Genomic DNA, 56360 nt, shown 5'->3' on the forward strand with positions numbered 1-56360 from the left:
CGTTGTCGGGGCGCCCGAGTACGTCCCGTACACGGGCGCCCCTCCGCCTTGCGATGCACCGCACCGGACGACCCGGGCTCACCCGACAAGATCCGAAAGAGACGACCTAGACTCGGGCCCATGCTGCGCGTACTGGCCGTCGACGACGAGAAGCCGCTCCTGGAGGAACTCCTCTACCTGCTGCGCTCGGACCCCCGGGTGCGCAGCGCGGAGGGAGCCTCGGACGCCACGGAGGCCCTGCGCCGGATCACCCGGGCGCTGGAGTCGGGCCCGGACGGCTCCGACGGCATCGACGTGGTCTTCCTCGACATCCACATGGCCGGGCTGACCGGGCTGGACATCGCCCGGCTGCTGGCCGGGTTCGCGCGGCCGCCGCTGATCGTGTTCGTGACCGCCCACGAGGGTTTCGCCGTACAGGCCTTCGACCTGAAGGCCGTGGACTACGTGCTCAAGCCCGTGCGTCCGGAGCGGCTGGCCGAGGCGGTCCGGCGGGCCTGCGCGCAGCTGGAGCGGGCCGAGGAGCCACCGGCCACGGCGGCGGCGGGCCCGCTCGCCGCGACGGCGCCGCGGCGCCCGGCCGGCGCCGTCGCCGACCGGGTCCCGGACCAGATCGCCGTCGAACTGGGCGGGGTGACCCGCTTCGTGGCGATCGCCGACATCGCCTACGTCGAGGCGCAGGGCGACTACGCCCGCCTGCACACCGACGAAGGCAGCCATCTGGTCCGCATCCCCGTGTCCACGCTGGAGGAACGCTGGGCCGCGCGCGGGTTCGTGCGGATCCACCGCCGGCACCTGGTGGCGCTGGCCCGGATCGACGAGCTGCGGATGGACGCCGGTACCACCACGGTCCGGGTGGGGGCGGCAGAGCTCCAGGTCAGCCGCCGGCACGCGCGGGAGTTGCGGGACCTGCTGATGCGTCAGGCCACCGGCTGAGACCGGCACCCGTCGGGTCGTCAGGTCCGTCAGGTCGGGCCCGTCGGACCAGCTCCGTCAGGTCCGACCGTCCGGCGTGCGCGGGCGCCGTTCGTCGAGCCGCGCGGGGCGTACGGCGATCCGCCGGAGCCGTCGGCCGCACCGGGGGCGTGCACGGCGGCCCGCGCCCCCGCCGCCACCTATCGTGGATCTTCCGGCGCGGGAGGAGCGCGATGTCCGAGATCCAGACGCTGGTCGACGCCCTGAGCGGCCTGCCGCGTGCCGCGCCCGCCGGCCCCGCCGAGGCCGAGGCGCTGCTGGCCCGGCTGCGCAGCGCGGCCGCCCGCTGGGCGGACGTCCTGTACGAGGCCCGCGAGGGCGTCCGCGAGCAGCTGCCGCCGCGGGCGGAGGCGGCCCTGACGCTGGCCTTCCGGCGCGCGGAGGAGTCGTACGTGGAGCTGGAGATCGCCCTGCGCGACTGCGTGGAGCGCCGCGACCCGGTGACCTGACCCACCCGGACCCCCAGGGTCCGAATCGAGCCTGTTGCCCGGTCGGCGCTCATGCATAGACTCCGGTCGCCCCTGCCCTCCTCCGAAGGACCGACCGGTGAACCAGACGTACGCGCTGACCGCGGTCGCCGTCGTCGTCCTGGTCACGATGCTGGTCGGAGCGCTGGGGCTGCGGATATCCCGGACCACCTCCGACTTCTACGTGGCCTCGCGCACGGTGGGGCCCCGCCTGAACGCGGCGGCCATCAGCGGGGAGTACCTCTCCGCTGCGTCCTTCCTCGGAGTGGCCGGGCTGGTCCTGCTCCAGGGACCCGAGATGCTCTGGTACCCGGTGGGCTACACCGCCGGATACGTGGTGCTGCTCGTGCTGGTGGCGGCCCCGCTGCGCCGCTCCGGCGCGTACACCCTGCCCGACTTCGCCGAGGCCCGGCTGGAGTCCCAGGCGGTGCGCCGGATCGCCGTCCTGTTCGTGATCGGGGTCGGCTGGCTGTACCTGCTGCCGCAGTTGCAGGGCGCAGGGCTCACGCTGGAGATCCTCACCGGCGCCCCGCACTGGGCCGGCGGCCTGGTCGTGGCCCTGGTGGTGAGCGCGGCCGTGGCCGCGGGCGGGATGCGCAGCATCACCTTCGTGCAGGCCTTCCAGTACTGGCTCAAGCTCACCGCGCTGCTGGTCCCGGCCTTCTTCCTGCTCGCTGCCTGGGTGGGGGACGGCGCGCCGCGGGCCGGCTTCGACGCCCCGGCCGTCTTCCGGGAGCACACCTCGGTGACGCTGGCGCAGGACGTGCGGCTCCAGGTGGAGGAGCCGCTCACGGTGACGGTGACCGGGCAGGTGGACGGGCGCGGCTACGCGTCGGTCCCGGTGACCCTGGCCGCCGGACAGCATGCCGTACGGGCCCACGCGCGGCTGGAGTTCGCCCCCGGCACCCCCGTCCCGGAGCCCCGGCGGGAGGCGGGGCTCGGCGTGTCCAGCTGGTCTGAGCCGTTGTCCGGGGACCGCCCGGAGTACCGCCTGTACGCGACGTACGGGCTGATCCTCGCCACCTTCCTCGGCACGATGGGCCTGCCGCACGTCGCCGTGCGCTTCTACACCAGCCCCAACGGGCGGGCCGCGCGGCGCACCACGCTGGTCGTGCTCGCCCTGGTCGGCGTCTTCTACCTGTTGCCGCCCGTGTACGGGGCCCTGGGGCGGATCTACACGCCCGAGCTCGCCCTCACCGGCGACGCGGACGCCGCGGTGCTGGTGCTGCCCGAGCGGCTGCTCGGCGGGCTGCTCGGTGAACTGCTGGGGGCGCTGCTGGCGGCGGGCGCCTTCGCGGCGTTCCTGTCGACGGCTTCGGGGCTGACGATGGCGGTGGCCGGGGTGCTGCACCAGGACGTGCTGCGGGCGCGCGGGGTGCGCAGCTTCCGCACGGCGGCGCTGGTGGCGATCCTGGTGCCGCTGGGCGGCAGCGTGGCGGTCACGGCCGTGCCGGTGGCCGACGCGGTGGGTCTGGCCTTCGCGGTGTCGGCCTCGTCGTTCTGCCCGCTGCTGGTCCTGGGCATCTGGTGGCGCGGGCTGACCCCGCCGGGGGCGGTGGCCGGGCTGGTCACGGGCGGCGGGGCGGCGCTGAGCGCGGTGCTGGCGACCCGGGCCGGGCTCCCCCCGGCGGGCTGGACGCACACCTTGCTGGCGTGGCCGGCGGTGTGGTCGGTGCCGCTCGGGTTCCTGACGATGGTGGCGGTGTCCGTGGCCACCCGGTCGCGGGTCCCCGCCGGGACGGCGGCCACGCTGGCCCGGCTGCACCTGCCGGAGAACGTGGCCGGGGACCGGGTGGGAGGCCTCCGGTGAGCGCGGCGGGACCGGCCGTGCTGGCGGTACTGGCGGTGGCGTGCCCGCTCCTGCTGGGCGCGGGCTGGGCGGCGGGCCTGTGGCACGCCCGGCGCGGCGAACGGGCGGCCGGGCTGGACCTGGGGACCCCGGTGGAGCGGGCCACCTTCCACACCCTGCACACGGCTTCGCTGGCCGCGCCTCCGCTGCGTGCCGGGCTGACCGAGGACGCCGCCCGCAAGGCCGCCCGGCGGCTGCGGTCGCTGCTGGGCACGGAGGCGCTGTGCCTGACCGACCGCCGGTCGGTGCTGGCGTGGGACGGCCCGGGCGCCGACCACCACCAGCGGGGGGCGATGGCCCGGGTGGCGATGATGCTGGCGTCGGGGCGCAGTCAGAGCGTGCGGACCGAGTGCCAGCGGCCCGACTGTCCGCTGAAGTGGGCGGTGGTGGCGCCGCTGACCGGTGAGGACGGGATGCTGGGCGCGCTGGTCGCGTTCGGTTCGCGGGAGTCGGCGGTGCTGGTGCGGGCCGCGACGGAGGTGGCCCGGTGGGTGTCCGTACAGCTGGAGCTCTCCGAGCTGGACCGCTCGCGGACCCGGCTGATGGAGGCGGAGATCAGGGCCCTGCGGGCGCAGATATCCCCGCACTTCATCTTCAACTCCCTGGCCGCGATCGCCTCGTTCGTGCGGACCGATCCGGAGCGGGCCCGGGAGCTGCTGCTGGAGTTCGCGGACTTCACCCGGTACTCCTTCCGGCGGCACGGGGACTTCACCACGCTCGCCGACGAGCTGCGCTCGATCCAGCAGTACCTGGCGCTGGCCGGGGCCCGTTTCGGGGACCGGCTGAAGGTGACCTTGCAGGTGGCTCCGGAGGTGCTGCCGGTGGCGCTGCCGTTCCTGTGCCTGCAGCCCCTGGTGGAGAACGCCGTCAAGCACGGCTTGGAGGACTCCACCGAGGAGTGCCGGATCACCATCACGGCGCGGGACGCGGGCTCGGAGGCGGTGATCACCGTGGAGGACAACGGGGTCGGGATGGATCCGGCCCTGCTGCGCCGGATCCTGGCCGGTGAGCGCGCGGGCTCCTCCTCCGGCATCGGGCTGCCCAATGTCGACGAGCGGATCCGGCAGGTGTACGGGGACGAGTACGGGCCGGTGATGGAGACGGGCATCGGCGCCGGCATGAAGGTGACCCTGCGGATCCCCAAGTATCGTGCGGGCGTGCACAGTTCACCCTCCGGGCACCTTCCTCCCGGCCCCTGAGCACCGGGGCGCCGCGGGCCTGTGGAGGCGGGGACGGAGAGGTACGGCGGGGACGGAGGGGACGGCGGCGCATGCGAAAACGCCGGCGGGGCCGGAACATCCGACCTCGCCGGCGTTCGAGACGCAGCGGCCCGGGGGCAGGGCCCCGGCCCAGGCCTGGGCCTAGCTCCAGCTGGCGTGCAGCGGCTTGCCCTCGGCGTAACCGGCCGCGGACTGGATGCCGACGACGGCCTTCTCCTCGAACTCCGCCAGGGAGCCGGCACCCGCGTAGGTGCAGGAGGAGCGGACGCCCGCGATGATCGAGTCGATCAGGTCCTCGACGCCCGGGCGGGACGGGTCGAGGAACATCCGCGAGGTGGAGATGCCCTCCTCGAACAGACCCTTGCGGGCACGGTCATAGGCCGACTCCTCGCTCGTGCGGTTCTGCACCGCGCGGGCGGAGGCCATACCGAAGGACTCCTTGTAGAGGCGGCCCTCGGCGGACTGCTGGAGGTCGCCCGGGGACTCGTACGTACCGGCGAACCAGGAGCCGATCATGACGTTGGAGGCGCCGGCGGCCAGCGCCATCGCCACGTCGCGCGGGTGACGGACGCCGCCGTCGGCCCACACGTGCTTCCCGTACTTCTTCGCCTCGGCCGCGCACTCCAGCACCGCGGAGAACTGCGGGCGGCCCACGCCGGTCATCATGCGGGTGGTGCACATGGCGCCGGGGCCCACACCGACCTTGATGATGTCGGCGCCGGCGTCGATGAGGTCCTTGACGCCCTCGGCGGCGACGATGTTGCCGGCCACGATCGGGACCTGCGGGTCCAGCGCGCGGACGGCCTTGATCGCGTTGATCATCGATTCCTGGTGGCCGTGCGCCGTGTCGATGACGAGCGTGTCCACGCCCGCGTCGAGCAGCTGCTTGGCCTTCTGCACGAAGTCGCCGTTGATGCCGACGGCCGCCGCGATGCGCAGCTTGCCGTTGGCGTCGGTGGCGGGGGTGTAGAGGGTCGCGCGCAGGGCGGCCTTACGGGTGAGGATGCCGACGAGCTTGCCGTCCTGGTCGACGGCCGGAGCCAGCTTGCGGTGGCCGGCGTCGAGCCGGTTGAAGGCCTCGCGGGGGTCGATGTCGGCGTCGATGAGCAGCAGCTCCTTCGACATGACCTCGGAGAGCTGGGTGAAGCGGTCGACACCGGTCAGGTCGTGCTCGGTGACGACGCCGACCGGGCGGCCCGCGTCGTCGACGACGACGCCCGCGCCGTGCGCCCGCTTGGGCAGCAGGGACAGCGCGTCGGCGACCGTCTGGGTGGGCGCCAGCGTGATCGGCGTGTCGAGCACGAGGTGGCGGGTCTTCACCCAGGAGATGACGTCGGTGACGACCTCGATCGGGATGTCCTGCGGGATGACGACGAGGCCGCCGCGGCGGGCGACGGTCTCGGCCATCCGGCGGCCCGCGATCGCGGTCATGTTCGCCACGACCAGAGGAATGGTGGTGCCGGTGCCGTCGGGCGAGGCGAGGTCGACGGCCTGGCGGGAACCGACCGCGGAGCGGCTCGGCACCATGAACACATCGTCGTACGTCAGGTCGTACGGCGGCTTCAGGTCATTGAGGAAACGCACGTGCTGAACATCCCAGTCGATCGAAGGATCCGTCTATGGCCTCGACCGGATCAGCCGAGGAAACGCACGTACTTCATTCTCCCACGACCTGGGGTTTACACAGCCCGGGCCGATCGTCCAGGACAGACCGGGCCGCCTGGTTCTTTCCTACGGGACCTTGGCCCCCAGACCTTGTGATCAAGGGGGCGCTGGATGCAACGTTGATTACATGATTACAGCCGAGCAACGCGAACAGCTCCGCGCGTGGTTCGCCGAGCGGCTGCCGGAGGACGTCTACGAGTCCCTGCTGTCGGTCACGGCCGACCGCGAGGAGATCACCGTGGTCGGCACCATCCCGGCGACCGAGTCCGTCAAGGACTTCCGCGAACGCACCCGCGAACAGCGCATCGAGGTGGCCCGCGAGGCCGAGGCCCTCTACCGCCGCAAGGTCGCCTGGGGCGTGCGGGAGGGTGAGGAGACGACGCTCTTCACCCACCTCGCCGTCCCGGTGATGACCCGCCTGCGCCAGTCCGAGCGCCAGGTCCTCGACACCCTCGTCGCCGGCGGCGTCGCCCGCAGCCGGGCCGACGCCCTGGCCTGGTGCGTCCGCCTCGTGGGACAGCACACCGACACCTGGCTGACCGACCTGCGCGACTCCCTGGACCAGGTCCACCGGATCCGCGCGCAGGGCCCGGACGTCCAGGGCGCCACCGACTCCGGGACGCCGGCATCCGAGTGACGCGCAACCGCCCGTGACCGCGCACTGGACCTCAGGGAGGACACGCACGATGACCCCGACGACGACCGTGGAGTACATCCGCTACCGGACCGCGTTAGACGACCAGGAGGCCTTCGAGGCCGCGTACGCCCGGGCTGCCGAATCCCTGGCCGCCTCACCCGAGTGCATCGACTACGAACTGTCCCACTGCGAGGAGGAGGGGGAGCGCTACGTCCTGCGCATCCGCTGGACCTCCGTCGACGCCCACCTGGGCCGTCTCTTCCGGATCTTGCCGGGCCCGCAGCGTCTGGCACCGCACCTGGCCGCGTTGTCGGGACGTCCGGGTACGTCCAGTACGCGGCACGCCCCTCCGCCTTGCCATGCACGCCACCAGACGCCGCGGGCTCGGCCGACAAGATCCGAAAGAGACGGCCAAGGCGGCTTCCGCAAGGGCGAGCACTTCCCGGCCTTCGTCAGCGCGATCCGGCCGTACGTGGCGGCGATCGAGGAAATGCAGCACTACACGGTGACCGGCGTCTCGGGTACCGGAAAGGGCGCCGGGGAGCGATGAGCACGACACCCACGATCTACGAGTGGATGGGCGGCGCGGAGGCGATGAAGCGCCTCACCGACGCCTTCTACGCCCATGTCATGCGGGACGAGATCCTGGCCCCGGTCTTCGCCGGCATGGACGCGGAGCACCCGCAGCACGTCGCGGTCTGGCTGTCGGAGGTCTTCGGCGGCCCCGCGGACTACACCGCCCACCACGGCGGCCACCCGCACATGGCCTCCAGGCACCTGGGCCGCGCGATCACCGAACAGCAGCGCCGCCGCTGGGTGGACCTGCTCATGGACACGGCCGACGAGGTCGGCCTCCCGACGGACCCCGAGTTCCGCGGCGTGTTCGCCTACTACATCGAGTGGGGAACCCGCATGGCCCTGATCTACTCGGGCCCCACCCCACCCCCGCTCGACGCGGCCCCGATCCCCCTCTGGTCCTGGGGCCAGACCCCACCCTGGACCTGATCTTCAGCCCCGCCGGCGTCCGAGGCGCGGCGCCCGGGGGCGGAGCCCCGCTCTTTCAGCCCCGCCGGCGTCCGAGGCGCGGCGCCCGGGGGCGGAGCCCCGCTCTTTCAGCCCCGCCGGCGTCCGAGGCGCGGGGCCCGGGGGCGGAGCCCCGCTCTTTCAGCCCCGCCGGCGTTTGAGGCGCGGGGTCCGGGGCGGAGCCCCGGCAGCCGGCCCGGGCCCGGGCTCCGACTCGGCCTCGCCCTCGCCCTCGGCCAGCAGCACGGCCAGCCCCGGCGCGCCGTCCTCCCGCTCCCGCTCCCGCCAGAAAGAAACGGCCTCCTCCAGGATCTCCACCAGGATCTCCCAGTCCTCCGGCCGCGCCTCGGCGAACCGACGCCACGAGGTCACCACCACCAGCCGCCCCGCAGCATCCGCACCCTGCGGCACCGGCAACCACGACAGATCCCGCACCGCATCCGCCAGCGCGTCCCAGTTCCCCCCGAACCAGTCCGGCAGCCGCAAGGCATCCCCGCAGCGCCGCATCAGCTCGGCCTTGCCGCGTACGCCGTCCAGGTCCAGCCGTACGGTCGTCCAGCCGGCGGCCTCCGCCGCGGCGAGCGCCGGCGCGAGCGGCTGCGGGTCCAAGGTCATCGGAGAACCGCCTTGAAGGTCTCGTAGTGGTCGTCCGTGTAGAAGGACTCCCCACCCTCACCCGTCACGATCCGCCGGGCCCCGCGGTCCCGCTCCCCAGGCGTCCGCACCGTGAACTCGTGGTAGTAGCCGCGCTTCTGCCGCGGCAGGACCTTCTCGAAGTTCCCGAAGACGGTGCCGTCCTGCCGGTAGGGGTACGGCCCGCCCTTGTCGATCAGCGCGAGCACGTCCCGGGCCTGCTGCGGCAGCGCGTCGGCGCGTACGGTCGCCAGCCCCTTCGCCCACCCCGGGGCGGCACTGGAGGCAGCACTAGCTGGAGCACTGGGCTCAGCCCTAACACGCCCACTGGCACTGGCACCGGCACTGGCGGCGGCAGGCGCGGGATCCTTCCCGCCACAACCCGCCGCGCCGACCAGCGCGACGCAGAGGAACACGGGCCCCAGAAAACGCAGCAACGATCGGGGCACGTTCCGAAAGATCATGCACCGATCGTGCCAAATATCCGATTCGCTCGCGAATCGCCCACTGGCCTCAGAGCGCGGCCATCTTGGTGTAGGGACTCAGGATGCGCTTCTGGACCGAACCGAAGTCGACGAGAACAGCGATCCCCTCCTCGATTCCGACGACACGGCCGAGGCCGTGCTCATCGTGAGTAACCCGGTCACCCACGGAGAACTGCCGGATGGGCTGTTCCACGGGGGCCTTGAACGGGCTGGACGGCAAATGGCGGCGAGGTACTGCGGACTTTGTCATTGGAACCAGTATGCGCCCAGTGGGCCGCCTCGCGGTCCGCCGTTCGGATCTCAATTCCGGCACCATCCGCACCGGGGCCGGCGGACGAGCGCGCCCGAACCCCGCACACCCGGCCAGAACGGCGGGTACGGACCGGGCCGGGCGGCCTGACACCCCTAGTCGTCCGGGTCGGCCCGGTCCAGCGCGGGCCGCAGCCCCGGCGCCGATTCGGTCAGCAGGTAGTCGGCGACGGCCGTGTCCGTGACCAGGCTGGTCACCAGCCCCGACCGGAGCACCGCACCGATCGCGGAGGCCTTGCGCAGCCCGCCCGCGATCGCCACAACCTCGGGGATCCGCCGCAGCCGGTCGGCCTCGACGGTGATGCACCGCTCGCCGAGGTCCCGGCCGACCCGCCGGCCCTCGGAGTCGAAGAGGTGGGCGGACATCTCGGCCGCCACGCCCAGCGAGGCGTAGTGGGCCCGCTCCTCGTCGGTCAGCATGTCGTGGACGGTCGAGATGCCCGGCTCCCACGACCCGATGGAGACGGCCGCGACCGTCACCTTGTCGAAGTACTCGAAGGCGCGCGCGATCCCGGTCTGGCTCCGCAGCGCGGCGGCGGTCGCCGGATCGGGCAGGAGCATCGGCGCGTAGATGGGGTGCGCGTCGCCGCCCGAGACCTGGGCGGCCCTGCGTACGGCCTCGACCGAGCCGCGCTCGGCGGTCCCCGCGTCGTACACGCCGGTCAGCTGCACCACGGTGCAGGGCGGCAGCCTGTGCAGGGAGGCGGCCATGTGAATGGTCGACCGCCCCCACGCCAGGCCCAGGACGTCGCCCTCGTTGACGAGTTCGCCCAGCAGGTCCGCGGCGACCGCACCGAGGTTCTCGGGGTCGGGCGCGTCCTCGGTGGCGTCGGCGGGCGACTCCACCACGACTGCGTGCCGCAGCCCGTACCGGGCGCGCAGCGCGTCCGAGCGCTCCGCGTCCAGTTCTGCCGGGACCCGGATCTCGATGCGTACGAGGTCACGTTCGAGCGCGGTCTCCAGGACCCGGGCCACCTTGAAGCGGCTCACGCCGAACTCCTCGGCGATCTGGATCTTGGACTTCCCCTCCAGGTAGAAGCGGCGCGCCATGGCCGCCGCCTGCACCAGCTCCGCGGGTCCCATCCGCAGGGCTGACCGTCCCGCCGACATTGCAGACACCGCGTTCTCCTCACTGCTGTTCACACTGTCGTGTTCACACTCTCGACTCGCCGTTCATCCTGTCAGATCCGACGGCCGTTGATCAGCCTGGACGGCTACCGTTCACCGAGCCGTTCATCAGCGCTCGATTCAGTGGTCACAAGCCCACGGCGCGGCGGCGATGGCCGCGCCCGCCTGCTCACGGAGCGTGCGTACGGCGGCGGCCGGATCGACCGCCCCGTAGACCGCGCTGCCCGCCACGAACACGTCGGCGCCGGCCTCGGCGCAGCGTTCGATGGTCGAGGCCGAGACGCCGCCGTCGACCTGGAGCCAGATCTCCAGACCGTGCTTGGAGATCAGTTCCCGGGTCCGGCGGATCTTGGGCAGCATGATGTCGAGGAAGGCCTGACCGCCGAAGCCGGGCTCGACCGTCATGATCAGCAGCATGTCGAGCTCGGGGAGGATGTCCTCGTACTGCTCGATCGGCGTCGCGGGCTTCAGCGCCATGGACGCGCGCGCACCCTTGGCCCGGATCTCCCGCGCGAGACGCACGGGTGCGGCGGCGGCCTCGGCGTGGAAGGTGACCGAACCCGCGCCGGCCTCCACGTACTGCGGGGCCCACCGGTCGGGGTTCTCGATCATCAGGTGGAGGTCCAGCGGGATGTCCGTGGCCCTGCTGAGGGATTCCACGATCGGCATGCCGAGGGTGAGGTTCGGGACGAAGTGGTTGTCCATGACGTCGACATGCAGCCAGTCGGCCCCCTCGACGGCCTTGGCCTCCTCGGCCAGGCGGGCGAAGTCGGCGGACAGGATGCTGGGATAAATCTGCGCGGCCATGCCCCAAGCCTGCCATGCCCCCGGCCGGTTCCGGCCACGACCCCGCAAGTCGGGACGGGCGCGGCAGCGCGCGACCGGCCGCGGGGGAACGTCACCCGTCCTCGGCAGTCCCCGTGACCGGAAACCCGGCCCCGCGAGCCGTCACGCGTAGCGGACGCCGGCCCGGTGGCGGGCGACGTCACCGACTCCTCGAGGTGGCCGACGACGAGGCCCGGGAGGCCTTCCCCTCGTCCGGCGGGAGGAAGCAGGGAGACGTCACTTTGAGGGTGGCGAGGCCCTCGCCCTTGGCGCGGTCCAGGACCCCGGTGATGCCTTCCATCCAGAAGTCGTCCGGTTCCGTACGCATACTCACCCAGGGGAAGGGGCCCGACATGTCCTCCTCGTCCGAGGAGTTGTACATGTAGCCCTGCTTCAGCCAGGCGTCCCGCGCCTGCAGCACCAGGTTCTTCGCCTCGGACCCCGGCACACCGGTGAGCTTGTAGAAGAGGGTGACCTGGAGCCGGTCGTCGCTGCGGCTGTCGGCCCTGGCGATGCAAGGGCCGACGGTCGCGGGGCCGAAACGCTCCAGGGTCGGCTGGGGCGACATGGCGTCCACCGCCTGGTGGATGATCGCTTCCGCCCTGTCGACGGCCTGCTGCTCGCCCCTCGTGACCTCCTGCCCGGCCCCTCTGTCGCCTGTCCCGCCCCCGCAGGCGGTCACCGTGACCGTCAGGGCGAGCAGTGCAGCGGCTGAGAAGACCTTGCGTGTTGTCACGGCTGTCCTCCGCTGACGATCCTTGCCCTGTTTCCGAGAAGCCCCTCGTCCGTGAGCGGGCACGCCCACCCCTCGGCGCAGGGAACCGGCTGTCATGCGCCGTCGGATGCCGGACCGGCGGGTGTCGTCGCCGCGACGCGCACCGCACCTGTGGCCGAGGCCGCGACCTGGGCGACCGTGTGCTCCTCGGGGTGCCCGGCGACGAGGGCCGGGGTGCCCTCGACCGTCGGTACACGGCGCACGCTCCATCCCGCGCTCTGGAAGAACGTCTGCGCGCGCGCCACCGCAGCAGCCCTTTCGTCCTCCGGCAGCGGGACGGTGGACCAGGCGTGATGGACCGAGGCGCCCGACTCGTCCTGGAGCGTGCTGAGGCCTTCCCCGGGCTGCGTGGGCGCCGATCCGGCCTGCAGTGCGTCGCAGATCCGGCTGGAGTGGGCGAGGGCCCGGCGCGCGGCGGGATCGTCGGCCGACGGGGCCTCGAACGCAGCGGGACTGGCGGGGGTCGCCCCGGAGGCCTTGCTCTTGTCCGACGGAAGGAAGCACGGCGATGTCACTTTGAGGGAGGCGAGCCCCTCGCCCTTGGCGCGGTCCAGGACCCCGGTCACGGCGTCCATCCAGAAGTCGTCGGGACCCGTACGCATGTAGACCGTCGGAAAGGGAGTGGACCAGTCGACCTCGCCCGAGGTGTTGTGCTTGTAGCCCTGCTTCAGCCAGGCGTCACGTGCCTGCCGCACGAGGTTCTGTGCCTCCACCCCCGGCACACCCGTCAGCTTGTAGATGACCGTGACCTGCACTCGGTCGTCACTGCGGCTGTCGTTCCTGGCGATGCAGGCGCCGACGGGCGCGTGGCCCATGCGCTCCAGTGTCGGCTTGGGGGACATGCCGTCCACCGCCTGGTGGATGATTTCCTCTGCCCGGTCGATCGCCTGCTGCTCGTTCATCGTGACCTTCGGTGCTTTTCCGCCGGTTTCCTGTCCGTCCCCCTTCGCCCCACACGCGGTCACAAGGATCGTCATGGCTAGCAGCGCGGCAGCCGGGATCGTTTTGCGTAGATTCGCGACCGTCCTCCGGTGACGATCTTGTTCCCATTCGTCCCACGCCATGCGCGCAGCCCCCGATTTGTTGCTGTTGATCACACCAGCCGGGAACGCTACCGCGCACGGGAGTACAGCTCATGAGTACCTGTACCTATGCTCCGCGTCCCTCTTTCAACGCGACAGGGACGACGCGGGAAATGGAGCACGGAACTGGGGACCGGCGACCGCGACCGGCGACCGGCGCTACGCCGTGCGCCTGAGCAGCGCCAGGTACATCGCGTCCGTCCCGTGCAGGTGCGGCCACAGCTGGACGTCCGGGCCGTCGCCCAGGCCGGGTACGCCCGGCATGTACGGGCGGGCGTCGATCAGTTCGGCGGACACCGGCGAGGCGCCCGCGCCGCGGCCCTTCAGGACGTCGTCCACGACGACCCGGGTCTCCGCCAGGTGCGGCGAGCACGTCGCGTAGCCGACGATGCCACCCACCCGCACCGCCGACAGCGCCTCCCGCAGCAGCCCGCGCTGGAGCGGCGCGAAGCCCTCCAGGTCCTCCGGCCGGCGGCGCCAGCGGGCCTCGGGGCGGCGGCGCAGCGCGCCCAGGCCCGTGCACGGCACGTCCATCAGTACGCGGTCGAAGGAGCCCGGGAGCCACGGCGCCCGGGTGCCGTCGGCCGCGATGACCTGGTAGGGGCCCGGGTTGCCCGCGAGCGCGCGTTCCACGAGCCGCGCCCGGTGCGGCTGCTTCTCCGAGGCCAGCAGGAACGCCCCGCGCTGCGCCGCGAGCGCCGCGAGCAGCGCCGCCTTGCCGCCGGGACCCGCGCAGCCGTCGAGCCAGCGCTCGTCGCGGCCCTCGACCGGCGCCGCCGCGAGGGCCATCGCGACCAGCTGGCTGCCTTCGTCCTGGACTCCCGCGCGGCCCTCCCGTACGGCCTCCAGCGCGCCCGGTTCGCCGCCCTCGGCCATCCGGACGGCGTACGGGGACCAGCGGCCCGGGAGCGCCGAGTCCTCGCCGACCGCCTCCAGCAGTTCCTCCGGCGTGGAGCGCCCGGGGCGCGCGACGAGCGTCACCTCGGGCCGTTCGTTGTCGGCCTCCAGCAGGTCCTCGATCCCGGCGCGTCCGCCGCCCAGCGCGTCCCACAGGGCGCTGACGACCCACCTGGGGTGCGAGTGGTAGACCGCGAGGTGTTCCTCGGCGTCGTCCTCGTACGGGGGTGCGACCCGCTCCAGCCAGCCGTCGAGGTCGTGCGCGGCGATCTTGCGCAGGACGGCGTTGACGAACTTGGCGCGCCCGTCCCCGAGCACCACCCGGGCCAGCTCCACGCTCGCCGACACCGCCGCGTGCGTCGGGATCCGGGTCCCCAGCAGCTGGTGGGCCCCGAGCGAGAGCACGTCCAGCACCGGCGGGTCCACCTCCCGCAGCGGCCGGTCGATGCACGCCTTGATCACGGCGTCGTACGTGCCCTGCCTGCGCAGCGTCCCGTAGACCAGCTCCGTGGCCAGGGCCGCGTCGCGCGCCTGGAAGCTCTCGTCCTGCCGGGCCTTCTTCAGGAGCGGCGGCAGCACGAGGTTGGCGTACGCGTCGCGCTCGCCCACCGCCCGCAGCACCTCGAAGGCCAGCATCCGCACCGGGTCCTTCTGCGGCCGGCGGTAGGGCTTGGCCTGCCGGTTGCCTGCGGGGTTGCGACGGGGACGGGGCTGTTCGCTCACGTGAAAGGTGCTCCGGGTTTACGAGGTACTGGTGGTGATGACGTGGAGGAGGGGGCGCCGGGCGCCCCGGGCGGGGGCGGCGTCACGGTGCTGCGCCCGCGCCGCAGCGCGCGCGGCTGGATTCAGCCTACGTCGGCGCCGCCGAGCCGCTCGCCGGGAGCGATCCGCACCCCGCGGGCCCAGTCGGCGCCCCGCATCGGCTTCTTGCCCTGCGGCTGCACCCACAGCAGCTCCACGGCGTGCGAGCCGGTGCCGACGTAGACGTTGTTCTTGGCCGGAGCCAGCACGCCGGGCGCCAGGTCGGTGCGGTCGGGCACCAGGCCCACCGAGATCAGCTTGAGCCGCTCGCCGCGGAAGACGGTCCACGCGCCCGGCGCCGGCGTGCAGCCGCGCACCACGCGGTCGGCGCGCATCGCCGGGGCCGTCCAGTCGATCCGCGCGTCCTCGACGGTGATCTTGGGCGCGAGGGAGATCCCGTCGTGGGGCTGCTCGACGGCGCGCAGCGTGCCGTCCTCGATGCCGTCCATGGTGGCGGCCAGTAGCCCGGAGCCGGCGAAGGCGAGCCGGGTGAGCAGGTCGCCGCTGGTGTCGGTGGGACGGATCTCCTCGGTGAGGATCCCGTAGACCGGGCCGGAGTCCAGGCCCTCCTCGATCAGGAAGGTGGAGGCGCCGGTGACCTGGTCCCCCGCCATGATCGAGTGCTGCACGGGCGCGGCTCCGCGCCAGGCCGGCAGCAGCGAGAAGTGCAGGTTGACCCAGCCGTGCTTGGGGATCTCCAGGGCGCTCTTGGGCAACAGCGCGCCGTACGCGACGACCGGGCAGCAGTCCGGGGCGATCTCGCGCAGGCGTGCCTGGAAGTCGGGGTCCCGCGGCCGGACGGGCTTGAGGACCTCGATGCCGGCCTCCTCGGCGCGTTCGGCGACCGGGCTGGCGACGAGCCTGCGGCCCCGGCCGGCCGGGGCGTCGGGCCGGGTGACGACGGCGGCGACCTCGTGCCGCCCGGAGGCGATAAGGGCGTCCAGGGCGGGCACGGCGACCTCGGGGGTGCCTGCGAAGACGAGCTTCACTGGGTCCTACCTCGCTTTTTCGGCTGACAGCAGCGCACCAGTCTAGGGGGGCGTGCGCCCGGCGGCCCACCTGTGGTGGGGAGGGGGCGTACACAGACGCGCGCGCCTCTCGCATATGCCGACACGCCCCCACAGCGTGACCTGGGCGACGGGTGGCGCGTTGGTCAAGAGAGATTGACCAAAACGGGCCGCGCGTGCACGGTTTCTGCGGCCCGATCCGCCCTTCAGCACCGGTTCGAGAGGCTTCTTCATGGCCGACCACGCCACCCACGACGCCCAAGCCCGGGCGAGCCTGCACCTCCTGGTGCGGGACATCGAGCGGGTTCGCCGCCAGGTGGATGCTCTACGTACGCTCACCGCCCAGCTCGGCAATGTGTACCGCCCGCGCCGCTCGGGTCCCTCCACGGGCTTCGTCGTCTACGGCCGGGCCCCCGCGCCCACCGTCCGGCTCGCGCAGGAGCTGCGCGACAGCGTGGAGACCCTGGTCACCGCAGCGGTGGACTTCGACCGCTCGCTCGGCTTCTCGTGGGACGCGGTCGGCTCGGCCCTCGGCGTCACCAAGCAGGCCGTGCACCGCCGTTACGGTGCCCGGCGCGCGCAGTCCGCCGAGTCCGCGGAGCCGCTGGCCGAGGGCGCGACCACCCGCACCCTGGGTCCGCTCCCCACCATCCCCGCCGCCCGCTCGGTCCCGCCGCAGCCCCTGCGCGAGGAGTCCCAGCCCGCCACGGCGGGCGCGTCCCGCTCCACGGCGTTCCCGAGCCCCCGCAACGGCTGACCGGCCGCACGCCCCTCGCCGCCGGGACGCCGACCCCCGACGGCCACAGGCGGCCACAGGCGGCCACAGGCGGCCGCAGCCGGCCACAGGCCGTGTGGCCCGCAACCGGGCTCCGCCCCCCACCTCGCGCCTCGGACGCCGACGAGGCTGAATCCCAGCCCGCCCCGGCGTTCGAGGGCCGGGTCGGGGCGCCGCAGGCCTCAGCCGATGTCCGGCGGATCGATCCGGATCCGGACCGCGTCAGCCGCCGGTACCCCCTTCACCAGCCGGGCCGCCTGCGCCGACTTCAGGGCCGCCGCCAGCGCGGCACCGCTGCCCGGCGGCACGCGGACCAGCGCCCGCTCCCCGGGCGAGCGCTCCCCCCGCCGCCCCGGTATCGGCACCGGCCCGAGGATCTCCGCGTCCGGCGGGAGCCCGGCTCCCGCCAGGAAGGCTTCCACCGCCTCGCCCCGCCCGGCCACCGCCGCCATCCGGGACACCGGCGGGAAGCCCAGCTGGGCCCGCTCCGCCAGTTCCCGTACGGCATGGCCCACGGGGTCCCAGCGCACGAGCGCCTGTACCGGCCGCAGCGTCGGCTCGGCGACCACCACGACCTGCCCGGTCCCCCGGACCAGCGACGCGGCGGCGATCCACCGCCGCAGCGCCTCCTCCCCGGCCCGCAGATCGGGCCGGCTCAGCATCGCCCAGCCGTCGAGCAGCAGCGCGGCGGCGTACCCGTCGCCGGCCGCCACCGGCTCGGCCCCCGGCGTGCACACCACCAGCGCCGGCCGGTCCGGCACCTCGTCCAGGACGTGATCGCGCCCCGAGGTCCGCACGGGCACGGCCGGGAAGGCCCGCCCCAGCTCCTCGGCGGTGCGCCGGGCTCCCACGACCTGGGCCCGCAGCCGGAACGACCCGCACTCCTCGCAGTGCCACGACGGCTCGCCGCGCCCGCACCAGCCGCAGTGCAGCTCCCGTTCGTCGGGGGCCTCCAGCGGCCCGGCGCAGACCGTGCAGCGGGCCGGGGTCCGGCACCGCTCGCACGCCAGCCGGGGCACGTAGCCCCGCCGGGGCACCTGGACGAGTACGGGCCCGGTCTTCAGCCCTTCCCGTACGGTCTCCCACGCCAGGCTCGGCAGTCGCGCGGCCCGGGCCGCCTCGTCGCGCGCCAGCAGCTCATCGCCCACGGTCCGGATCCGGGGGGCGCACGCCCGTACGGTCTCGCGGCTCGCGACCAGCGGCCGGGCCCAGCCGGACTCGACGAGCTGGGCGGCCTCCACGGTGCAGCTGGTGGAGCCGGCCAGGAAGCCGCAGCCGTCACTGACCGCGCGCAGCTCCAGCACCTCCCGGACGTGCGGGAAGGGGGCGTGGTCGTCGCTGTGGCTGGAGTCGCCGTCGTCCCAGATGGCGACCAGTCCGAGGTCGCGCACGGGGGCGAACATCGCGGCGCGGGTGCCGACGACGGCCCGCACCGAGCCGCGGCTGACGGCGAGCCACTGGCGGTAGCGCTTCTCGGGGCCGGACTCGGCGGTCAGCAGGGCGTGCCGGCCCTCGCCGAGCAGGGCCGTGAGGGCCGCGTCCACGCGGGCGGCGCTGCGTCCGTCGGGGACGACGGCGAGGGCCCCGCGGCCGGAGGCCAGGGTGGCGGCCATGGCCCGGGCGAGTTCGTCGGCCCAGCCGGGTCCGGGCAGGGCGGTCCACACGGCGCGCGGGGTCCCGCCGGTGGCCAGCGCCCGCAGGAACGCCGGTCCGGCCCCGTACCGCTCCCAGCCGCCGGGCTCCGGCGCGGGCGGCGCGGGCAGCGGTGGTGGCGAGGGCTTGGCCTCGGCGCGGGCGCTGCGCGCGGGCAGGGCGAGCTGGAGCACGTCGGCCAGGCTGCCGGCGTACCGGTCGGCTACGGCCCGGGCGAGGGCGAGCATGCCGGGGCCGAGCACCACCTCGGGCGAGACCACGTGGGCGAGGGCGGCGAGGGCCCCGTCGTAGTCGGACTCGGCGCGGCGCTCCACGATGAAGCCGTCGATGAGGCCGCCGCCCTCGCGGCGGCCGCCGTGCACCTGGTGGGAGCCGGCCCCGAAGCGGACCCGGACGCGGACGCCCGGCTGCGCGGCCTCGGAGAGCTCCTCGGGGACGGCGTAGTCCCAGAGCTGGTCGAGGTGGAGCACGCCCTTGTTGACGAGGACGCGGGCGACCGGCAGCTCCGCGGCCAGGGCGGCCCCCCGCCAGGTACGCGGCTTCGCCTTGGGCGCCTTGGCCTTCGCCTCGGCGACCATCTCCCGGATCAGTGCGAGCTGCTCCGGCGGGGAATCATTCGCGCTGCTCACATCAGCATTCTTACCAAACCCCGCTGACAGCCAGGGCATGCGAACGGCCCCGGACCAGGAGGTCCGGGGCCGTTCGGCGGCTGTCCCTAGAGACCGGCGGCCGCGCGCAGCGCGTCCACGCGGTCGGTGCGCTCCCAGGTGAAGTCCGGCAGCTCGCGGCCGAAGTGGCCGTAGGCGGCGGTCTGGGCGTAGATCGGGCGCAGCAGGTCCAGGTCGCGGATGATCGCGGCCGGGCGCAGGTCGAAGACCTCGCCGATCGCGTCCTCGATCTTCTGGACCTCGACCTTGGCGGTGCCGAAGGTCTCGACGAAGAGGCCGACGGGCTCGGCCTTGCCGATCGCGTACGCGACCTGGACCTCGCAGCGCGAGGCCAGACCGGCGGCGACGACGTTCTTGGCGACCCAGCGCATCGCGTACGCCGCGGAACGGTCGACCTTCGACGGGTCCTTGCCGGAGAAGGCGCCGCCACCGTGGCGGGCCATGCCGCCGTAGGTGTCGATGATGATCTTGCGGCCGGTCAGGCCGGCGTCGCCCATGGGGCCGCCGATCTCGAAACGGCCGGTCGGGTTCACCAGGAGGCGGTAGCCCTCGGTGTCGAGCTTGATGCCGTCCTCGACGAGCTGGGCGAGCACGTGCTCGACGACGAACTCGCGGATGTCGGGAGCGAGCAGCGAGTCCAGGTCGATGTCCGAGGCGTGCTGCGAGGAGACCACGACGGTGTCCAGGCGCACGGCCTTGTCACCGTCGTACTCGATGGTGACCTGGGTCTTGCCGTCGGGACGCAGGTACGGGATGGTCCCGTTCTTGCGCACCTCGGAGAGCCGGCGCGAGAGCCGGTGCGCGATGTGGATCGGGAGCGGCATGAGCTCGGGGGTCTCGTCGCAGGCGTAGCCGAACATCAGGCCCTGGTCGCCGGCACCCTGCTTGTCGAGCTCGTCCTCGTCGCCCTCGACGCGCTTCTCGTAGGCGGTGTCGACGCCCTGCGCGATGTCCGGGGACTGGGCGCCGATGGACACCGACACGCCGCAGGAGGCGCCGTCGAAGCCCTTCTTCGAGGAGTCGTAGCCGATTTCGAGGATCTTCTCGCGCACGAGCTGCGCGATCGGCGCGTAGGCCTTCGTCGTCACCTCGCCCGCGATGTGCACGAGGCCCGTGGTGATGAGGGTCTCCACGGCCACGCGCGAGGTCGGGTCCTCGGAAAGGAGTGCGTCGAGGATCGTGTCGCTGATCTGGTCAGCGATCTTGTCGGGGTGGCCCTCGGTCACGGACTCCGAGGTAAACAGACGACGGGACACAACGCTCCCTGGGGGTTGCAGCGGCTGCTGGCTGATCATTTGGCGGAACCACACCGGGGGCTGCGCCCGATCACGTTCCGAATGCAGTTTATCGGTCGCCACCGTTTGCCGGACCACCCGTCTCGCCTTATGGGAGCCGTGTGACCTGCGGCACCGACATTCTTACCCACGGACCTGACCAGGAGAAGGGGAATCGGCTCAGGCGCGTCGCGGCGGCAGCAGGGCCGCCACCTGGTCCCAGATCTCCTCTGCCAGGGCTTCCTTCGGTCCGTAGGGGACGTGGTGGTCCGATCCGTTGGAGGAAAGGATCACCGCTTCGTTCTCCTCGGAACCAAAGGTCTTGGCCTCGCCGACCTCGTTCACGACGAGAAGATCACATCCCTTGCGCCGGAGCTTGGCCCGCCCGTTGGCGAGGACGTCGTCGGTCTCGGCGGCGAATCCCACCACGACCTGCCCCTCCCGCGCCCGGTCGGCGGAGATCTCCGCGAGGACGTCCGGATTGCGCACCAGCGCGACCGGCGCCGGGTCCTGCCCGTCCTTCTTCTTGATCTTTCCGCCCGCGTACTGGGCGGGCCGGAAGTCGGCCACGGCCGCGGCCATCACCACCGCATCGGCGTCGGCCGCCGCCTTGATCACGGCCTCCCGCAACTGCACGGCCGTCCCCACGCGGACGAGGTCCACCCCGGCCGGGTCGGCCAGCGCCGTGTTGGCCGCGACCAGGGTGACCCGGGCCCCGCGGGCGACGGCGGTGCGGGCCAGCGCGTAGCCCTGCTTGCCGGAGGAGCGGTTGCCGAGGAAGCGGACCGGGTCCAGCGGTTCGCGCGTGCCGCCCGCGCTGATCACCACGTGCCGGCCGGTGAGGTCGGGCTCGGCCACCCCGCGCGCCAGGACCCTCTTGCACACCTCGAAGATCTCGTCCGGGTCGGGCAGCCGCCCCTTGCCGGTGTCCTTGCCGGTGAGCCGGCCGACGGCGGGCTCGATGACGAGGGCGCCGCGCCGGCGCAGCGTGGCCACGTTCTCCTGTGTGGCGGGGTGCTCCCACATCTCCGTATGCATGGCGGGGGCGAAGACCACCGGACAGCGGGCCGTGAGCAGGGTGTTCGTGAGCAGGTCGTCGGCGAGCCCGTGGGCGGCCTTGGCCAGCATGTCGGCGGTGGCCGGGACGACGACCACGAGGTCGGTGGACTGCCCGATGCGCACGTGGGGCACCTCGTGGACGGTCTCCCACACCTCGGTGGAGGCCGGGTTCCCGGAGAGGGCGGCCCAGGTGGCCTCTCCGACGAAGTTCAGGGACGCGGCCGTGGGCACCACCCGCACGTCGTGGCCGGACTCGGTCAGCCGACGGAGCAGCTCGCACGCCTTGTAGGCGGCGATCCCGCCACTGACCCCCAGTACGACCTTCGGCTTACCCACCGCGCACTCCCCTTCGAGCTCCGTCGACGTCTGTCGTCCCTACCCATGACACACCACAGGCCCGGCAGATGTTCTGCCGGGCCTGTGGTGAAAGGATTCTCGTGCCTTACTGAGCCGGGGCCTCGATGGCCTCGGAGGTCAGCAGACCCGCGTTGATCTCGCGCAGCGCGATCGAAAGCGGCTTCTCGTGGACGTGGGTGTCCACCAGCGGGCCGACGTACTCCAGCAGGCCCTCACCGAGCTGCGAGTAGTACGCGTTGATCTGACGCGCGCGCTTGGCCGCGTAGATCACGAGGCTGTACTTCGAGTCCGTGGCCTCGAGCAGCTCGTCGATCGGCGGGTTGATGATGCCCTCGGGCGTGGTGATGGAAGAGGACACGCTCTACCTTCCGAAGAATGTGGGGAAAGATCGGATCGATCAAGCCCTGTCGATCATGGAAAATCGACCAACGATCAGACAACTTCCATCAAGGCTAGCAGCTCGCGCGCTACGTCCTCGACGGAGGTGTTCACCAGGGTCGTATCGAATTCGGACTCGGCAGCGAGTTCGATCTTGGCGGTGGCCAGTCGGCGCTCGATGACCTCGGGCGATTCGGTCCCCCGCCCGGTGAGGCGGCGGACCAGCTCGTCCCAGCTCGGCGGGGCCAGGAAGACCAGCTGAGCCTCGGGCATGGACTCGCGGACGAGCCGTGCGCCCTGGAGGTCGATCTCCAGCAGTACCGGCTCGCCGTTGTCCAGGCGTTCCAGCACCGCGCCGCGCGGTGTGCCGTAGCGGTTGCCCGCGAACTCGGCCCACTCCAGCAGCTCGCCGTTGGCGATCAGCTTGTCGAACTCGTCGTCATTGACGAAGAAGTAGTGGACTCCGTGTCGCTCACCGGGCCGCGGCTTGCGGGTGGTGGCCGACACCGAGAGCCATACCTCGGGGTGAACCTTGCGCATATGCGCGACGACCGTGCTCTTGCCGACCCCTGAAGGGCCGGAGAGCACGGTCAGCCGCGGACGAACCTCTGCTGCCATAGAGCGATTATCCAGGTTCCCAGGACTGCCTGGGAACGCCGGGAGAACTTCAGGCGACGCCTTAGGCGCCGGTGCTGCCGAACTCGCGCTCCAGAGAGGCGATCTGGTTGGAACCGAGACCTCGGACACGTCGGGACTCGGAGATGCCGAGACGCTCCATGATCTGCTTGGCGCGCACCTTGCCCACGCCAGGCAGAGACTCCAGCAGGGCGGAGACCTTCATCTTGCCGATGACGTCGTTCTCCTGGCCCGTCTTGATGACCTCTTGGAGCGAGGCGCCGGAGTGCTTGAGTCGATTCTTCACCTCGGCCCGCTCCCGGCGAGCCGCGGCGGCCTTTTCGAGCGCGGCTGCGCGCTGTTCAGGGGTAAGGGGCGGAAGAGCCACGCCTACGTCACCTCGGATGTCGAACTGTCGGATACGGACCGGTGGGCAACCCAAAGGCAACACACCAGGCGAGCTCCCGAACAGCAGTGGATCTCGTTCGCTGCTCGTTCACTCTGCTCGGAGACTAGCGGCCATCACCGCTCCAGTCAGCGAGAACGGACGAAAAGTCCTGGTCAGCCTCCACTGAACCGTACATCACGGACAAACTACCCCTGTTTTGTCCGATGAAGGACGTTCGATTTTCGTCAAGAGGTGCGAGACGGCACGCCGCGCGGGCCGCAGCGGGGCCTGCGGGCGGCCCCGCTAGGCGGAAACGGCCTCGCTGACCTCGTCGGCGAACCGCCGCGCCGCGTCGCGCAGGGCCCGGGCGTCCGGACCGTGCTTCAGGACGCCGCGCGACACGTTCGGGACGACGTTGCGCACGGCCTTGCCGAACACGGCCGGCAGGTCGGCCGCCGTCGCGCCCTGCGCTCCGATGCCGGGAGCCAGCAGCGGCCCGTTGATGTCCAGGTCGAAGGAGGACAGGTCGCCCAGGGTGGCGCCGACCACCGCGCCGAAGGACCCCATGGGGGCGGCGTCCGCGTTCTCGGCCGCCAGGTGCGCCAGCATGGTCGCGCCGACGGTCCGGCCGTCCTCACGGACCGCCCGCTGGACCTCCGCGCCCTCCGGGTTCGAGGTCAGGGCGAGGACGAAGAGTCCCGCGCCCGACTCCCGGGCCAGGTCCACCGCCGGCTTCAGCGAGCCGTAGCCCAGGTACGGGGACACCGTCAGGGCGTCCGAGAACAGCGGCGAGGCCGGGTCCAGGAAGGCCGAGGCGTACGCGGCCATCGTCGAGCCGATGTCCCCCCGCTTGGCGTCCATGACGACCAGGGTCCCGGCGGCCCGGGCGTCCGCCACGGTCCGCTCCAGGACGGCCACGCCCCGGGAGCCGAACCGCTCGAAGAAGGCGGCCTGCGGCTTGAAGACCGCGACCGACTCGGCGAGCGCCTCCACGACGGTACGGGAGAAGCGCTCCAGGCCCGCGATGTCGTCCTGCAGGCCCCACTGGGCCAGCAGGGCGGCGTGCGGGTCGATGCCCACGCACAGCGGGCCGCGGGAGTCCATCGCCTCGCGGAGGCGGGTGCCGAACGGGGTCAGCTTCACTGTGCGGCCTTTCGGGTGTCGGCGCCCACCGCATCGGCGAGCGTCGCGTACGGGCTGGCGGCCAGGCGCGCGGCCAGGCCCTTGTGGATGGCGCGGGCGTAGCAGGGGCCCTCGTAGATGAAGGCGCTGTAGCCCTGGATCAGCGTGGCGCCGGCCAGGATCCGCTGCCAGGCGTCCTCGGCGTTCTCGATGCCGCCGACCCCGACCAGGACGAGCCGGTCGCCCACGCGGGCGTACAGGCGGCGCAGCACGGCCAGCGAGCGCTCCTTGACGGGGGCGCCGGACAGGCCGCCGGTCTCCTTGACCAGCTCGGGAGGGGACGTCAGGCCCAGGCCCTCGCGGGCGATCGTGGTGTTCGTCGCGATGATGCCGTCGAGGCCCAGTTCCAGGGCCAGGTCGGCGACGGCGTCGACGTCCTCGTCGGCCAGGTCGGGGGCGATCTTGACCAGCAGGGGTACCCGGCGGTCGGTGACCACGCGGTCCGCGGCCTCCCGTACGGCCGACAGCAGGGGGCGCAGGGACTCGGTCGCCTGGAGGTTGCGCAGGCCCGGGGTGTTCGGCGAGGAGACGTTGACCACGAGGTAGTCGGCGTGGCGGGCGAGGCGCTCGGTGGAGGCGACGTAGTCCGCCACGGCCTCCTCCTCGGGCACGACCTTCGTCTTGCCGATGTTGACGCCGACGACGGTCTTGAAGACGGGCCTGCGGTGCGCCAGGCGCTCGGCGACGGCCGCGGAGCCCTCGTTGTTGAAGCCCATGCGGTTGATCAGCGCGCGGTCCGGCACGAGCCGGAAGAGGCGCTTCTTGGGGTTGCCGGGCTGCGGCTCGGCCGTGACCGTGCCGATCTCGATGTGGTCGAAGCCGAGCATCGACATGCCGTCGATGGCGACGGCGTTCTTGTCGAAGCCCGCCGCGAGGCCGAAGGGGCCGTGCATGCGCAGGCCGAGGGCCTCGGTGCGCAGCTCCTCGTAGCGGGGGGCGAGGTAGGCCGCGACGAAGGTGCGCAGCACGGGGGTGCGGGCCGCGAGGCGGATCCAGCGGAAGGCCGTGTAGTGGGCCTTCTCCGGGTCCATCCGCTTGAAGACCAGGTTGAAGAAGAGTTCGTACATCGTCGAGAAGGATCCCTCTGCGCTCATGGAAAGGGGGACACCCGTCGTGAAACCGGTGTCCCCCTCCCCGTGTCCGGGCTGTTCGGGCTGGCAGGTCCTGTCCGGCCGGACAGGACCTACTCGCGGGCCGCGGTCAGGTGCTCCGCGTGCTCCTGGAGGGAGCGGACGCCCACGTCGCCGTGGTTGAGCGCGTCGATGCCCTGGACGGCCGCGGCGAGTGCCTGGACCGTGGTCAGGCACGGGACGCCGCGCGCCACGGCCGCCGTACGGATCTCGTAGCCGTCGAGACGGCCGCCGGTGCCGTACGGGGTGTTGACGATCAGGTCGACCTGGCCGTCGTGGATCAGCTGGACGATGGTCTTCTCGCCGTTGGGGCCCTCGCCCTCGCTGAGCTTGCGCACGACGGTGGCGTTGATGCCGTTGCGGCGCAGCACCTCGGCGGTGCCGGAGGTGGCCATGAGCTCGAAGCCGTGGGCGACGAGTTCGCGCGCCGGGAAGATCATCGTGCGCTTGTCGCGGTTGGCGACCGAGATGAAGGCGCGGCCCTTGGTGGGCAGCGGGCCGTAGGCGCCGGCCTGCGACTTGGCGTACGCCGTGCCGAAGACCGAGTCGATGCCCATGACCTCGCCGGTGGAGCGCATCTCCGGGCCGAGGACGGTGTCGACGCCGCGGCCGTGGATGTCGCGGAAGCGCGACCACGGCATGACGGCCTCCTTGACGGAGATCGGCGCGTCGATCGGCAGGGTGCCGCCGTCGCCGTTCTTGGGCAGCAGGCCCTCGGCGCGCAGCTCGGCGATGGTGGTGCCGAGCGAGATGCGGGCGGCGGCCTTCGCGAGCGGGACGGCGGTGGCCTTCGAGGTGAAGGGCACGGTGCGGGAGGCGCGCGGGTTGGCCTCCAGGACGTAGAGGATGTCACCCGCCATCGCGAACTGGATGTTGATCAGGCCGCGGACGCCGACGCCCTTGGCGATGGCCTCGGTGGAGGCCCGCAGGCGCTTGATGTCGTGGCCGCCGAGGGTGATCGGGGGCAGGGCGCAGGCCGAGTCGCCGGAGTGGATGCCGGCCTCCTCGATGTGCTCCATGACGCCGCCGAGGTAGAGCTCGGTGCCGTCGTAGAGGGCGTCGACGTCGATCTCGATCGCGTCGTCGAGGAAGCGGTCGACCAGCACGGGGCGGGTCGGGGAGATCTCGGTGGACTCGGCGATGTACGACTCCAGCCGGGCCTCGTCGTAGACGATCTCCATGCCGCGGCCGCCGAGCACGTAGGACGGGCGGACCAGGACCGGGTAGCCGATCTCGTCGGCGATGGCCTTCGCACCCGTGAAGGTGGTGGCGGTGCCGTGCTTGGGGGCCGGCAGGCCGGCGTCGGCGAGGACCTGGCCGAAGGCGCCGCGGTCCTCTGCGGCGTGGATGGCCTCGGGCGAGGTGCCGACGACGGGGACGCCGTTGTCCTTGAGCGCCTGGGCGAGACCGAGGGGGGTCTGGCCGCCGAGCTGGACGATGACGCCCGCGATGGGGCCGGCCAGCGTCTCGGCGTGGACGATCTCCAGCACGTCTTCGAGCGTCAGCGGCTCGAAGTACAGGCGGTCGGAGGTGTCGTAGTCGGTGGAGACGGTCTCCGGGTTGCAGTTGACCATCACGGTCTCGTAGCCGGCGTCGCTGAGCGCGAAGGAGGCGTGGACGCAGGAGTAGTCGAACTCGATGCCCTGGCCGATGCGGTTGGGGCCGGAGCCCAGGATGATGACCGCGGGCTTCTCGCGCGGGGCGACCTCGGTCTCCTCGTCGTACGAGGAGTAGAAGTACGGGGTCTTCGCGGCGAACTCGGCGGCGCAGGTGTCGACCGTCTTGTAGACCGGGCGCACGCCCAGCGCGTGGCGGACCTCGCGCACGACGTCCTCGCGCAGGCCGCGGATCTCGGCGATCTGGGCGTCGGAGAAGCCGTGGCGCTTGGCCTCGGCGAGCAGCTCGGGGTGGAGCTTCTCGGCGGCGGCGAGGTCGTCCGCGATCTCCTTGATGAGGAAGAGCTGGTCGACGAACCAGGGGTCGATCTTCGTGGACTCGAAGACCTCCTCCTGGGTGGCGCCGGCGCGGATGGCCTGCATGACGGTGTTGATGCGGCCGTCGGTCGGGCGGACCGCGGTGGCCAGCAGCTCGTCCTTGTCGCCGGGCTCGCCGACGAAGGTGAACTGCGAGCCCTTCTTCTCCAGGGAGCGCAGGGCCTTCTGGAGCGCCTCGGTGAAGTTGCGGCCGATGGCCATGGCCTCGCCCACCGACTTCATGGTGGTGGTGAGGGTGGCGTCGGCGAGCGGGAACTTCTCGAAGGCGAAGCGCGGGGCCTTGACGACGACGTAGTCGAGGGTCGGCTCGAAGGAGGCCGGGGTCTTCTCGGTGATGTCGTTGGGGACCTCGTCGAGCGTGTAGCCGATGGCCAGCTTGGCGGCGATCTTGGCGATCGGGAAGCCGGTGGCCTTCGACGCGAGCGCCGAGGAGCGCGAGACGCGCGGGTTCATCTCGATGACGATGACGCGGCCGTCGACCGGGTCGATCGCGAACTGGATGTTGCAGCCGCCGGTGTCGACGCCGACCTCGCGGATGATCGCGATGCCGATGTCGCGCAGCCGCTGGTACTCGCGGTCGGTGAGCGTCATCGCCGGGGCGACGGTGATCGAGTCACCGGTGTGCACGCCCATCGGGTCGAAGTTCTCGATGGAGCAGACGACGACCACGTTGTCCTTGGTGTCGCGCATCAGCTCCAGCTCGTACTCCTTCCAGCCGAGGATGGACTCCTCCAGGAGCACCTCGGTGGTCGGGGAGAGCGTCAGGCCCTGGCCGGCGATGCGGCGCAGCTCCTCCTCGTCGTGGGCGAAGCCGGAGCCGGCGCCGCCCATGGTGAAGGAGGGGCGGACGACGACGGGGTAGCCGCCGAGGGTCTCGACGCCCGCGATGACGTCGTCCATCGAGTGGCAGATGACCGAGCGGGCGGACTCGCCGTAGCCGATCTTCTGCTTGACGGCTTCGACGACGCCCTTGAAGAGGTCGCGGTCCTCGCCCTTGTTGATGGCCTCGACGTTGGCGCCGATGAGCTCGACGCCGTACTTCTCCAGTACGCCCTGCTCGTGCATGGAGATCGCGGTGTTGAGCGCGGTCTGGCCGCCGAGGGTCGGGAGCAGCGCGTCGGGGCGCTCCTTCGCGATGATCTTCTCGACGAACTCGGGGGTGATCGGCTCGACGTACGTGGCGTCGGCGATCTCCGGGTCGGTCATGATCGTCGCGGGGTTGGAGTTGACCAGGATGACCCGCAGGCCCTCGGCCTTGAGGATGCGGCAGGCCTGGGTCCCGGAGTAGTCGAACTCGGCGGCCTGGCCGATGACGATCGGGCCGGAGCCGATGACCAGGACGGACTGGATATCGGAGCGCTTAGGCACGATCGGCCTCCATCTGGGCGGTGCTCATCAAAGACGTGAAGCGGTCGAAGAGGTACGCGGCGTCGTGCGGGCCGGCAGCCGCCTCGGGGTGGTACTGGACGCTGAAGGCCGGCTGGTCGAGCAGCTGGAGGCCTTCGACGACCTGGTCGTTCAGGCAGACGTGCGAGACCTCGGCGCGGCCGTAGGGGGTCTCGGAGACCTTGTCGAGGGGCGCGTCGACGGCGAAGCCGTGGTTGTGCGCGGTGACCTCGACCTTGCCGGTGGTGCGGTCCTGCACCGGCTGGTTGATGCCGCGGTGGCCGTACTTCAGCTTGTAGGTGCCGAAGCCGAGCGCGCGGCCCAGGATCTGGTTGCCGAAGCAGATGCCGAACAGCGGGGTCTTGCGCTCCAGCACGCCGCGCATCACGGCGACGGGGCCGTCGGCGGTGGCCGGGTCGCCCGGGCCGTTGGAGAAGAACACGCCGTCGGGGTTGACCGCGTACACGTCCTCGACGGTGGCGGTGGCGGGCAGCACGTGGACCTCGATGCCGCGCTCGGCCATCCGGTGCGGGGTCATGCCCTTGATGCCGAGGTCGACGGCGGCGACGGTGAAGCGCTTCTCGCCGATCGCGGGGACGACGTACGCCTCCTTGGTGGCGACCTCGGCGGCGAGGTCGGCGCCCTTCATCTGCGGCTGGGCCTGGACCTTGGCGAGCAGGGCCGCGTCGTCGGCGATGGCCGCGCCCGAGAAGATGCCGACGCGCATGGCGCCGCGCTCGCGCAGGTGGCGGGTCAGGGCGCGGGTGTCGATGCCGCAGATCCCCACGACGCCCTGCCGGACGAGCTCCTCGTCCAGCGTGCGCCGGGAGCGCCAGTTGGAGGGGATGCGGGCGGGGTCGCGCACCACGTACCCGGCCACCCAGATGCGGGAGGACTCGGGGTCCTCGTCGTTGACGCCGGTGTTGCCCACGTGCGGGGCGGTCATCACGACGACCTGCCGGTGGTACGACGGGTCGGTGAGGGTCTCCTGGTAGCCGGTCATGCCGGTGGAGAACACGGCCTCGCCGAAGGTCTCCCCCACAGCGCCGTAGGCACGGCCGCGGAAGATCCGACCGTCCTCCAGTACGAGTACGGCGGGAGCTTTGGCTGCTCCCCTGGTGGAGGTCGTCATCGTTCGGCGCCTTCCGTCGTGATGGATGAGTGAATGTGGTTGACGGCTTCGACCCAGGCGGCGTGTTCGGCCGCGCGGTCGGAGCGGAATCCGGAGTCGATCAGCTTGTCGCCGTGCGCCCAGGTGACGACGAGCAGACCGCCCTCGGTGAGTACCTTGCCCGCGATTCCCTTGTCGAGGCGGGCGCCGCGCAGCTGCGCGGCCGGTACGAAGAAGTCGGTGGCCCCCGGACGGACCACGTCGAGGCCCGCGTCGGTGAGCGTGAGCTCGACCCGGCTGCGGACGCCCAGACCGTGGGCGACGATCCGGTCGAGCCACTGTCCGGCGGTGGTGGACCCGTGGTACCGGCCGGTCAGGGCGAGGCGGTGTGCCGGCAGACCGTCCGGGGCGGCGGGGAGCTCCGGCAGATCGTTCTGCAGGGCGCCGCGCCATTTCCAGCCCTGCCGCATCAGCCAGTACACGAACGCGATGAAGACGACCAGGCCGATCACCCACGCCATGCGGGCGCCGAAGCTGGTCACCTCCGCCGACTGTCGTTCGGCGGCCTCGGCGGCCAGTTGGATCACTGCAGGTGTCACGCCAGTTTCCCGTCCACGACCGTTGCCCGGCCCCGCAGGAAAGTGTGAGTGACGCGCCCCGGCAGCTCACGGCCCTCGTAAGGCGTGTTGCGGCTGCGGGAGGCGAAGTGTGCGGGGTCCACGACACCACGGTACGAGGTGTCGACCAAGGTCAGGTTCGCGGGTTCACCTGCCGAGACGGCGCGGCCGTGGTTCTCCAGGCCGCCGATGCGCGCCGGGGCGAAGGACATCCGCTCGGCGACGCCCGCCCAGTCGAGCAGTCCGGTCTCCACCATCGTCTGCTGGACGACGGACAGCGCGGTCTCCAGGCCGACCATGCCCATGGCGGCGGCGGCCCACTCGCAGTCCTTGTCCTCGTGCGGGTGCGGGGCGTGGTCGGTGGCCACGATGTCGATCGTGCCGTCGGCGAGCGCCTCGCGCAGGGCCGTCACGTCGCGCTCGGTGCGCAGCGGCGGGTTGACCTTGTAGACCGCGTTGTAGGAGCGGACGAGCTCGTCGGTGAGGAGCAGGTGGTGCGGGGTGACCTCGGCGGTGACGTCGATGCCGCGGGACTTGGCCCAGCGGACGATCTCGACGGAGCCGGCGGTGGAGAGGTGGCAGATGTGGACGCGGGAGCCGACGTGCTCGGCGAGCAGGACGTCGCGGGCGATGATCGACTCCTCGGCGACGGCCGGCCAGCCGCCCAGGCCCAGCTCGGCGGAGACGACGCCCTCGTTCATCTGGGCGCCCTCGGTGAGGCGGGGCTCCTGGGCGTGCTGGGCGACGACGCCGCCGAAGGCCTTCACGTACTCCAGGGCGCGGCGCATGATCACGGCGTCGTCGACGCACTTGCCGTCGTCGGAGAAGACGGTGACGCGGGCGGCGGAGTCGTGCATGGCGCCCAGCTCCGCGAGCTGCTTGCCCTCCAGGCCGACGGTGACGGCGCCGATGGGCTGCACGTCGCAGTAGCCGGACTCCTTGCCCAGGCGCCAGACCTGCTCGACGACACCGGCGGTGTCGGCGACGGGGAAGGTGTTCGCCATGGCGAAGACGGCGGTGTAGCCGCCGGAGGCGGCGGCGCGGGTGCCGGTGAGGACGGTCTCGCTGTCCTCACGGCCGGGCTCGCGCAGGTGGGTGTGCAGGTCGACGAGGCCGGGGAGGAGGACCTGGCCCTCGGCCTCGATGACCTGGCAGTCCTCGGCGGACAGGTTCAGCCCGCTCCAGTCGATTTCGCCCTGCCGGGCGGTGGCGGCGATGGTCTCGCCGTCGATCAGGACGTCCTGCGCCTCGCCGCCGAGTACCTTCGCGCCACGGATAAGGATCTTGCTCATGGTTACTTGTTCTCCTCGGTGCGCGTGGCGGCGGGGGTGGTGGTGACGGCGGGCTCGGAGCCTCCGAGCAGCAGGTACAGGACGGCCATCCGGGTGGAGACGCCGTTGGCGACCTGCTCGACGGCCGTGCAGCGGTCGGAGTCGGCGACCGCGGCGGTGATCTCCATGCCGCGGTTCATCGGGCCGGGGTGCATCACGATGGCGTGCTCGGGCATCTTCGCCATGCGGTCGCCGTCGAGGCCGTACCGGCGGGAGTACTCGCGCTCGGTCGGGAAGAAGGCGGCGTTCATGCGTTCGCGCTGCACACGCAGCATCATCACCGCATCGGATTTCGGCAGCACGTCGTCCAGGCTGTACGAGACCTCGCACGGCCAGGTCTCGACACCGATCGGGACCAGTGTGGGCGGGGCCACCAGGGTGACCTCGGCGCCGAGGGTGTGCAGCAGGTGGACGTTGGAGCGGGCCACGCGGCTGTGCAGGACGTCGCCGACGATGGTGATCCGGCGGCCGGCGAGGTCCTTGCCGAGGCCGGCGTCGCGGCCGACCAGGCGGCGGCGCATGGTGAAGGCGTCCAGCAGGGCCTGGGTGGGGTGCTCGTGGGTGCCGTCGCCGGCGTTGACCACGGCGGAGTCGATCCAGCCGGAGGTCGCGAGCCGGTAGGGGGCGCCGGAGGCGTGGTGGCGGATGACGACCGCGTCGGCGCCCATGGCCTCCAGGGTCAGCGCGGTGTCCTTCAGGGATTCGCCTTTGGAAACCGAGGAACCCTTGGCGGAGAAGTTGATGACGTCGGCGGAGAGCCGCTTGGCGGCCGCCTCGAAGGAGATCCGGGTGCGGGTCGAGTCCTCGAAGAAGAGGTTGACGACGGTGAGGCCGCGCAGCGTGGGCAGCTTCTTGATCGGCCGGTCCGCGACGCGGGCCATCTCCTCGGCGGTGTCGAGGATCAGGACGGCGTCGTCGCGCGTGAGATCGGCGGCCGAGATGAGGTGGCGCTTCATCTGGATGGCTCCGTGGTTCGGGAGGGCAGGCGGGCGGACTGACGGGCAGGGGTGCGGTCGGCGGGCAGGGCAGGGCGGAGCCCGGCGCGGACCCGGGAGGCGGGTCCGCACGCGGAGGGGCTACTGCCCTGCTGCCGGGGCGGTCCGCTGGCCGAGCAGTACGGCGTCACGGCCGTCCTCCTCCTGGAGCTGGACCTTGACGGTCTCCCGAAGCGACGTGGGGAGGTTCTTGCCGACGTAGTCCGCGCGGATCGGCAGTTCGCGGTGGCCGCGGTCGACGAGGACCGCGAGCTGCACGGCGCGGGGGCGGCCGAGGTCGCCGAGGGCGTCGAGGGCGGCGCGGATCGTGCGGCCGGAGAAGAGCACGTCGTCGACGAGGACGACGAGGCGTCCGTCGATGTCGTCGCCGGGGATCTCGGTGCGGCCGATCGCGCGGGCGGGCTTCATCCGCAGGTCGTCGCGGTACATGGTGATGTCGAGGGAGCCGACCGGGATCTTCGTACCGGTGATCTCTTCGAGCTTGGCGGCCAGCCGGCGGGCGAGGTACACACCGCGGGTGGGAATGCCGAGGAGCACCACGTCGTCGGCGCCCTTGGCGCGTTCGACGATCTCGTGGGCGATGCGGGTCAGGACCCGCGCGATGTCCTGCGCTTCGAGCACGGGGCGCATGGCATCGGTGTGCTGCTGGGTGTCCATGAAAAGGACCTCCTTCTCCGCCTCACGGGACGGACCTTAAAGGACGTCTGATGTACGCCTCACACCGTACCAGGAGGCGGACGGTGGCCGGGCACCGGCCCGGTGCGCGGGGGCCCTCACGGGGCTGCTGGGACTCCCTCCGAAGGGGCGGGAGAGGTCATTCGGCTTGACGCATCCAAGTAACGCTGCGTAACCTCACAGTGAGTTACCAGCCGCGCGGCAGAGCCGCACGTGGTCATGTCGTCACAGCGTCCGGGAGCGTTATGTCCAGCGAATACGCCAAACAGCTCGGGGCCAAGCTCCGCGCCATCCGCACCCAGCAGGGCCTCTCCCTCCACGGTGTCGAGGAGAAGTCCCAGGGCCGGTGGAAGGCCGTGGTGGTCGGTTCCTACGAGCGCGGGGACCGCGCCGTGACCGTCCAGCGCCTTGCCGAACTGGCGGACTTCTACGGGGTGCCGGTGCAGGAACTGCTGCCGGGCACGACTCCCGGCGGGGCGGCCGAGCCGCCGCCGAAGCTGCGCCTGGACCTGGAGCGCCTGGCGGGCGTCCCCGCCGAGAAGGCGGGCCCGCTGCAGCGTTACGCGGCGACCATCCAGAGCCAGCGGGGCGACTACAACGGCAAGGTGCTGTCGATCCGCCAGGACGACCTGCGCACCCTGGCCGTCATCTACGACCAGTCCCCCTCGGTCCTGACCGAACAGCTGATCAGCTGGGGCGTGCTGGACGCGGACGCCCGTCGTGCGGTGGCTCACGAGGACGTCTAGTCCCGTAGTCCCCGGCCGTCACAGCAGAAACGTTTACCGGCGGGTGCCGGACCTTCCCAGGGTCCGGCAGCCGCCGGTTTTCGCATGTCCGCGCAGCATGCCGCGCCGCACGCCCGCGCCCTCACCGCCCCATACGGAAGGGCCCGCAACGCGCACGCTGCGGGCCCTTCCGTATGGCGGTGCCGGTCCGTGCCGTGGCGCCGTGCGGTCAGCTCTCGCTGCGGCGCAGGCTCGGCTTCAGGTCCTTGAAACGGGCGAGCAGCCCGTTCACGAACGAGGGGGACTCGTCCGTGGAGAACTCCTTGGCCAGCTGGACGGCCTCGTCGATGGCCACGGCGTCCGGGGTGTCGTCCACCCAGATCAGCTCGTAGGCACCGAGCCGCAGGATGTTGCGGTCCACGACCGGCATGCGGTCGAGTTCCCAGTCCACGGCGTAGGTGACGATCAGGTCGTCGATGCGGTTCACCTTGTCGGCGTAACCCTCGACGAGATCCATCGTGAAGGCGCTGACCGGCGGCTGCCGGTCGTCCGACCGCGCGTGGCGGATCCAGTCCGCGAGGACCTCGCGTACGGACACCCCCCGCTGGTCCGCCTCGAAGAGGATCTGGAAGGCGCGCTTGCGCGCATTGCTCCGAGCAGCCACGGGTTAGTTGCTCTTCCGGCCGAGGTAGTCGCTGGTGCGGGTGTCGACCTTGACCGTCTCGCCGGTGGTGACGAAGAGCGGGACCTGGATCTCGTAGCCGGTCTCCAGGGTGGCGGGCTTGGTGCCACCGGTGGAGCGGTCGCCCTGGACGCCCGGGTCGGTGTGCTCGATCTTGAGCTCGACCGCGGCCGGGAGCTCGACGTAGAGCACCTCGCCCTCGTGCTGGGCGACGGAGGCGGTGAAGCCCTCGATCAGGAAGTTGGCGGCGTCGCCGACAGCCTTCTTGTCGACCATCAGCTGGTCGAAGGTGGTCATGTCCATGAAGACGAAGTACTCGCCGTCCATGTAAGAGAACTGCATGTCACGGCGGTCGATGGTGGCCGTCTCGACCTTCGTGCCGGCGTTGAACGTCTTGTCGACGACCTTGCCGGAGAGCACGTGCTTGAGCTTGGTGCGCACGAAGGCCGGGCCCTTGCCGGGCTTGACGTGCTGGAACTCGACGACGGACCAGAGCTGGTCACCGTCGAGCTTGAGCACCATGCCGTTCTTGAGGTCGTTCGTGGAAGCCACGGTTGCGGAATCTCCTGCACTGGAAGACCACGGATGCGCGCACGGCCCGCCGCGGCGGGCTAGAGCGCGAGCAGCTCCTTGGTCGTAATGGTGAGTAGCTCGGGACCGCCGTCCGCCTCGGGGCGCACGACGAGCGTGTCATCGATCCGGACACCTCCCCGGCCCGGGAGGTGAACCCCCGGTTCGACGGTGACCGGCACGCAAGCGTCCAGTTTACCCATGGCCGTAGGTGCAAGCTGCGGGTCCTCGTCGATTTCGAGGCCGACCCCGTGTCCGGTGGACGCGGCGACGGCCTCCCCGTGGCCCGCGGAGTCCAGTACGGAGCGTGCCGCGTGGTCCACGTCGCGGTACGCGGCCCCGGGCAGCAGCGCCTCGCGCCCGGCCCGCTGGGCGGTGAAGACGAGGTCGTACAGCTGGATCTGCCAGTCCGCCGGGGTGGTGCCGATCACGAAGGTCCGGCCGATCTCGCACCGGTAGCCGCGGTAGTTGGCGCCGAGGCACACGGAGAGGAAGTCGCCCTCCTCCACCCTGCGGTCGGAGGGCCGGTGCCGGGAGCGGCCGGAGTGCGGGCCGGTGCCGACGGAGGTCGGGAAGGCGGGCCCGTCCGCCCCGTGGTCGACGAGCCGCCGCTCCAGCTCCAGCGCGAGGTGGCGTTCGGTGCGTCCCACGAGGATGGACTCCAGCAGCTCGCCGAGGGCCTGGTCGGCGATCTCCGCGGCGATCCGCAGGCAGGCGATCTCCTCCTCGTCCTTGACGAGGCGCTGCTGCTCCACGGCGTTGGCGAGGTCGGCGAGCCGCAGCTTGGGCGCCACGGAGCGCAGGGCGCGGTGCCGGGCGACGGTGAGGTGGTGCTCCTCCACCGCGAGCGAGTCCGCGCGTACGGCGGCGGCCATATCGGCGGCCGCGACGGCCGGGTCCCCGCCGGGGCCCGACAGTACGGACACTCTGAGCCGGTCGTCGAGGCGGCCCTCGTCGGCCTCTCCGGTGGGCGGGCCCGCACAGAACATCACGTCCTCGGTGGGTCCGACGAGCAGGACGGCGCCTTGCGGGGAAGCCCCGGAGAGGTAGCGGACGTTGGCCGGACGCGTGATCAGTGCGGCGGCGTTCCCCGCAGCGGCGCAGCGGTCGCGAAGCAGGCCCCGGCGGGCGGCGTACACGTCTGACATGTCTTCGAGCGTACGAGCGCTCGCGCCTCCCGGCCTGGTGAGCGCGTCCGTATGCGCGCCTCGCGCGCCGCGGCCGCGCCCCGGCGCCCGGCGACGGGCGGTCCGGCCCCGCTCGGCGGGAAGCCCCCTCAGGCCAGCGCGCGCGCCAGGGCTTCGTCGAGGGCGCGGGCCGTGCCCTCGACGTCGAGCTGGGAGTTGTCGATGATCGGCAGGCCCGAGCCGTACCAGCCGGCCATCCGGCCGTGGATCCGCGCGACCTCCTCGTCGGAGAGCCGGCGGTTGCCGGAGCGGGCCGCGTTCCGCTCCAGGACGATCTCCAGGCCGGGCAGCAGCACCACCGGCAGCAGCGCGGGGCCGACGTGCCGCCTCCAGCCGCCGAGGCCCACCACGGGCCGGTCGGGGAAGACGGCGTCGTCGAGGATGCAGGAGATCCCGTTCGCCAGGTAGTTGCGGGCGGCGAAGCCGCAGGTGCGGCGGGCGAGGCGGTACTGGGCCTCGGAGTGCTCGTTCCAGCCCGCCTGCGGGTCCGCGAAGCCGGCGCAGACCCACTCCCGTACGTCGTCCAGGCTGATGTGGGCGGTCGCCACCGGCCGGGTGCTGGCCCAGTGCCGGGCGACGGTGGTCTTGCCGGCGCCGGCCGGGCCGATCAGCAGCACGGCCAGCACGGCCCCGCCGGTTCCCGCCACCGCGGGCGGCAGCGGGATGTGCCCGGTGGCCTCCGGCACCGCGGGCACGGGGGGCACCGGGTGCGCGGGATACGCGGGCGGACCCTGCGGGTGCTGGGGCTGGGGCTGGGGCTGGGGCAGCTGCTGCGCGCCCGGCCAGCCCTGCGCCGGGGGTATCGGCGGCTGCGGGGGCGCCGCCGGGTGCTGTCCCGCCGGACCCCAGCCCCCCACTCCGTGCTGCATCCGCGCCACTCCGTCTCGTTCCGGCGACTGATGCGAGAACGTTATATGACCGCGGAGGTCAGAGCGTTCACCGGCACCGACACGCAGGGTGTCAGGCGGCGATCTCGTCCGCCAGTGCCCGCAGCGCCAGCCTGTACGAACCGATGCCGAAACCCGCCACCGTCCCGGTCGCCACGGCCGCGATGACCGAGGTGTGCCGGAACTCCTCGCGGGCGTACGGGTTCGAGATGTGCACCTCGATCAGCGGCGCGGTGCGCTGCGCCGCCGCGTCCCGCATGGCGTACGAGTAGTGGGTGAAGGCCCCGGGGTTGATGACCACGGGGATCTTCCCGTCGGCCGCCTCGTGCAGCCAGCGCACCAGCTCGCCCTCGTCGTTGGTCTCGCGGACCTCGACGTCGAAGCCGAGCTCCCCGCCCAGCGAGCGGCAGCTCTCCACCAGTCCCGCGTACGAGGTGGCCCCGTACACGTCGGGCTCGCGCGAGCCGAGCCGTCCCAGATTGGGGCCGTTCAGTACGAGGACGCGCCGGCTCACGCCGACACCTCGCCGTACGCGGCCACCAGGTGCGCCGGGTCGGGCCCCTCCAGGACCGTCGGCTTGGCCAGCCCGTCGAGGACGATGAAGCGCAGCAGGTTGCCGCGGGACTTCTTGTCGACCTGCATGGTCTGGAGCAGCTTGGGCCACTGGTCGCCGCGGTAGGTCAGGGGCAGCCCCACCGAGGCGAGCACCGCCTTGTGCCGGTCGGCCGTCGCGTCGTCCAGGCGGCCCGCGAGGCGGCCGAGCTCGGCCGCGAAGACCATGCCGACCGACACGGCGGCGCCGTGACGCCACTTGTAGCGCTCGTTCTTCTCGATGGCGTGCGCGAGGGTGTGCCCGTAGTTGAGGATCTCGCGCAGTCCCGACTCCTTGAGGTCGCTGGAGACCACGTCGGCCTTGACCTGGATGGAGCGCACGATGAGCTCGGCGGTGTGCGGGCCGGCGGGCGTACGGGCCGCCTGCGGGTCCTCCTCGATCAGGTCGAGGATCACCGGGTCGGAGATGAATCCGGCCTTGATGATCTCGGCGAGGCCGCTGACGTAGTCGTTGACCGGCAGCGAGTCCAGCGCCGCCAGGTCGCACAGCACACCGGCCGGCGGGTGGAAGGCGCCCACCAGGTTCTTGCCCTCGGCGGTGTTGATGCCGGTCTTGCCGCCGACCGCGGCGTCCACCATCGCGAGGACGGTGGTCGGTACGGCGACCCAGCGCACCCCGCGCAGCCAGGTGGCCGCCACGAAGCCCGCGAGGTCGGTGGTGGCTCCCCCGCCGACGCCGACGATCACGTCGGTGCGGGTGAAGCCGGACTGCCCGAGCGCCTTCCAGCAGTACGCCGCCACCTCGACGGTCTTGGCCTCCTCGGCGTTCGGCACCTGGATGGCGACCGCCTCGTAGCCCTGCTCGGCGAGGTCGTCGCGCAGTGCCTCACCGGTCGAGGCCAGCGCCTCGGGGTGGATCACGGCGACCCGCTGGGCCTTCGTGCCGATCAGGGTGCCGAGCTCGCCGAGCAGCTGGTGTCCGACCAGCACCTCGTACGCGTCGTGCCCGGCGCTCGCGCCGACCTGGATCCGCGTCACCTGGTCCGTCATACGTCCTTCAACTCCAGAGCGTCGAGGACCGCCTGGGCGACCTCTTCGGGGGTGCGGTCGTCGGTTGCCACGACGACGCGCGCGACTTCGGTGTACAGGGGGCGCCGGGCGTCCATCAGCTCGCGCCACTGGCGGCGCGGGTTGACGGCGAGCAGCGGGCGCGCGGCGCCGAGGCCCACGCGCCGTACGGCTTCCTCGACGTCCATCGACAGATAGGCGACGGGCAGGCCGGTCAGCAGCTTGCGCGTGCCCTCGTCGAGGACGGCGCCGCCGCCGAGGGCGAGGACTCCGGTGTGCTCGGCGACGGCGGCGGCCACCGCACGGCGCTCCAGCTCACGGAAGTACGGCTCGCCCTCGTCGACGAAGAGGTCGGAGATCTCGCGGCCCTCGGCCGCGACGATGTCGGCGTCGGTGTCCCGGTAGGGCACGCCGAGCCGTTCGGCGAGCAGCGCGCCCACGGTGGACTTGCCGGAGCCCATGGGGCCGACGAGGACGACCCGGGGTCCGCCGGTCACCGGATCTGCAGGTGGTCGAGGTACGACTGGACGTTGCGGCGGGTCTCGGGGACGGAGTCGCCGCCGAACTTCTCGACGACGGCGTCGGCCAGCACCAGGGCGACCATGGCCTCGGCGACGATGCCCGCGGCCGGCACGGCGCACACGTCGGAGCGCTGGTGGTGGGCCACCGTCGCCTCACCGGTGGCGACGTCGACGGTCGCCAGCGCGCGCGGAACGGTCGCGATGGGCTTCATCGCGGCCCGTACGCGCAGCAGTTCGCCGGTGGTCAGACCGCCCTCGGTGCCGCCGGCGCGGCCGGAGGTGCGCTTGAGGCCCTCGGGGGTGGAGACGATCTCGTCGTGCGCCTTGGAGCCGGGCACGCGGGCGAGCTCGAAGCCGTCGCCGACCTCGACGCCCTTGATGGCCTGGATGCCCATGAGCGCGGCCGCGAGACGGGCGTCCAGGCGCCGGTCCCAGTGGACGTGCGAGCCGAGGCCGACGGGGACGCCGTACGCCAGCACCTCGACGACGCCGCCGAGGGTGTCGCCGTCCTTGTGGGCCTGGTCGATCTCGGCGACCATCGCCTTGCTGGCGTCGGCGTCGAGGCAGCGCACCGGGTCGGCGTCGAGCCTGTCGACGTCGGCGGGGGTCGGGTAGACGCCGTACGGGGCCTTGGCCGCGGCCAGTTCCACCACGTGCGAGACGATCTCGATGCCGGCGACCTCCTTGAGGAAGGACCGGGCGATCGCGCCGAGGGCGACGCGGGCGGCGGTCTCACGGGCGCTGGCGCGCTCCAGGATCGGCCGGGCCTCGTCGAAGCCGTACTTCTGCATCCCGGCGAGGTCGGCGTGGCCCGGCCGCGGACGGGTCAGCGGCGCGTTGCGGCCGGTGTCCTTGAGCAGCGAGGGATCGACGGGGTCGGCCGACATGACGGTCTCCCACTTGGGCCATTCGCTGTTGCCGACCATGACCGCCACCGGGGAACCCAGCGACAGCCCGTGCCGGACGCCGCCCAGGAAGGTGATCTCGTCCTGCTCGAACTTCATCCGGGCCCCGCGGCCATAGCCGAGCCGGCGCCGGGCCAAGTGGTCGGCCACCAGCTCGGTGGTGACCGGGACGCCGGCGGGAAGCCCCTCCAGCGTCGCCACCAGTGCCGGTCCGTGCGACTCCCCGGCGGTCAGCCAACGCAACCTGCTCAACGATGCTCCTCATGCTCGCGCCTGCCAAAGCCACGGCGCGATCGGGTGCGCGGCCCGGACCCGCCTGACCCGATCCTCCCACGTCCGCAGGGGTTTACCGGGCCCCGGTCCAGCTATCGGACGCCCTGTCCATCAGGTGACCCTCCGGCCGCGGTCGCGCAGCCACGTGAACGCCGTCCACGCGACGACGGAACCGACGAGTCCGAGGAGGACCGCCTTGACCCAGAACGGCAGCCCGCCGAAAGCCACTCTGAGCAGGGAGAAGGCGAGGAAGGGAAGGTCCCACTTCGACGCGAGGATGTGATCCGTGCCTGACTCGTTCATGCCACCCCCGTTGAAAAGACGCAGGTGGAAAGCCTAACGGGCTGCGAGCGCCCGTTCCCCGGCGGCCCTCATGGCGGCCAGCGGGCCGGGCGTGCGGCCCGTCATCCGCTCCACCTGGAGCACCGCCTGGTGGACCAGGAGGTCCACCCCGCCGACGACCTTGCCGCCCTGGCGCGACCAGGCCGCGGCCAGCGGCGTCGGCCAGGGGTCGTAGAGGACGTCGAAGAGGGTCCCCGCCGCGGCCGGGACGGACGCGGCCAGGGAGTCGGTCGCACCGGCCGGGGTGGTCGCGATCACGAGCGGAGCGGCCAGCGCCTCGGCCGCCTCGGACCAGTCGGCCGTACGGACGGGGACGCCGAGCCGCTCGCCCCACTGGCGCATCTCGTCGCCGCGGGCGCGCGAGCGGACGTACGCGGTGACCTCGCCGGAGCAGATCCGCGAGAGCGCGGCGAGCGCCGAGGACGCGGTGGCTCCGGCGCCGAGGACGGCGGCGGACGGCACCTTCTCGACGCCGCGCTCGTGGAGCGCGGCGACGATGCCCGGGATATCGGTGTTGTCGCCGAGGCGGCGGCCGTCCTCGGTGAGGACGACCGTGTTGACGGCCTCGACGGCGGCGGCCGTGTCGCTGATCGCGTCCAGCAGCGGGATGACCGCCCGCTTCAGCGGCATGGTCAGCGACAGCCCGGCCCACTCGGGGCCGAGGCCGGCGACGAACCCCGGGAGCGCGGCCTCGTCGATCTCGAAGCGGTCGTACGACCAGTCGTCGAGGCCGAGCTCCTGGTAGGCGGCGCGGTGCAGCACCGGCGAGAGGGAGTGCTCGATGGGCGAACCCAGCACCGCGGCCCGTATCCGTGACATGTCCTGCTACCCGCCGTTCTTCTGCTTCTGCCGCGCGAGGAACTCGTCGGCCAGCTTCTGGTGCTCCTCGTAGGTCTTGGTGAAGGTCGTCTTGTCGCCGTCGACCGACACGAAGAACATCCAGCCACCATGATCGGGGTTGAGCGTAGCGTTCAGCGCGTCCGCGCCCGGGTTCCCGATCGGGCCGGGCGGCAGCCCCTTGACGTTGTGCGTGTTGTAGGGGTGCTCGAACGCCCGTGCTTCCTTGAGCGAGAAGTTGATGTCGCTCTTGCCCTTGATGTAGTTGTACGTCGAGTCGAATTCCAGCTTCTGGTTGGTGACGTCGTTGGTCTTCTTGAGGCGGTTGTAGACCACCTCCGCCATCTTCCGGAAGTCGTCGTGGTTCTTGCCCTCGGCGTTGACGAGGCTGGCCACGGTGACGACCTGGAGCGGGTTCTCCAGACCGAGCTCCTTCGCCTTGGCCTCGATGCCCATCTCCCCGTACTTGTCGGTCGCGTTCTTGACCATCTGCTTGAGCAGGGACTCCGGGGTGGTGTCGCTGCTGAGGTCGTAGCGCGCCGGGTACAGGAAACCTTCCAGCGGGTCGATCGCCTTCGGGTTGGCGGCCCAGGCCGGCAGGCCCATGTTCTTGGCCTCGCGCCGGGCGATCTCGTTGGTGGTGCCCTCGGGCTTGCCCAGCTTCGCGTCGATCAGCTTGTAGACCTCGGCGTTGCGCTTGCCCTCGGCGACCGTGACCACGTTCAGCTTCGACGGGTCGCTCATCACCTCGACGACCGCCGCGGCGGACATCTTCTTCTTCAGCGGGTAGACGCCCGCCTGGATGGCCTTGCCCGGGGGGAGCTTGGCGGCCGCGTCGGCGAACGCCTGGGCGCTGGCGACGACGCCGGCCTTCTTGAGGATGACGCCCATCTGGAGGAGACCCGAACCCTTGGGGATCTCGACGTCGATCGACTCGCCGGTGCCTTCGCCCGCGTAGTCCTCGGGCGCGCCGAACCGGGCCTTGATGTAGGTGTAGCCGTAGTAGCCGCCACCGCCGAGGACGCCCACGATCACGAGCGTGGCGATCAGGCAGGCGGCGCCGCTGCGCTGCTTGGCCTTGCCGCCCTTCGAACGGCCGCCCCGGCGGCCACCGCCGGCCGGGTCGCCACCGTCGTCATCGCCGTCACGGCCGCCGCCGCCGGCGAGGAAGCCGCTCTCGGCCTCCTCTTCCTCCTGCTCGACCGGTTCCGGTTCCAGGTGGCGCTGGCCGGGGGGCCGCGGCGGCGGGTAGGCCTCGGCCGTGGCGTAGAGGTCGGGGGCCTCGCCCGGGTAGCCCGGAACGGGCTGCTGGGCGTAGGGCTCCGCGCCCACGTAGGGGTCGGCCTGCACCGCGGCCATGTACGGGACCTGGCCGGTGTCCCAGCCCTCGGTGTCGTACACCGGCTGCTGGTGCTGCTGCGGGGCGTAGGCCGGCTGCTGCTCGGCGTACTGCTGCGGCTGCTGGTACTCGGGGTACTGCTGCTGCGGGTACGGCTGCTGCGGGTACTCCGCGTACTGCTGCTGCGGATACTGCTGCTGGTACTGCTGCTGCGGCTCCTGCGGGTACTCCTGCTGCGGGGCACCACCGTAGGGCGCCTGGCCCTGCTGGGTCTGGTGCCCGGTCCACCCCTGGTCCCCGTACAGGGGGTCCTCGGGGTGCCACGGTTCGGGGCCACGGCCCCGGCCATACTCAGTCATCGGTCCCCTAGAGCCGCGAGACGGAGGCCACGGATTCCGTCATCCGTGGCACCCGGGTCCGCCTCATTGACGGTGGGCGACGGCTGTTCGAATGCCGTCTCATCGCGCGGAACGTTACCGTATCGCGATCAGACAACCACTTCGACGCACTCACCGGGCGGATTACCTGATACCCGTTCGGTCTCAAGAGCGTTCTGAAGGATCACCACAGCGGCCGCCTGGTCGATGACCGCACGGCCCTTCTTTGCGTTCTTTCCCGAGGCCCGCAGGCCCTGGGCGGCGGTGACCGTGGTCATCCGCTCGTCCACCAGACGGACCGTCACCGGCTTGATGCCCTTGGCGAGTTCGTTCGCGAAGGCGCGCACCTTCACCGCGGCCGGCCCCTCCCGTCCGCTGAGCGAACGGGGCAGGCCGACCACGACTTCCAGGGGCTCGTACTCCTCGACGAGCTGCCGCAGCCGCCGGTGGGCGAAGGGAATGTCCCGGCCCGGGACGGTCTCCACCGGTGTGGCCAACACCCCATCGGGGTCGCACGAGGCGACCCCGATCCGGGCGTCACCGACATCGATGGCCAGCCGGCGGCCACGGCGCAGCGTCATCGTCAGGCCGTCTCGACGACGAGACGCTCGACCGCGGCGATGGCCTCGGGGATGGCGGCCGGGTTCTGGCCACCGCCCTGGGCGACGTCCGGCTTGCCGCCACCGCCGCCCCCGAGGGTCTTGGCGGCCGTACGGACCAGGTCGCCGGCCTTGAGACCGCGCTCGCGGGCGGCCTCGTTGGTGGCGATGACGGTCAGCGGACGGCCGCCCGCCACGGTGAACAGGGCGACGACGGCCGGGCGGTCGCCCTGGATGCGGCCGCGGACGTCGAGGACCAGCTTGCGCAGGTCGTCGGCGCCGGTGCCGTCCGGCACCTGGCCGACGACGAGGGCGACGCCGTGGATGTCCTGCGCGTTGGCGGCGAGACCGGCGGCGGCCTGGAGGACCTTCTCCGCGCGGAACTTCTCGATCTCCTTCTCGGCGTCCTTCAGCTTGCCGAGCATGGAGGCGATCTTCTCCGGCAGCTCCTCGGGACGGCCCTTGACTAGCTCCTGGAGCTGGGCGACGACCGTGTGCTCCTTGGCCAGGAAGTTGTAGGCGTCCACGCCGACGAGCGCCTCGACACGGCGTACGCCCGAGCCGATGGAGGACTCGCCGAGCAGCTTCACCAGACCCAGCTGGGCGGTGTTGCCGACGTGCGTGCCGCCGCACAGTTCCTTGGAGAAGTCCCCGATGGTCACGACGCGCACGCGCTCGCCGTACTTCTCGCCGAATTCGGCGATGGCGCCCTGCTTCTTCGCCTCGTCGATGCTCATGATCTCGGCGGTGACGTCGAGCTCACGGGAGAGCACGTCGTTGATCTTCTGCTCGACGTCGGTGAGGACCGAGCCGGGGACGGCGTTCGGCGAGCCGAAGTCGAAGCGGAAGCGGCCGGGGCTGTTCTCGGAGCCGGCCTGGGCGGCCGTCGGGCCGAGGGCGTCGCGCAGCGCCTGGTGGGTCAGGTGCGTGGCCGAGTGGGCACGGGCGATGGCCCGGCGGCGGTGGACGTCGATGGCGGCGTACGCGGAGGCGCCCACCGTCACCTCGCCGACCTGGACGGAGCCCTTGTGCACGGAGACGCCCGGGACCGGCTGCTGCACGTCGCGGACGACGATGACGGCGCCGGAGTCGAGCTTGATGCGGCCCTGGTCGGCGAGCTGGCCGCCGCCCTCGGCGTAGAAGGGGGTGCGGTCGAGGACGACCTCGACCTCGTCGCCCTCGGAGGCGGCGGGCGCGGAGACGCCGTTGACCAGCAGGCCGACGATGGTGGACTCGCCCTGGGTCGTGGCGTAGCCGGTGAACTCGGTGGCGCCGGAGCCGTCGGCGATCTCCCGGTACGCGGACATGTCCGCGTGGCCGGTCTTCTTGGCCTTGGCGTCGGCCTTGGCGCGGTCGCGCTGCTCCTGCATGAGCCGGCGGAAACCGGACTCGTCCACGGAGAGGCCCTGCTCGGCGGCCATCTCCAGGGTGAGGTCGATCGGGAAGCCCCAGGTGTCGTGGAGCAGGAACGCCTTGTCACCGGAGAGGACGGTGCCGCCGGCGGCCTTGGTCTCGGTCACGGCGGTGTCGAGGATGTTCGTGCCACCCTTGACGGCCTTGAGGAAGGCGGCCTCTTCGGCGAGCGCGACGGTCTCGATGCGCTTGCGGTCGGTGACGAGTTCCGGGTACTGCTGCCCCATCGTGTTGATCACGACGTCGACGAGGTCCTGCACGACCGGACCCGTGGCACCCATGAGGCGCATGTTGCGGATGGCGCGGCGCATGATGCGGCGCAGCACGTAGCCGCGGCCCTCGTTGCCGGGGGTGACGCCGTCGCCGATGAGCATGACGGAGGTGCGGATGTGGTCGGCGACCACGCGCATCGACACGTCGGTCGACTGGGCGGCGCCGTACTGCACGCCGGTCAGCTCGGTGGCCTTGTCCATGACCACGCGCAGGGTGTCGGTCTCGTACATGTTCTGCACGCCCTGCAGGATCATCGCGAGGCGTTCGAGGCCGAGGCCGGTGTCGATGTTCTTCGACGGCAGGTCGCCGAGGATCGGGAAGTCCTCCTTCCCGTCGCCGGCGCCGCGCTCGTACTGCATGAAGACCAGGTTCCAGATCTCCACGTAGCGCTCGTCGTTGACGGCCGGGCCGCCCTCGACGCCGAACTCGGGACCGCGGTCGTAGTTGATCTCCGAGCAGGGGCCGCAGGGACCCGGGACGCCCATGGACCAGAAGTTGTCCTTCTTGCCTAGGCGCTGGATGCGCTCGGCGGGGACGCCGATCTTCTCGCGCCAGATCTGCTCGGCCTCGTCGTCGTCGAGGTAGACCGTGATCCACAGCTTCTCGGGCTCAAGGCCGTAGCCACCGTCCGCCACGGAGCTGGTCAGCAGCTCCCAGGCGTACGAGATGGCGCCTTCCTTGAAGTAGTCGCCGAAGGAGAAGTTGCCGCACATCTGGAAGAACGTGCCGTGGCGGGTGGTCTTGCCGACCTCTTCGATGTCCGGCGTACGGACGCACTTCTGCACGCTGGTGGCCCGGGGGGCCGGGGGCTTGGTCTCGCCGAGGAAGTACGGCTTGAACGGGACCATGCCCGCGTTGACCAGCAGCAGAGTCGGGTCGTCCGCGATGAGCGACGCCGAAGGGACGACGGTGTGACCGCGCTCCTCGAAGAAGCTCAGCCAGCGGCGGCGAATTTCAGCCGACTCCATCAGTGGTCCTCATTCCGGTCGTACGAAAACTTAGGTCGGTAGGTCGTCTTGTCGTTCTCGATGGCCCGCAGCCGCCGCGGCCCGGGAAGGGCGGTGACGTTGTCGGACCGATCGGGGTCCTGGCGCAGCCCCAGCGCATCGTTCAGCTCGTCCTCGCGCTGCGTCATTCCCGCCTTGACGTCGAGGGCGAAGTCCTTGAGACGGTGTCCCGCCTCCACGGCCTTGTCGGCCGCCTGGGCTGCCAGGCTCTCCGGCGTCAGCTTCTTGAGCTGGCGGTTGACCTTGGTGGTGGCCCACACGCCGGCGGCTGCGCCTGCGGTGAACCAGAAGGCTCGGCGGAACATGGCGGTCTCAGCCCTTCTGCTTCCGGCGCCGGGCCGCCGGCACCGTACGGCCGACGATCACGGTACGTCGGGTCTTCTTCGCGGGCACGTCGTCCGTCCGGCCCAGCGCCTTGCGGACGCCGTAGCCGAAGGCCGCGACCTTCACCAGGGGGCCGCCGAAGGCGGAGGCCACGGTGGAGGACAGCGCGGAGGCGTTGGACGTGACCTCCTGGACGTCGCTCGCGATGGCGTCGACCCGGTCGAGCTGGGTGCGCGCGGAGCGGACGGTGGTGGAGGCGTCGGCCAGCAGCGGCACCGCCTGGTCGGTCACGTCGGCGACCAGCTTGGTGGTCGCCCTGAGTACCTGGGCCAGCCTCGCCAGCACCACGGCGAGGAAGGAGATCAGGATGGCCCAGAAGACGGCCACGATGATCCCGGCCACCTCTACTCCGGACACGTCACACCGCTCTCTGTCTGTACCTGAACTTCTGACTGTACTGATGCCTGCGCATGGCCCTTCGACCCTATCGCGCCAGGGATCCCCGGCCGTACCGGAATTCCGGTACGGCCGGGGATACAGGAAACCCGCCGCCCCCCGGAGGGGACAGCGGGTTGACCAGTCGGTGAGACTAGGCCTGCATCAGCGGGCGTAGTACTCGACGACGAGCTGCTCGTCGCAGATGACCGGGATTTCCTTGCGGTTCGGGTCGCGGTCCAGGCGGAAGGCCAGGGCCTTCAGGTTGACCTGCAGGTAGCGCGGGGTCTCGCCCTCGCCTGCGTAGCCACCCTCACGGGCAACCTGGAACGGAACCTTCTCGCGGCTGCGCTCGCGAACGGTGATGACGTCGTCCGGGCGGACACGGAACGACGGCTTGTCGACCTTGTCACCGTTGACCTCGATGTGGCCGTGAACGACCATCTGGCGCGCCTGGTAGATGGTGCGGGCGATGCCCGAACGCAGGACCAGGGCGTCGAGGCGACGCTCGAGCTCGACGACGAGCGCCTCGCCCGTCTTGCCTTCGGCCTTCTTCGCGCGGTCGTAGGCGCGAGCCATCTGGCGCTCAGAGATGTCGTACTGGGCGCGCAGACGCTGCTTCTCGAGCAGACGAACCTTGTAGTCCGAGTTCTGCTTGCGGCCACGGCCGTGCTCGCCCGGCGGGTAGGGGCGGGCCTCGAAGTACTTGACGGCCTTCGGGGTCAGCGCAATGCCGAGGGCACGCGACTTCTTGACCTTGGGTCGCTTCTGGTTCACGTGGAACCTACCTCCATGTAAGTTAGGTGAGGCTTACCTTAGCGAGGAGGACGTAATGTCTCGACCACATGGGATCCCCCTGCCCAGTGCGCGTCGAAGTTCAGATTCCAACGAAACGGAATCTGCTTTCGACGACGATAAGCAAGGTCAGCCGCGTCCCAGGGAAGGCGTTCGGCAGCTCACCGGAGCCGAACGCGTACGAACCCTCGTAGAGTCCAACGCCTCAGTATCCCTCACGCTGCTCGGTGCTCATGACCAGGCGGAGTTCGGGACGGGGATGCCGGCCGCACGGACCGTCACCCCGGACGGGGACGTGATTCTCCTTGTTTCCGGGGAATCCGCGGCTGCCAGGGCAGCCGCTCACGCCCAGGACGACGACCTCACCGCCGTGATCGAGATCACGGACGTGGCGCCGGTGTCCGTGCCCCATCGTATCCGAGGTCGCGCCTGGCTCGCCGGGTGGCTGACACCGGTGCGCGGGACCGACCGGGCGGCCTGCGCGACCCTGCTCGCTGAGCGCCATCCGGTGGGTGAGCTGCTGGCGATGGCCGACTTCCCCGAGGGCCCCCGCGCCGCCCGGTACTCCGGCCGGCCGGCCTGGATGCTGCTGCGCCTGGAGGTCGGCGAGATCTCGGTGGACGACCTGTGGGGCGCCGAGCACGTCGCCCCCGAGGATCTGGCCGCGGCGCAGCCGGACCCGATGGTCGCGCACGAGACGGAGCTGCTCCAGCACCTGCACTCCGCCCACGGCGACCGGATCGGCGAGCTGTGCGGCCTGCTCGGCTCCCGCGAGGCGGGGGGCCCGGCCGCCGTCCCGCTCGCCCTGGACCGGCTCGGCCTGCGCGTGCGCTTCTCCGGCGGCGCCGCCGGCACCTTCGACGCCCGCTTCGACTTCCCGGAGCCGGTGACCGACATCTGCGGCCTACGCCGCGCGATGCGCGCCCTCTTCTCGGCCGCGGGCCACTGAGGGCGGGCACCCGGCGGTCGGGCGCCGCGCACCTCACACGCAGGCCACCGGGGCGAGCAGTTCCTGCGCGGAACCCGGGACGACGGGCACGGACTGGGTATTGATCAAGTCGCCCGGTTCCACGGTGCCCGTGCCGGAGAAGTCGACGTGGATCCGCAGTCCGTAGGAGGCGGTGGGATCGAGATCGGGCACCTGCACCCCGAAGGGGACGCGGCCGTCCGGCGCCAGTGGGACGTCGGTCTGGACCTGCGCTCCCACAACGGTGGAGGGCTCGTCGGCGCGGGAGACGTTCCGGACCTCCACCAGGAGACGAGCCGCCACCGCCGAGGGCGCGTCGGGGGGCATGGTCACGAAGCCCCGCACGGTGCCGGTCATGCGGTCCTGCCCGCCACCAGCCGCCGCGACGGCGCGGCCGGGTCCTGGTCGTCGATCCGGGACAGGAGCGCGGCGACTTCGCGTGTGATCGGAAGCCCTGTCCGCTCCTCTACGAAGAGCCACTGCCCCGCCGGATTGACCTCGAAGAACACGTACTGCCCATCGGGGCGCCTGCGCAGGTCCACGGCCCCGTACACCAGGCCGAGGCCGCGCATGAGGCGCAGGAGGGTCCGGGTGAGTGACGCGGGGAGCGTCACCGGCCGCACCACGGCCTCACCGACCACCATCCGCATGTCGACCGGGTAGCTCGTGGCCGAGGCGTCGATCTCGGCCGCGAAGACGCGATCGCCGACCACGGTCACCCGCAGGTCCGCTCCGGACACGAACTCCTGGAAGATCACCGGGGCGTAGCGGACGGAGTCCAGCTGGTCCAGGTCCTCCCGGCGGACGAGCCGGGTCTCCCGCCAGGCGTCTTCCGCGGCGGCGACGAAGGCCTTGAAGACGGTCCGTCCGACGCCCACCTCCTCGATGAACCGGCGCGCCCGCTCCGGCTCGTTGGTGACCAGGGTGCGCGGCAGCGTCAGACCGACGCGGCGCGCGACCTCCCACTGGTACGGCTTGTGGTGGGCCATCCCGTCCAGTGAGGGGGGGTTGACCCAGGTACAGCCGAGCGAGTGGAACAGTCCGTGCAGGGCCTGACCCGTCTCGCCGGCCGCGAAGTGCCGGTCCCGGGCCGTGCCCAGCGCTCCGTCGACGGTGAACGGGCGCACCCGCCGCCACCAGGCGACCCGGCACCGGTCGAGCCGGATGCGCCCGGTGGGCGGGGTCAGCGTGTGGACCGGCGCCCCGCCCGCGGCGTACTCGAGGGTGATCGCGCCGCGGGCGGGGAAGTCGGCCAGGTCGATGCGGACCACTTCGCGGCCGTCCGACTCCAGCCGTCGGATGACCCCGAGGGCGTGGTCCTCGTCGTAGGAGACGACCAGGATCATCGGGCGGGACCGGCGCCACCGGCGAACAGCGTTCCCAGCTGGGACACGAGACTGTTCTGGTTGTTCACCGCGGCCGACACGCTCTGCTGGAGCGCGGCCACGAGCTGGGTGAGCTGGCGCACCTGCTCGGCCAGCCCGTCGCCCTGACCGCCGGTCAAGGCGGGTGCCTGGTGCGGAGTGGCCAGGACGAAGGGGGCACCGACCGGCTGGGTCAGCCCGTCCAGAGGAGGGGCCTTGGGGATGTCGAGGACGGGGTCCTTGATCGGGTCCTTGCCGGGGCCCTTCATGTCGAAGACGGGGTCCTTGACGGGTTCCTTGAAGGTGGACGGCGCCGGGTACATCGCGTGGACTCCGTCGATGTCGCCCTGGGACAGACCGCTGCGCTGTCCCATGACCACGCCCGGGGGCAGCGGCTGCCGCGCGACGATGGTCGGCTTGGTGTCGTCGATGGCGAACGCACCGGGCTGGTAGTGCATGATCGAGCCGTAGTCGTAGGGCCCGAGGTCGTCGCCGTCGGTGACGTGCCGGAGGAAGTTGTGCTGCATGGCCGGGTCGATGTTCGAGAACACGATCTCGACGAACTGGTCGCGGTCCTCGCGGCTCTGCTCGTGCCACAGGCCCACCGTGTGGCCGATCTCGTGAATGGCGTTGCCGGTGGAGCACTGGGGGCCCAGGGTGACGAGCTGCCGGCCGCCCTGGCGGCCGACGTTCGACGAGCAGCCGCCGCCCGGGACGAAGCTCACGAAATTCGTGTCGGAAGCCGTTCGCGGGACGAACCGGATACGGGTGTGGGCCTGCCAGTGCGCGATCGCGTCCGTGACGCGCTGCGGGTTGGGCAGGGCGGGGTCGATCTCGAAGGGAACGGTGGCGTTCGGCCAGCGGAACTGCGGGCCGGTGATGCCCACCGAGTGGAGCAGCGGGGCGTCCGTCGCGGCCGGGTCCCGCAGCTCATTCACGCTGCCGAGGATGATGTCGCCCTCGAACACCGCCATCCCGTCCACGTCGGCGTACGGGAGGCCCTTGGCCCGGAACGTCTCGCCGGACACCAGCGCGGTGCCGGCCAGGGGGCCGGACCGGTACTCACCGGATCCGACGACGCCGCCGGGCTCCCCGGTGGCGGGTCTCTTGCGCCCGGCGGTCTTCTTGCCTGCGGCGGTCTTCTTGCCTGCAGCGGTCTTCTGGCCTGCGGCGGTCTTCTTCGTACCGATGCGGTGGGGCTCGGCCGGAGTCGGGCTCATGGTGCACCTCGATGCGCGGAGTGGGCTTGACCGCTGCCATCCGTTCCACGGGCGGCGCCCCTCTACCCATCCGGCAGGACCATTCGGCTGCGTCACCCCCAGCCTGCCGGCGCACCTTCAGGCTCCGCGCAGCCGTTCCCGGACCTTCTCCACCACGTCCGCGTACCGGGCCTCCGCGCCGTAGCGCGTGGGCTCGTAGTACCGCTTGCCGTGGATCTCGTCCGGTGCGTACTGCTGCGCGGCGATCGCGCCGGGCACGTCGTGCGGGTAGACGTATCCCTGCGCGTGCCCCAGCTTCGCCGCGCCCTTGTAGTGCCCGTCGCGCAGGTGCGGGGGGACCGGGCCCGACAGGCCGGCCCGTACGTCGGCCAGCGCCGCGCCGATCGCGGTCGTGGCGGTGTTCGACTTCGGGGCCAGCGCCAGCGCGATCGTCACGTGCGAGAGGGTCAGGGCGGCTTCCGGGAAGCCGATCATCGCGACCGCCTGGGCAGCGGCCACCGCGAGCGGCAGGGCCGCCGGGTCCGCCAGGCCGATGTCCTCGCTCGCCGAGATCATCAGGCGGCGCGCGATGAACCGGGGGTCCTCCCCCGCTTCGATCATCCGTGCCAGATAGTGCAGCGCCGCGTCCACGTCCGAGCCGCGGATCGACTTGATCAGCGCGCTCGCCACGTCGTAGTGCTGGTCGCCGTCCCGGTCGTAGCGGACGGCGGCGCGGTCGACCGCCTCCTCCACGGTCTGGAGGCTGATCTCCTCCTCGCCCTTGGCGATGGCCGCCCCGGCGCCGGCCTCCAGTGCCGTGAGCGCCCGCCGGGCGTCGCCGCCGGCGATCCTCAGCAGGTGGGCCTCGGCGTCGGCCGGCAGGGACACGGCGCCGCCCAGGCCCCGCTCCTCCGTCAGCGCGCGCCGCATCAGGGCGCTCAGGTCCTCGTCCGTCAGCGGTTCCAGCGTGAGCAGCAGCGAACGCGACAGCAGCGGGGAGATGATCGAGAAGTACGGGTTCTCCGTGGTCGCCGCGATCAGCGTCACCCAGCGGTTCTCGACGGCCGGGAGCAGGGAGTCCTGCTGCGCCTTACTGAAGCGGTGGATCTCGTCGAGGAACAGGACGGTCTCCTTGCCGTACCCGCCGGCCGCGCGCCGTGCGCCCTCGATGACGGCCCGTACTTCCTTGACGCCCGCAGTGATCGCGGAGAGCTCCACGAAACGCTTCTGCGTGGCCTGGCTGACCACATAGGCCAGCGTGGTCTTCCCGGTGCCGGGCGGGCCCCACAGGATCACCGACGAGGCACCGGCCGGGCCTCCGGCCCCTTCCCCGACCAGCCGCCGCAGCGGTGAGCCCGGCTTCAGCAGGTGCTGCTGGCCGACGACCTCGTCCAGGGTGCGCGGGCGCATTCGGACGGCGAGGGGCGAGCTCGCGGGGTTCTTCTCCTGGCGGTCCTCGGCAGCGGCGGTGAACAGGTCTGGTTCCACACCGGAAGCCTATGCGAGCCCACTGACAGGCCGGCCGCCGTCAGGAGGTCCAGAAGTCCCACCAGCGGGTCAGGATGAGCATCCCGATGATCCCGACGTGCAGCACCGGCAGGACCCAGGTGAACTCGTCGACGAAGCCCTTGAGCCAGCCGGGAGCCGGCAGCAGCCCCTGGCGCAGGTTGTGGGCGGTGACGTACCAGAACATGAAGATCGTGGCGACCCAGGCCAGGCAGCACCACAGGCACAGCGAGTTGATGCTGTAGAGCGACTGGTACATGAGCCAGGCGCAGAAGACGACGCCGAAGAGCATGCCGGCGTTCAGCGTCAGCCAGTACCAGGGGCGGAACCGGGCCCCGGCCAGCAGGCTCATGCCGACGCAGATCACGATCCCGTAGGAGACCAGTCCGAGCATCGGGTTCGGGAAGCCGAAGACGGACGCCTGGTCGCTCTTCATGATGTTGCCGCAGGAGACGATCGGGTTCAGGCTGCAGCCCGGCGTGAAGTTCGGGTCCTCCAGCAGCTTGAACTTGTCGATCGTGATGACCCAGGCGGCGAGCAGGCCCGCAGCTCCCGTGATCACCAGGAGCAGGGCCAGGGCCCGGCTTCCCCCGGCGGCCGTCCTCGGGGCGGTGTCCGTGTCCGTAGCTCGTGTCGTCATACCGCCCGCTCCGCATCTGCAAGGTCAACAAGCACCGGCCATTGTGCCGCATGTACCTGTGAAAGGGCGGGGCCGGGGAAACATCCCCGGCCCCGCCCCGTCCCTGCCGTACCGGGCCCAGCCCGCGTCAGGCCAGGCGCGCCCGGACCGTGTCGACCAGTTCGGCGACCGGCACGGCCGCCTGGTCGCCGGACTCCATGTCCTTCAGCTGCACGACGCCCTCGGCGAGATCGCGCTCGCCGGCGACCACGGTGAACCGCGCGCCCGAGCGGTTGGCGTCCTTCATCGCACCCTTGAGGCCCTTGCCCCCGTAGCTGAAGTCCGCGGCCACCCCGGCCTTGCGCAGCTCGGTGACCGCGCCGAACAGAAGGCGCCGCGCCTCGGCTCCGATCGCCACGGCGAACACGTCCGTCGTGGCCGGGATGTCCAGTGCCACGCCCTCGGCCTCCAGCGCCAGGACCGTACGGTCGACGCCCAGCGCCCAGCCGACCGACGGCAGCGCCGGTCCGCCGATCATCTCGGACAGGCCGTCGTACCGGCCGCCGCCGCCCACCGCGGACTGCGAGCCCAGACCGTCGTGGACGAACTCGAAGGTGGTGCGGGTGTAGTAGTCCAGGCCGCGCACCAGCTTCTCGTCGTCCTCGAAGACCACCCCGGCGGCCGTGATCAGCTCACGGACCTCCTCGTGGTACGCCTTGCAGGCGTCGCACAGGTAGTCGCGGAGCATGGGCGCGCCCACGAGCTGCTTCTGGACGTCGGCCCGCTTGTCGTCGAGGACGCGCAGCGGGTTGATCTCGGCCCGGCGGACGGTCTCCTCGTCCAGGTCGAGCCCGCTCAGGAAGGCCTGCAGCGCCTCCCGGTACACCGGGCGGCACTCCTTGTCGCCCAGCGAGTTCAGGAGGATCCGGAAGTTGCGCAGGCCGAGCGTGCGGTACGCCTGGTCGGCCAGGATGATCAGCTCGGCGTCCAGGGCCGGGTCCTCGGCGCCGATCGCCTCGGCACCGACCTGCGAGAAGTGGCGGTAGCGGCCCTTCTGCGGGCGCTCGTAGCGGTAGTACGAGCCGGAGTACCAGAGCTTGACCGGCAGGCCGCCGGCCTTGTGGAGGTTGGCCTCCAGCGCCGCGCGCAGCACGGAGGCGGTGCCCTCCGGGCGCAGGGCGAGGTTGGCGCCGCCCTTGGTGGTGAGGGTGTACATCTCCTTCGTCACGATGTCGGTGGACTCACCGACACCGCGCGCGAAGAGGTCCACGTCCTCGAAGCCCGGCGTCTCGACGTACCCGTAGCCGGACGTGCGCAGCGGGCCGGAGATCGCCTCGCGCACGGCCAGGTACTTGGCCGAGTACGGCGGGATCAGGTCGTACGTGCCCTTGGGGGCCTTGAAGGTGCTCACGGGTCTCTCGTCACATTCCTCGTCGTGGAGCGGGCGCGGCACCACTGGGGTTCGCTCCCAGGCCGGCGGCGACCTCCCGCAGGAACGGGTTGGTCGCGCGCTCGCGGCCGATGGTGGTCTGGGGACCGTGGCCGGACAGCACCACGGTGGAGTCGTCGAGCGGCAGGCACACGCGGCCCAGCGATGCGAGCATCTCGGCGTGGGAGCCGCCGGGCAGGTCGGTGCGGCCGATGGAGCCGGCGAAGAGCAGGTCGCCCGAGAAGAAGACCGGCGGGACGTCGGCCAGCTCGGGCATCCGGAAGGTCACCGACCCCTTGGTATGCCCCGGCGCGTGCGCCACGGAGAAGTCCATTCCGGCCAGCTTCAGGGCGGCGCCGTCGGCCAGCTCGCGGACGTCGTCCGGCTCTCCCACGGTCAGCTCGCCCATGAGGGGCATCCCGATGGAGCGGCCGAGGGCCTTCTCCGGGTCGCTCATCATGTAGCGGTCCTCGGGGTGGATCCAGGCCGGTACGTCGTGTGCTCCGCACACCGGGACCACCGAGGCCACATGATCGATGTGGCCGTGGGTCAGCACGACCGCGACGGGCTTGAGCCGGTGCTTCTTCAGCGTCTCCTCGACACCCTGGGCGGCCTGGTGGCCCGGGTCGACGATGACGCACTCCTCACCGGCGGCGGGGGCGACCACGTAACAGTTGGTCCCCCAAGCTCCTGCGGGGAACCCGGCAATCAGCACGTTCGTCCTCAATCGTCGTCCGGCGGGAGGCTGCAGATCGGAATGCTGCTGCTCAGAGCCTACCGGCGCCCCTCATTACACAGCGAA

The 56360-nt window shown here is 71.6% G+C and carries 57 protein-coding genes; 10 read left to right on the top strand and 47 right to left on the bottom strand.

Translation table 11 applies throughout. From position 1 onward, the window contains the following. The first annotated feature begins 120 nt into the window (after positions 1–120). The 4 genes from AC07DU_RS14410 to AC07DU_RS14425 all read left to right on the top strand — a co-directional run bounded on the left by AC07DU_RS14410 (position 121) and on the right by AC07DU_RS14425 (position 4487). Positions 121–933, top strand: coding sequence for a LytR/AlgR family response regulator transcription factor (locus AC07DU_RS14410; RefSeq protein ID WP_479031343.1), 813 nt, complete (start codon positions 121–123; stop codon positions 931–933). A 212-nt stretch (positions 934–1145) separates the two neighbouring features. Next, complete coding sequence (locus tag AC07DU_RS14415) at positions 1146–1421, top strand: hypothetical protein (protein ID WP_479111620.1); 276 nt, start codon at positions 1146–1148, stop codon at positions 1419–1421. A gap of 97 nt (positions 1422–1518) precedes the next feature. Next, positions 1519–3249 carry a sodium/solute symporter gene (locus AC07DU_RS14420; RefSeq protein WP_360887151.1) on the top strand — a complete coding sequence of 577 codons (1731 nt, stop codon included), beginning with the start codon at positions 1519–1521 and terminating at the stop codon, positions 3247–3249. Continuing rightward, on the top strand, positions 3246–4487 hold the full coding sequence (locus AC07DU_RS14425) for a sensor histidine kinase (RefSeq protein WP_479031349.1): 1242 nt from the start codon (positions 3246–3248) through the stop codon (positions 4485–4487). The genes AC07DU_RS14420 and AC07DU_RS14425 overlap by 4 nt, the downstream gene beginning before the upstream one ends. A 162-nt stretch (positions 4488–4649) precedes the next feature. Here AC07DU_RS14425 and AC07DU_RS14430 read toward each other — a convergent pair whose 3' ends face one another. Next, the gene (locus tag AC07DU_RS14430; RefSeq protein ID WP_360887157.1) at positions 4650–6092 is read right to left on the bottom strand and encodes a GuaB1 family IMP dehydrogenase-related protein; all 1443 of its coding nucleotides are present in this window, start codon (positions 6090–6092) and stop codon (positions 4650–4652) included. 208 nt (positions 6093–6300) lie between these two features. Here AC07DU_RS14430 and AC07DU_RS14435 point away from each other — a divergent pair, with 208 nt between their 5' ends. From AC07DU_RS14435 to AC07DU_RS14445, 3 genes are read left to right on the top strand one after another with little or no spacing between them, the layout of a single operon-like run. Next, positions 6301–6810 (top strand): hypothetical protein, encoded by a 510-nt coding sequence (locus tag AC07DU_RS14435; RefSeq protein ID WP_360887160.1) that lies wholly within the window; start codon positions 6301–6303, stop codon positions 6808–6810. Positions 6811–6859: 49 nt separating this feature from the next. Further along, positions 6860–7360 carry an antibiotic biosynthesis monooxygenase gene (locus AC07DU_RS14440; RefSeq protein WP_479111623.1) on the top strand — a complete coding sequence of 167 codons (501 nt, stop codon included), beginning with the start codon at positions 6860–6862 and terminating at the stop codon, positions 7358–7360. Then, entirely contained in the window at positions 7357–7815 is a 459-nt protein-coding gene (locus AC07DU_RS14445; protein WP_360887166.1) for a group II truncated hemoglobin, read from the top strand. The genes AC07DU_RS14440 and AC07DU_RS14445 overlap by 4 nt, the downstream gene beginning before the upstream one ends. 159 nt (positions 7816–7974) lie before the next feature. On the opposite strand, the gene AC07DU_RS14450 is transcribed toward AC07DU_RS14445, so the two are convergent. The 9 genes from AC07DU_RS14450 to fmt form a co-directional block, all read right to left on the bottom strand. Then, positions 7975–8448 carry a barstar family protein gene (locus AC07DU_RS14450; RefSeq protein ID WP_479111625.1) on the bottom strand — a complete coding sequence of 158 codons (474 nt, stop codon included), beginning with the start codon at positions 8446–8448 and terminating at the stop codon, positions 7975–7977. Then, a complete protein-coding gene (locus AC07DU_RS14455; RefSeq protein WP_479111627.1) occupies positions 8445–8930 on the bottom strand; it encodes a guanyl-specific ribonuclease in 486 nt (161 codons plus the stop codon). The genes AC07DU_RS14450 and AC07DU_RS14455 overlap by 4 nt, the downstream gene beginning before the upstream one ends. A 49-nt stretch (positions 8931–8979) precedes the next feature. Then, complete coding sequence (locus tag AC07DU_RS14460) at positions 8980–9201, bottom strand: CarD family transcriptional regulator (RefSeq protein ID WP_189740325.1); 222 nt, start codon at positions 9199–9201, stop codon at positions 8980–8982. Positions 9202–9356: 155 nt separating this feature from the next. Further along, the gene (locus tag AC07DU_RS14465) at positions 9357–10370 is read right to left on the bottom strand and encodes a sugar-binding transcriptional regulator (RefSeq protein WP_030234040.1); all 1014 of its coding nucleotides are present in this window, start codon (positions 10368–10370) and stop codon (positions 9357–9359) included. Positions 10371–10508: 138 nt separating this feature from the next. Further along, on the bottom strand, positions 10509–11195 hold the full coding sequence (rpe, locus tag AC07DU_RS14470) for a ribulose-phosphate 3-epimerase (protein ID WP_360887175.1): 687 nt from the start codon (positions 11193–11195) through the stop codon (positions 10509–10511). 178 nt (positions 11196–11373) lie between these two features. Continuing rightward, positions 11374–11949 (bottom strand): hypothetical protein, encoded by a 576-nt coding sequence (locus AC07DU_RS14475; protein WP_479111629.1) that lies wholly within the window; start codon positions 11947–11949, stop codon positions 11374–11376. 92 nt (positions 11950–12041) lie between these two features. After that, entirely contained in the window at positions 12042–12890 is an 849-nt protein-coding gene (locus AC07DU_RS14480) for a hypothetical protein (protein WP_479111631.1), read from the bottom strand. Between the two features lie 339 nt (positions 12891–13229). Next, entirely contained in the window at positions 13230–14690 is a 1461-nt protein-coding gene (locus AC07DU_RS14485) for an RsmB/NOP family class I SAM-dependent RNA methyltransferase (RefSeq protein WP_360887180.1), read from the bottom strand. Positions 14691–14812: 122 nt separating this feature from the next. Next, positions 14813–15757 (bottom strand): methionyl-tRNA formyltransferase, encoded by a 945-nt coding sequence (gene fmt / locus AC07DU_RS14490; protein WP_360887183.1) that lies wholly within the window; start codon positions 15755–15757, stop codon positions 14813–14815. Positions 15758–16007: 250 nt separating this feature from the next. On the opposite strand from fmt, the gene AC07DU_RS14495 reads away from it, so the two are divergent. Beyond that, entirely contained in the window at positions 16008–16532 is a 525-nt protein-coding gene (locus tag AC07DU_RS14495; RefSeq protein WP_360887186.1) for a hypothetical protein, read from the top strand. Between the two features lie 200 nt (positions 16533–16732). Here the strand turns inward: AC07DU_RS14495 and AC07DU_RS14500 are convergent, their stop codons facing one another. From AC07DU_RS14500 to pyrR, 14 genes are all read right to left on the bottom strand, one after another. Further along, complete coding sequence (locus AC07DU_RS14500) at positions 16733–18871, bottom strand: primosomal protein N' (protein ID WP_479111633.1); 2139 nt, start codon at positions 18869–18871, stop codon at positions 16733–16735. Positions 18872–18918: 47 nt separating this feature from the next. Continuing rightward, on the bottom strand, positions 18919–20127 hold the full coding sequence (gene metK, locus AC07DU_RS14505) for a methionine adenosyltransferase (protein WP_079404387.1): 1209 nt from the start codon (positions 20125–20127) through the stop codon (positions 18919–18921). Between the two features lie 198 nt (positions 20128–20325). Next, on the bottom strand, positions 20326–21540 hold the full coding sequence (coaBC, locus tag AC07DU_RS14510) for a bifunctional phosphopantothenoylcysteine decarboxylase/phosphopantothenate--cysteine ligase CoaBC (RefSeq protein WP_479111635.1): 1215 nt from the start codon (positions 21538–21540) through the stop codon (positions 20326–20328). A 106-nt stretch (positions 21541–21646) separates the two neighbouring features. Then, complete coding sequence (gene rpoZ, locus AC07DU_RS14515) at positions 21647–21919, bottom strand: DNA-directed RNA polymerase subunit omega (RefSeq protein ID WP_202202416.1); 273 nt, start codon at positions 21917–21919, stop codon at positions 21647–21649. A 74-nt stretch (positions 21920–21993) separates the two neighbouring features. Further along, on the bottom strand, positions 21994–22557 hold the full coding sequence (gmk, locus tag AC07DU_RS14520; RefSeq protein WP_360887195.1) for a guanylate kinase: 564 nt from the start codon (positions 22555–22557) through the stop codon (positions 21994–21996). A 61-nt stretch (positions 22558–22618) separates the two neighbouring features. After that, entirely contained in the window at positions 22619–22942 is a 324-nt protein-coding gene (locus tag AC07DU_RS14525; protein WP_030008746.1) for an integration host factor, read from the bottom strand. A 303-nt stretch (positions 22943–23245) separates the two neighbouring features. Continuing rightward, on the bottom strand, positions 23246–24085 hold the full coding sequence (gene pyrF, locus AC07DU_RS14530; RefSeq protein WP_453373523.1) for an orotidine-5'-phosphate decarboxylase: 840 nt from the start codon (positions 24083–24085) through the stop codon (positions 23246–23248). Beyond that, positions 24082–25191, bottom strand: a complete 1110-nt coding sequence (locus tag AC07DU_RS14535; protein ID WP_479111873.1) for a quinone-dependent dihydroorotate dehydrogenase — start codon at positions 25189–25191, stop codon at positions 24082–24084. Before AC07DU_RS14535 ends, pyrF begins: the two co-directional genes overlap by 4 nt. 116 nt (positions 25192–25307) lie before the next feature. Beyond that, entirely contained in the window at positions 25308–28616 is a 3309-nt protein-coding gene (carB, locus tag AC07DU_RS14540) for a carbamoyl-phosphate synthase large subunit (protein WP_479031382.1), read from the bottom strand. Beyond that, positions 28609–29766: a glutamine-hydrolyzing carbamoyl-phosphate synthase small subunit gene (gene carA, locus AC07DU_RS14545; RefSeq protein ID WP_360887203.1), complete on the bottom strand. Its 1158-nt coding sequence runs from the start codon at positions 29764–29766 to the stop codon at positions 28609–28611. Before carA ends, carB begins: the two co-directional genes overlap by 8 nt. Further along, positions 29763–30344: a PH-like domain-containing protein gene (locus tag AC07DU_RS14550; protein ID WP_360887206.1), complete on the bottom strand. Its 582-nt coding sequence runs from the start codon at positions 30342–30344 to the stop codon at positions 29763–29765. The genes carA and AC07DU_RS14550 overlap by 4 nt, the downstream gene beginning before the upstream one ends. Next, positions 30341–31654 (bottom strand): dihydroorotase, encoded by a 1314-nt coding sequence (locus AC07DU_RS14555; protein WP_479031387.1) that lies wholly within the window; start codon positions 31652–31654, stop codon positions 30341–30343. The genes AC07DU_RS14550 and AC07DU_RS14555 overlap by 4 nt, the downstream gene beginning before the upstream one ends. Before the next feature lie 2 nt (positions 31655–31656). Next, the gene (locus tag AC07DU_RS14560) at positions 31657–32649 is read right to left on the bottom strand and encodes an aspartate carbamoyltransferase catalytic subunit (RefSeq protein ID WP_360887211.1); all 993 of its coding nucleotides are present in this window, start codon (positions 32647–32649) and stop codon (positions 31657–31659) included. A 120-nt stretch (positions 32650–32769) separates the two neighbouring features. After that, positions 32770–33345, bottom strand: a complete 576-nt coding sequence (gene pyrR, locus AC07DU_RS14565) for a bifunctional pyr operon transcriptional regulator/uracil phosphoribosyltransferase PyrR (protein ID WP_360887214.1) — start codon at positions 33343–33345, stop codon at positions 32770–32772. A 263-nt stretch (positions 33346–33608) separates the two neighbouring features. Between pyrR and bldD the strand changes: the two genes are divergently transcribed. Continuing rightward, positions 33609–34109: a transcriptional regulator BldD gene (bldD, locus tag AC07DU_RS14570; protein ID WP_030026184.1), complete on the top strand. Its 501-nt coding sequence runs from the start codon at positions 33609–33611 to the stop codon at positions 34107–34109. 208 nt (positions 34110–34317) lie between these two features. Here the strand turns inward: bldD and nusB are convergent, their stop codons facing one another. From nusB to rpsD, 16 genes are all read right to left on the bottom strand, one after another. Next, entirely contained in the window at positions 34318–34752 is a 435-nt protein-coding gene (gene nusB, locus AC07DU_RS14575) for a transcription antitermination factor NusB (protein ID WP_360887217.1), read from the bottom strand. Between the two features lie 3 nt (positions 34753–34755). Beyond that, positions 34756–35322, bottom strand: coding sequence for an elongation factor P (gene efp / locus AC07DU_RS14580; protein ID WP_030008757.1), 567 nt, complete (start codon positions 35320–35322; stop codon positions 34756–34758). A gap of 59 nt (positions 35323–35381) precedes the next feature. Next, a complete protein-coding gene (locus AC07DU_RS14585) occupies positions 35382–36488 on the bottom strand; it encodes an aminopeptidase P family protein (RefSeq protein WP_453372518.1) in 1107 nt (368 codons plus the stop codon). A gap of 128 nt (positions 36489–36616) precedes the next feature. After that, positions 36617–37396: an AAA family ATPase gene (locus AC07DU_RS14590; protein WP_479031395.1), complete on the bottom strand. Its 780-nt coding sequence runs from the start codon at positions 37394–37396 to the stop codon at positions 36617–36619. 91 nt (positions 37397–37487) lie between these two features. Continuing rightward, entirely contained in the window at positions 37488–37928 is a 441-nt protein-coding gene (aroQ, locus tag AC07DU_RS14595; protein ID WP_360887226.1) for a type II 3-dehydroquinate dehydratase, read from the bottom strand. Beyond that, complete coding sequence (gene aroB / locus AC07DU_RS14600; protein ID WP_453372516.1) at positions 37925–39016, bottom strand: 3-dehydroquinate synthase; 1092 nt, start codon at positions 39014–39016, stop codon at positions 37925–37927. Before aroB ends, aroQ begins: the two co-directional genes overlap by 4 nt. Then, complete coding sequence (locus AC07DU_RS14605) at positions 39013–39531, bottom strand: shikimate kinase (RefSeq protein ID WP_360887231.1); 519 nt, start codon at positions 39529–39531, stop codon at positions 39013–39015. Before AC07DU_RS14605 ends, aroB begins: the two co-directional genes overlap by 4 nt. Next, positions 39528–40712 carry a chorismate synthase gene (gene aroC / locus AC07DU_RS14610; RefSeq protein WP_360887234.1) on the bottom strand — a complete coding sequence of 395 codons (1185 nt, stop codon included), beginning with the start codon at positions 40710–40712 and terminating at the stop codon, positions 39528–39530. The genes AC07DU_RS14605 and aroC overlap by 4 nt, the downstream gene beginning before the upstream one ends. A 132-nt stretch (positions 40713–40844) precedes the next feature. Then, on the bottom strand, positions 40845–41036 hold the full coding sequence (locus AC07DU_RS14615) for a hypothetical protein (protein ID WP_479031399.1): 192 nt from the start codon (positions 41034–41036) through the stop codon (positions 40845–40847). 33 nt (positions 41037–41069) lie between these two features. Next, positions 41070–41894 carry a shikimate dehydrogenase gene (locus tag AC07DU_RS14620; protein WP_479111638.1) on the bottom strand — a complete coding sequence of 275 codons (825 nt, stop codon included), beginning with the start codon at positions 41892–41894 and terminating at the stop codon, positions 41070–41072. Positions 41895–41900: 6 nt separating this feature from the next. Beyond that, positions 41901–43610, bottom strand: coding sequence for an endolytic transglycosylase MltG (gene mltG / locus AC07DU_RS14625; RefSeq protein ID WP_479031403.1), 1710 nt, complete (start codon positions 43608–43610; stop codon positions 41901–41903). A 128-nt stretch (positions 43611–43738) separates the two neighbouring features. Next, positions 43739–44209 carry a Holliday junction resolvase RuvX gene (gene ruvX, locus AC07DU_RS14630; RefSeq protein ID WP_453372512.1) on the bottom strand — a complete coding sequence of 157 codons (471 nt, stop codon included), beginning with the start codon at positions 44207–44209 and terminating at the stop codon, positions 43739–43741. A gap of 2 nt (positions 44210–44211) precedes the next feature. Further along, complete coding sequence (gene alaS, locus AC07DU_RS14635) at positions 44212–46881, bottom strand: alanine--tRNA ligase (protein WP_479111640.1); 2670 nt, start codon at positions 46879–46881, stop codon at positions 44212–44214. Next, positions 46881–47225, bottom strand: a complete 345-nt coding sequence (locus tag AC07DU_RS14640; protein ID WP_479111642.1) for a DUF6167 family protein — start codon at positions 47223–47225, stop codon at positions 46881–46883. Before AC07DU_RS14640 ends, alaS begins: the two co-directional genes overlap by 1 nt. Before the next feature lie 7 nt (positions 47226–47232). Further along, positions 47233–47661 carry a DUF948 domain-containing protein gene (locus AC07DU_RS14645; protein ID WP_360887255.1) on the bottom strand — a complete coding sequence of 143 codons (429 nt, stop codon included), beginning with the start codon at positions 47659–47661 and terminating at the stop codon, positions 47233–47235. Positions 47662–47844: 183 nt separating this feature from the next. Next, complete coding sequence (gene rpsD / locus AC07DU_RS14650; protein ID WP_008740451.1) at positions 47845–48456, bottom strand: 30S ribosomal protein S4; 612 nt, start codon at positions 48454–48456, stop codon at positions 47845–47847. Between the two features lie 55 nt (positions 48457–48511). Between rpsD and AC07DU_RS14655 the strand changes: the two genes are divergently transcribed. Beyond that, positions 48512–49423 (top strand): DUF2470 domain-containing protein, encoded by a 912-nt coding sequence (locus AC07DU_RS14655; protein ID WP_479111644.1) that lies wholly within the window; start codon positions 48512–48514, stop codon positions 49421–49423. Between the two features lie 33 nt (positions 49424–49456). On the opposite strand, the gene AC07DU_RS14660 is transcribed toward AC07DU_RS14655, so the two are convergent. From AC07DU_RS14660 to AC07DU_RS14690, 7 genes are all read right to left on the bottom strand, one after another. After that, positions 49457–49798 (bottom strand): hypothetical protein, encoded by a 342-nt coding sequence (locus AC07DU_RS14660; RefSeq protein ID WP_360887262.1) that lies wholly within the window; start codon positions 49796–49798, stop codon positions 49457–49459. Next, positions 49795–50787 carry an MvdC/MvdD family ATP grasp protein gene (locus AC07DU_RS14665; RefSeq protein WP_479031414.1) on the bottom strand — a complete coding sequence of 331 codons (993 nt, stop codon included), beginning with the start codon at positions 50785–50787 and terminating at the stop codon, positions 49795–49797. Before AC07DU_RS14665 ends, AC07DU_RS14660 begins: the two co-directional genes overlap by 4 nt. Beyond that, positions 50784–52025 carry a M12 family metallopeptidase gene (locus tag AC07DU_RS14670; RefSeq protein ID WP_479111646.1) on the bottom strand — a complete coding sequence of 414 codons (1242 nt, stop codon included), beginning with the start codon at positions 52023–52025 and terminating at the stop codon, positions 50784–50786. The genes AC07DU_RS14665 and AC07DU_RS14670 overlap by 4 nt, the downstream gene beginning before the upstream one ends. A gap of 117 nt (positions 52026–52142) precedes the next feature. Continuing rightward, positions 52143–53492 (bottom strand): replication-associated recombination protein A, encoded by a 1350-nt coding sequence (locus AC07DU_RS14675; RefSeq protein WP_479111648.1) that lies wholly within the window; start codon positions 53490–53492, stop codon positions 52143–52145. A gap of 40 nt (positions 53493–53532) precedes the next feature. Then, entirely contained in the window at positions 53533–54150 is a 618-nt protein-coding gene (locus AC07DU_RS14680; RefSeq protein WP_360887272.1) for a vitamin K epoxide reductase family protein, read from the bottom strand. Positions 54151–54277: 127 nt separating this feature from the next. Then, a complete protein-coding gene (gene hisS / locus AC07DU_RS14685; RefSeq protein ID WP_453372506.1) occupies positions 54278–55540 on the bottom strand; it encodes a histidine--tRNA ligase in 1263 nt (420 codons plus the stop codon). A gap of 10 nt (positions 55541–55550) precedes the next feature. After that, positions 55551–56273 (bottom strand): MBL fold metallo-hydrolase, encoded by a 723-nt coding sequence (locus tag AC07DU_RS14690; protein ID WP_360887278.1) that lies wholly within the window; start codon positions 56271–56273, stop codon positions 55551–55553. Positions 56274–56360 lie beyond the last annotated feature (87 nt).

The organism is Streptomyces sp. NPDC045695 (assembly GCF_056432025.1).

Bases quoted from the DNA above. Each gene is read 5' to 3' on its own strand.
- AC07DU_RS14410 (WP_479031343.1), top strand. From the start codon at position 121: ATGCTGCGCGTACTGGCCGTCGACGACGAGAAGCCGCTCCTGGAGGAA.
- AC07DU_RS14415 (WP_479111620.1), top strand. From the start codon at position 1,146: ATGTCCGAGATCCAGACGCTGGTCGACGCCCTGAGCGGCCTGCCGCGT.
- AC07DU_RS14435 (WP_360887160.1), top strand. From the start codon at position 6,301: ATGATTACAGCCGAGCAACGCGAACAGCTCCGCGCGTGGTTCGCCGAG.
- AC07DU_RS14440 (WP_479111623.1), top strand. From the start codon at position 6,860: ATGACCCCGACGACGACCGTGGAGTACATCCGCTACCGGACCGCGTTA.
- AC07DU_RS14445 (WP_360887166.1), top strand. From the start codon at position 7,357: ATGAGCACGACACCCACGATCTACGAGTGGATGGGCGGCGCGGAGGCG.
- AC07DU_RS14450 (WP_479111625.1), bottom strand. From the start codon at position 8,448: ATGACCTTGGACCCGCAGCCGCTCGCGCCGGCGCTCGCCGCGGCGGAG.
- AC07DU_RS14455 (WP_479111627.1), bottom strand. From the start codon at position 8,930: ATGATCTTTCGGAACGTGCCCCGATCGTTGCTGCGTTTTCTGGGGCCC.
- AC07DU_RS14460 (WP_189740325.1), bottom strand. From the start codon at position 9,201: ATGACAAAGTCCGCAGTACCTCGCCGCCATTTGCCGTCCAGCCCGTTC.
- AC07DU_RS14465 (WP_030234040.1), bottom strand. From the start codon at position 10,370: ATGTCGGCGGGACGGTCAGCCCTGCGGATGGGACCCGCGGAGCTGGTG.
- rpe (WP_360887175.1), bottom strand. From the start codon at position 11,195: ATGGCCGCGCAGATTTATCCCAGCATCCTGTCCGCCGACTTCGCCCGC.
- AC07DU_RS14480 (WP_479111631.1), bottom strand. From the start codon at position 12,890: ATGAACGAGCAGCAGGCGATCGACCGGGCAGAGGAAATCATCCACCAG.
- AC07DU_RS14495 (WP_360887186.1), top strand. From the start codon at position 16,008: ATGGCCGACCACGCCACCCACGACGCCCAAGCCCGGGCGAGCCTGCAC.
- AC07DU_RS14500 (WP_479111633.1), bottom strand. From the start codon at position 18,871: ATGCCCTGGCTGTCAGCGGGGTTTGGTAAGAATGCTGATGTGAGCAGC.
- gmk (WP_360887195.1), bottom strand. From the start codon at position 22,557: ATGGCAGCAGAGGTTCGTCCGCGGCTGACCGTGCTCTCCGGCCCTTCA.
- AC07DU_RS14535 (WP_479111873.1), bottom strand. From the start codon at position 25,191: ATGTACGAACTCTTCTTCAACCTGGTCTTCAAGCGGATGGACCCGGAG.
- carA (WP_360887203.1), bottom strand. From the start codon at position 29,766: ATGACGACCTCCACCAGGGGAGCAGCCAAAGCTCCCGCCGTACTCGTA.
- AC07DU_RS14555 (WP_479031387.1), bottom strand. From the start codon at position 31,654: ATGAGCAAGATCCTTATCCGTGGCGCGAAGGTACTCGGCGGCGAGGCG.
- AC07DU_RS14560 (WP_360887211.1), bottom strand. From the start codon at position 32,649: ATGAAGCGCCACCTCATCTCGGCCGCCGATCTCACGCGCGACGACGCC.
- pyrR (WP_360887214.1), bottom strand. From the start codon at position 33,345: ATGGACACCCAGCAGCACACCGATGCCATGCGCCCCGTGCTCGAAGCG.
- bldD (WP_030026184.1), top strand. From the start codon at position 33,609: ATGTCCAGCGAATACGCCAAACAGCTCGGGGCCAAGCTCCGCGCCATC.
- AC07DU_RS14585 (WP_453372518.1), bottom strand. From the start codon at position 36,488: ATGTCAGACGTGTACGCCGCCCGCCGGGGCCTGCTTCGCGACCGCTGC.
- AC07DU_RS14590 (WP_479031395.1), bottom strand. From the start codon at position 37,396: ATGCAGCACGGAGTGGGGGGCTGGGGTCCGGCGGGACAGCACCCGGCG.
- aroB (WP_453372516.1), bottom strand. From the start codon at position 39,016: ATGACGGACCAGGTGACGCGGATCCAGGTCGGCGCGAGCGCCGGGCAC.
- AC07DU_RS14615 (WP_479031399.1), bottom strand. From the start codon at position 41,036: ATGAACGAGTCAGGCACGGATCACATCCTCGCGTCGAAGTGGGACCTT.
- AC07DU_RS14620 (WP_479111638.1), bottom strand. From the start codon at position 41,894: ATGTCACGGATACGGGCCGCGGTGCTGGGTTCGCCCATCGAGCACTCC.
- mltG (WP_479031403.1), bottom strand. From the start codon at position 43,610: ATGACTGAGTATGGCCGGGGCCGTGGCCCCGAACCGTGGCACCCCGAG.
- ruvX (WP_453372512.1), bottom strand. From the start codon at position 44,209: ATGACGCTGCGCCGTGGCCGCCGGCTGGCCATCGATGTCGGTGACGCC.
- alaS (WP_479111640.1), bottom strand. From the start codon at position 46,881: ATGGAGTCGGCTGAAATTCGCCGCCGCTGGCTGAGCTTCTTCGAGGAG.
- AC07DU_RS14640 (WP_479111642.1), bottom strand. From the start codon at position 47,225: ATGTTCCGCCGAGCCTTCTGGTTCACCGCAGGCGCAGCCGCCGGCGTG.
- AC07DU_RS14655 (WP_479111644.1), top strand. From the start codon at position 48,512: ATGTCTCGACCACATGGGATCCCCCTGCCCAGTGCGCGTCGAAGTTCA.
- AC07DU_RS14660 (WP_360887262.1), bottom strand. From the start codon at position 49,798: ATGACCGGCACCGTGCGGGGCTTCGTGACCATGCCCCCCGACGCGCCC.
- AC07DU_RS14665 (WP_479031414.1), bottom strand. From the start codon at position 50,787: ATGATCCTGGTCGTCTCCTACGACGAGGACCACGCCCTCGGGGTCATC.
- AC07DU_RS14670 (WP_479111646.1), bottom strand. From the start codon at position 52,025: ATGAGCCCGACTCCGGCCGAGCCCCACCGCATCGGTACGAAGAAGACC.
- AC07DU_RS14680 (WP_360887272.1), bottom strand. From the start codon at position 54,150: ATGACGACACGAGCTACGGACACGGACACCGCCCCGAGGACGGCCGCC.